General features: G+C 27.3%; 55 protein-coding genes and 16 pseudogenes (1 of these 71 running past the window's edge). 38 read left to right on the top strand and 33 right to left on the bottom strand.

The genetic code is table 11. From position 1 onward, the window contains the following. The 9 genes and pseudogenes from DJ007_RS12485 to DJ007_RS20550 form a co-directional block, all read right to left on the bottom strand. Window positions 1-206, bottom strand: partial view of an RluA family pseudouridine synthase gene (locus DJ007_RS12485; protein ID WP_129409882.1) — the 5' end (the start) only. Its footprint begins 727 nt before the window's first position; only the first 206 of its 933 coding nucleotides appear in the window; it begins with the start codon at window positions 204-206; its stop codon lies off the left edge, out of view. Continuing rightward, window positions 188-640 carry a signal peptidase II gene (gene lspA / locus DJ007_RS12480; RefSeq protein ID WP_165974171.1) on the bottom strand — a complete coding sequence of 151 codons (453 nt, stop codon included), beginning with the start codon at window positions 638-640 and terminating at the stop codon, window positions 188-190. Before lspA ends, DJ007_RS12485 begins: the two co-directional genes overlap by 19 nt. A 1-nt stretch (window position 641) precedes the next feature. After that, window positions 642-1,460, bottom strand: coding sequence for a CheR family methyltransferase (locus tag DJ007_RS12475; protein WP_129409880.1), 819 nt, complete (start codon window positions 1,458-1,460; stop codon window positions 642-644). A gap of 112 nt (window positions 1,461-1,572) precedes the next feature. Next, window positions 1,573-2,253, bottom strand: coding sequence for a hypothetical protein (locus tag DJ007_RS12470; protein WP_129409879.1), 681 nt, complete (start codon window positions 2,251-2,253; stop codon window positions 1,573-1,575). 39 nt (window positions 2,254-2,292) lie between these two features. Then, window positions 2,293-3,044 (bottom strand): annotated as a pseudogene (locus tag DJ007_RS12465) (YebC/PmpR family DNA-binding transcriptional regulator). Between the two features lie 21 nt (window positions 3,045-3,065). Beyond that, complete coding sequence (locus tag DJ007_RS19440; protein ID WP_129409878.1) at window positions 3,066-3,362, bottom strand: PP2C family protein-serine/threonine phosphatase; 297 nt, start codon at window positions 3,360-3,362, stop codon at window positions 3,066-3,068. Further along, complete coding sequence (locus DJ007_RS19435; protein WP_129409877.1) at window positions 3,362-4,465, bottom strand: GAF domain-containing SpoIIE family protein phosphatase; 1,104 nt, start codon at window positions 4,463-4,465, stop codon at window positions 3,362-3,364. Before DJ007_RS19435 ends, DJ007_RS19440 begins: the two co-directional genes overlap by 1 nt. Further along, window positions 4,458-4,826, bottom strand: coding sequence for a response regulator transcription factor (locus DJ007_RS20555; RefSeq protein ID WP_368359885.1), 369 nt, complete (start codon window positions 4,824-4,826; stop codon window positions 4,458-4,460). Before DJ007_RS20555 ends, DJ007_RS19435 begins: the two co-directional genes overlap by 8 nt. A 63-nt stretch (window positions 4,827-4,889) precedes the next feature. Continuing rightward, a pseudogene (locus tag DJ007_RS20550) lies at window positions 4,890-5,387 on the bottom strand (TIGR03936 family radical SAM-associated protein); the annotation flags it as partial. A gap of 82 nt (window positions 5,388-5,469) precedes the next feature. On the opposite strand from DJ007_RS20550, the pseudogene DJ007_RS12445 reads away from it, so the two are divergent. The 6 genes and pseudogenes from DJ007_RS12445 to DJ007_RS12420 form a co-directional block, all read left to right on the top strand. Further along, window positions 5,470-6,053: pseudogene (locus DJ007_RS12445) on the top strand (transglycosylase domain-containing protein); the annotation flags it as partial. Window positions 6,054-6,095: 42 nt separating this feature from the next. Then, a complete protein-coding gene (locus DJ007_RS12440; protein WP_368359884.1) occupies window positions 6,096-7,490 on the top strand; it encodes a penicillin-binding transpeptidase domain-containing protein in 1,395 nt (464 codons plus the stop codon). 11 nt (window positions 7,491-7,501) lie between these two features. Beyond that, a complete protein-coding gene (locus tag DJ007_RS12435) occupies window positions 7,502-8,350 on the top strand; it encodes a cyclic nucleotide-binding domain-containing protein (RefSeq protein WP_129409873.1) in 849 nt (282 codons plus the stop codon). After that, entirely contained in the window at window positions 8,340-8,834 is a 495-nt protein-coding gene (locus tag DJ007_RS12430) for a hypothetical protein (protein ID WP_129409872.1), read from the top strand. Before DJ007_RS12435 ends, DJ007_RS12430 begins: the two co-directional genes overlap by 11 nt. 141 nt (window positions 8,835-8,975) lie before the next feature. Next, window positions 8,976-10,013 (top strand): L-threonine 3-dehydrogenase, encoded by a 1,038-nt coding sequence (tdh, locus tag DJ007_RS12425; RefSeq protein ID WP_129409971.1) that lies wholly within the window; start codon window positions 8,976-8,978, stop codon window positions 10,011-10,013. 10 nt (window positions 10,014-10,023) lie between these two features. Continuing rightward, window positions 10,024-11,206 (top strand): annotated as a pseudogene (locus tag DJ007_RS12420) (glycine C-acetyltransferase). Between the two features lie 227 nt (window positions 11,207-11,433). On the opposite strand, the pseudogene DJ007_RS20545 reads toward DJ007_RS12420, so the two are convergent. Beyond that, window positions 11,434-11,655 (bottom strand): annotated as a pseudogene (locus tag DJ007_RS20545) (hypothetical protein); the annotation flags it as partial. After that, on the bottom strand, window positions 11,601-12,431 hold the full coding sequence (locus tag DJ007_RS12410; protein ID WP_129409871.1) for an ABC transporter permease: 831 nt from the start codon (window positions 12,429-12,431) through the stop codon (window positions 11,601-11,603). The pseudogene DJ007_RS20545 and the gene DJ007_RS12410, both read right to left, overlap by 55 nt. A gap of 109 nt (window positions 12,432-12,540) precedes the next feature. Between DJ007_RS12410 and upp the strand changes: the two genes are divergently transcribed. Then, window positions 12,541-13,176: a uracil phosphoribosyltransferase gene (upp, locus tag DJ007_RS12405; protein WP_129409870.1), complete on the top strand. Its 636-nt coding sequence runs from the start codon at window positions 12,541-12,543 to the stop codon at window positions 13,174-13,176. A 36-nt stretch (window positions 13,177-13,212) separates the two neighbouring features. Here the strand turns inward: upp and ftsY are convergent, their stop codons facing one another. After that, on the bottom strand, window positions 13,213-14,118 hold the full coding sequence (ftsY, locus tag DJ007_RS12400) for a signal recognition particle-docking protein FtsY (RefSeq protein WP_129409869.1): 906 nt from the start codon (window positions 14,116-14,118) through the stop codon (window positions 13,213-13,215). Window positions 14,119-14,298: 180 nt separating this feature from the next. Here ftsY and DJ007_RS12395 point away from each other — a divergent pair, with 180 nt between their 5' ends. The 11 genes and pseudogenes from DJ007_RS12395 (at window position 14,299) to eno (ending at window position 21,896) form a co-directional block, all read left to right on the top strand. After that, window positions 14,299-14,955: a DUF2225 domain-containing protein gene (locus DJ007_RS12395; protein WP_129409868.1), complete on the top strand. Its 657-nt coding sequence runs from the start codon at window positions 14,299-14,301 to the stop codon at window positions 14,953-14,955. Beyond that, a complete protein-coding gene (locus DJ007_RS12390) occupies window positions 14,955-15,170 on the top strand; it encodes a hypothetical protein (RefSeq protein ID WP_129409867.1) in 216 nt (71 codons plus the stop codon). The genes DJ007_RS12395 and DJ007_RS12390 overlap by 1 nt, the downstream gene beginning before the upstream one ends. A 20-nt stretch (window positions 15,171-15,190) precedes the next feature. Beyond that, window positions 15,191-16,618 carry a LysM peptidoglycan-binding domain-containing protein gene (locus DJ007_RS12385; RefSeq protein WP_129409866.1) on the top strand — a complete coding sequence of 476 codons (1,428 nt, stop codon included), beginning with the start codon at window positions 15,191-15,193 and terminating at the stop codon, window positions 16,616-16,618. Next, window positions 16,600-16,755: pseudogene (locus tag DJ007_RS20540) on the top strand (M23 family metallopeptidase); the annotation flags it as partial. The gene DJ007_RS12385 and the pseudogene DJ007_RS20540, both read left to right, overlap by 19 nt. A 60-nt stretch (window positions 16,756-16,815) precedes the next feature. After that, window positions 16,816-17,154, top strand: a complete 339-nt coding sequence (locus DJ007_RS12375) for a 3D domain-containing protein (protein WP_129409865.1) — start codon at window positions 16,816-16,818, stop codon at window positions 17,152-17,154. 21 nt (window positions 17,155-17,175) lie between these two features. Then, window positions 17,176-17,547 (top strand): annotated as a pseudogene (locus DJ007_RS19425) (RrF2 family transcriptional regulator); the annotation flags it as partial. 33 nt (window positions 17,548-17,580) lie between these two features. Continuing rightward, a complete protein-coding gene (gene mnmA, locus DJ007_RS12370) occupies window positions 17,581-18,687 on the top strand; it encodes a tRNA 2-thiouridine(34) synthase MnmA (protein WP_368359882.1) in 1,107 nt (368 codons plus the stop codon). Window position 18,688: 1 nt separating this feature from the next. Next, on the top strand, window positions 18,689-19,177 hold the full coding sequence (gene coaD / locus DJ007_RS12365; protein ID WP_129409863.1) for a pantetheine-phosphate adenylyltransferase: 489 nt from the start codon (window positions 18,689-18,691) through the stop codon (window positions 19,175-19,177). Between the two features lie 63 nt (window positions 19,178-19,240). Further along, window positions 19,241-19,840 (top strand): translation elongation factor Ts, encoded by a 600-nt coding sequence (gene tsf / locus DJ007_RS12360; protein WP_129409862.1) that lies wholly within the window; start codon window positions 19,241-19,243, stop codon window positions 19,838-19,840. Window positions 19,841-19,890: 50 nt separating this feature from the next. Further along, complete coding sequence (pyrH, locus tag DJ007_RS12355; RefSeq protein WP_129409861.1) at window positions 19,891-20,589, top strand: UMP kinase; 699 nt, start codon at window positions 19,891-19,893, stop codon at window positions 20,587-20,589. Window positions 20,590-20,603: 14 nt separating this feature from the next. Further along, window positions 20,604-21,896, top strand: a complete 1,293-nt coding sequence (gene eno, locus DJ007_RS12350) for a phosphopyruvate hydratase (RefSeq protein WP_129409860.1) — start codon at window positions 20,604-20,606, stop codon at window positions 21,894-21,896. Between the two features lie 214 nt (window positions 21,897-22,110). Here eno and DJ007_RS12345 read toward each other — a convergent pair whose 3' ends face one another. The 5 genes and pseudogenes from DJ007_RS12345 to DJ007_RS12325 form a co-directional block, all read right to left on the bottom strand. Continuing rightward, the gene (locus DJ007_RS12345; protein ID WP_206076375.1) at window positions 22,111-23,613 is read right to left on the bottom strand and encodes a cache domain-containing protein; all 1,503 of its coding nucleotides are present in this window, start codon (window positions 23,611-23,613) and stop codon (window positions 22,111-22,113) included. Window positions 23,614-23,625: 12 nt separating this feature from the next. After that, window positions 23,626-24,624: a M42 family metallopeptidase gene (locus DJ007_RS12340; protein WP_129409858.1), complete on the bottom strand. Its 999-nt coding sequence runs from the start codon at window positions 24,622-24,624 to the stop codon at window positions 23,626-23,628. A gap of 4 nt (window positions 24,625-24,628) precedes the next feature. Beyond that, a pseudogene (locus tag DJ007_RS12335) lies at window positions 24,629-25,657 on the bottom strand (M42 family metallopeptidase). Then, complete coding sequence (locus DJ007_RS12330) at window positions 25,650-26,684, bottom strand: M20/M25/M40 family metallo-hydrolase (protein ID WP_129409857.1); 1,035 nt, start codon at window positions 26,682-26,684, stop codon at window positions 25,650-25,652. Before DJ007_RS12330 ends, DJ007_RS12335 begins: the two are co-directional and overlap by 8 nt. A 13-nt stretch (window positions 26,685-26,697) precedes the next feature. Then, on the bottom strand, window positions 26,698-27,309 hold the full coding sequence (locus tag DJ007_RS12325) for a septum site-determining protein MinC (protein ID WP_129409856.1): 612 nt from the start codon (window positions 27,307-27,309) through the stop codon (window positions 26,698-26,700). Window positions 27,310-27,525: 216 nt separating this feature from the next. On the opposite strand from DJ007_RS12325, the pseudogene DJ007_RS12320 reads away from it, so the two are divergent. From DJ007_RS12320 to DJ007_RS20530, 8 genes and pseudogenes are all read left to right on the top strand, one after another. After that, a pseudogene (locus DJ007_RS12320) lies at window positions 27,526-29,207 on the top strand (acyl-CoA mutase large subunit family protein). A 34-nt stretch (window positions 29,208-29,241) separates the two neighbouring features. Continuing rightward, window positions 29,242-29,639, top strand: a pseudogene (locus DJ007_RS20535) (cobalamin B12-binding domain-containing protein). Beyond that, window positions 29,617-29,829, top strand: a complete 213-nt coding sequence (locus DJ007_RS14930) for a P-loop NTPase family protein (protein WP_165974169.1) — start codon at window positions 29,617-29,619, stop codon at window positions 29,827-29,829. Before DJ007_RS20535 ends, DJ007_RS14930 begins: the two are co-directional and overlap by 23 nt. Beyond that, a complete protein-coding gene (mce, locus tag DJ007_RS12310; RefSeq protein WP_165974168.1) occupies window positions 29,823-30,938 on the top strand; it encodes a methylmalonyl-CoA epimerase in 1,116 nt (371 codons plus the stop codon). Before DJ007_RS14930 ends, mce begins: the two co-directional genes overlap by 7 nt. 31 nt (window positions 30,939-30,969) lie before the next feature. Next, window positions 30,970-32,521: pseudogene (locus tag DJ007_RS12305) on the top strand (acyl-CoA carboxylase subunit beta). Between the two features lie 14 nt (window positions 32,522-32,535). Further along, complete coding sequence (locus tag DJ007_RS12300) at window positions 32,536-32,907, top strand: OadG family protein (protein ID WP_129409854.1); 372 nt, start codon at window positions 32,536-32,538, stop codon at window positions 32,905-32,907. Continuing rightward, window positions 32,904-33,125, top strand: coding sequence for a hypothetical protein (locus tag DJ007_RS16350; RefSeq protein ID WP_206076374.1), 222 nt, complete (start codon window positions 32,904-32,906; stop codon window positions 33,123-33,125). The genes DJ007_RS12300 and DJ007_RS16350 overlap by 4 nt, the downstream gene beginning before the upstream one ends. 29 nt (window positions 33,126-33,154) lie before the next feature. After that, a pseudogene (locus tag DJ007_RS20530) lies at window positions 33,155-33,199 on the top strand (hypothetical protein); the annotation flags it as partial. Window positions 33,200-33,334: 135 nt separating this feature from the next. Here DJ007_RS20530 and DJ007_RS12290 read toward each other — a convergent pair. From DJ007_RS12290 to DJ007_RS12275, 4 genes are read right to left on the bottom strand one after another with little or no spacing between them, the layout of a single operon-like run. Next, complete coding sequence (locus DJ007_RS12290; RefSeq protein WP_240739604.1) at window positions 33,335-34,432, bottom strand: extracellular solute-binding protein; 1,098 nt, start codon at window positions 34,430-34,432, stop codon at window positions 33,335-33,337. Window positions 34,433-34,490: 58 nt separating this feature from the next. Continuing rightward, window positions 34,491-34,700, bottom strand: coding sequence for an HD-GYP domain-containing protein (locus DJ007_RS20525; RefSeq protein WP_129409969.1), 210 nt, complete (start codon window positions 34,698-34,700; stop codon window positions 34,491-34,493). 8 nt (window positions 34,701-34,708) lie between these two features. Beyond that, a complete protein-coding gene (locus tag DJ007_RS12280) occupies window positions 34,709-35,884 on the bottom strand; it encodes an HD-GYP domain-containing protein (RefSeq protein ID WP_129409853.1) in 1,176 nt (391 codons plus the stop codon). A 16-nt stretch (window positions 35,885-35,900) separates the two neighbouring features. Further along, entirely contained in the window at window positions 35,901-37,007 is a 1,107-nt protein-coding gene (locus DJ007_RS12275) for a THUMP domain-containing class I SAM-dependent RNA methyltransferase (RefSeq protein WP_129409852.1), read from the bottom strand. A 169-nt stretch (window positions 37,008-37,176) separates the two neighbouring features. On the opposite strand from DJ007_RS12275, the pseudogene DJ007_RS20520 reads away from it, so the two are divergent. From DJ007_RS20520 to DJ007_RS20890, 3 genes and pseudogenes are all read left to right on the top strand, one after another. Continuing rightward, window positions 37,177-38,956: pseudogene (locus DJ007_RS20520) on the top strand (ABC transporter permease subunit). Then, window positions 38,956-39,759, top strand: a complete 804-nt coding sequence (locus DJ007_RS12265) for a hypothetical protein (protein WP_129409851.1) — start codon at window positions 38,956-38,958, stop codon at window positions 39,757-39,759. The pseudogene DJ007_RS20520 and the gene DJ007_RS12265 overlap by 1 nt, the downstream one beginning before the upstream one ends. Before the next feature lie 995 nt (window positions 39,760-40,754). Further along, window positions 40,755-41,546, top strand: a pseudogene (locus DJ007_RS20890) (sugar ABC transporter permease); the annotation flags it as partial. 50 nt (window positions 41,547-41,596) lie between these two features. On the opposite strand, the gene DJ007_RS18225 reads toward DJ007_RS20890, so the two are convergent. Beyond that, complete coding sequence (locus DJ007_RS18225) at window positions 41,597-42,478, bottom strand: hypothetical protein (protein ID WP_240739600.1); 882 nt, start codon at window positions 42,476-42,478, stop codon at window positions 41,597-41,599. 77 nt (window positions 42,479-42,555) lie between these two features. After that, on the bottom strand, window positions 42,556-43,017 hold the full coding sequence (locus DJ007_RS18220) for a hypothetical protein (RefSeq protein ID WP_129409849.1): 462 nt from the start codon (window positions 43,015-43,017) through the stop codon (window positions 42,556-42,558). 247 nt (window positions 43,018-43,264) lie between these two features. On the opposite strand from DJ007_RS18220, the gene DJ007_RS12245 reads away from it, so the two are divergent. The 9 genes from DJ007_RS12245 (at window position 43,265) to DJ007_RS12220 (ending at window position 48,700) form a co-directional block, all read left to right on the top strand. Next, complete coding sequence (locus tag DJ007_RS12245) at window positions 43,265-43,444, top strand: hypothetical protein (RefSeq protein ID WP_129409848.1); 180 nt, start codon at window positions 43,265-43,267, stop codon at window positions 43,442-43,444. A 161-nt stretch (window positions 43,445-43,605) separates the two neighbouring features. After that, entirely contained in the window at window positions 43,606-43,743 is a 138-nt protein-coding gene (locus DJ007_RS14920) for a hypothetical protein (protein ID WP_165974167.1), read from the top strand. A 108-nt stretch (window positions 43,744-43,851) separates the two neighbouring features. Next, window positions 43,852-43,992, top strand: coding sequence for a hypothetical protein (locus tag DJ007_RS14915; RefSeq protein WP_165974166.1), 141 nt, complete (start codon window positions 43,852-43,854; stop codon window positions 43,990-43,992). After that, window positions 43,989-44,402 (top strand): radical SAM protein, encoded by a 414-nt coding sequence (locus DJ007_RS12240; RefSeq protein WP_165974165.1) that lies wholly within the window; start codon window positions 43,989-43,991, stop codon window positions 44,400-44,402. The genes DJ007_RS14915 and DJ007_RS12240 overlap by 4 nt, the downstream gene beginning before the upstream one ends. 173 nt (window positions 44,403-44,575) lie before the next feature. Next, complete coding sequence (locus DJ007_RS12235) at window positions 44,576-44,905, top strand: radical SAM protein (protein ID WP_129409846.1); 330 nt, start codon at window positions 44,576-44,578, stop codon at window positions 44,903-44,905. A 77-nt stretch (window positions 44,906-44,982) separates the two neighbouring features. After that, complete coding sequence (locus DJ007_RS19415) at window positions 44,983-45,117, top strand: hypothetical protein (RefSeq protein WP_276318779.1); 135 nt, start codon at window positions 44,983-44,985, stop codon at window positions 45,115-45,117. 15 nt (window positions 45,118-45,132) lie between these two features. Beyond that, entirely contained in the window at window positions 45,133-45,486 is a 354-nt protein-coding gene (locus DJ007_RS12230; RefSeq protein WP_129409845.1) for an ABC transporter transmembrane domain-containing protein, read from the top strand. A gap of 32 nt (window positions 45,487-45,518) precedes the next feature. After that, window positions 45,519-47,081 (top strand): ATP-binding cassette domain-containing protein, encoded by a 1,563-nt coding sequence (locus tag DJ007_RS12225; protein ID WP_206075967.1) that lies wholly within the window; start codon window positions 45,519-45,521, stop codon window positions 47,079-47,081. A gap of 77 nt (window positions 47,082-47,158) precedes the next feature. Next, a complete protein-coding gene (locus tag DJ007_RS12220) occupies window positions 47,159-48,700 on the top strand; it encodes an ATP-binding protein (RefSeq protein WP_129409844.1) in 1,542 nt (513 codons plus the stop codon). Window positions 48,701-48,889: 189 nt separating this feature from the next. On the opposite strand, the gene DJ007_RS12215 is transcribed toward DJ007_RS12220, so the two are convergent. From DJ007_RS12215 to DJ007_RS12170, 10 genes and pseudogenes are all read right to left on the bottom strand, one after another. Beyond that, on the bottom strand, window positions 48,890-49,135 hold the full coding sequence (locus tag DJ007_RS12215; protein ID WP_129409843.1) for a DUF1949 domain-containing protein: 246 nt from the start codon (window positions 49,133-49,135) through the stop codon (window positions 48,890-48,892). 158 nt (window positions 49,136-49,293) lie between these two features. Further along, window positions 49,294-50,668, bottom strand: a pseudogene (locus DJ007_RS12210) (IS1634 family transposase); the annotation flags it as partial. A 117-nt stretch (window positions 50,669-50,785) separates the two neighbouring features. Beyond that, a pseudogene (locus tag DJ007_RS21080) lies at window positions 50,786-50,839 on the bottom strand (hypothetical protein); the annotation flags it as partial. 376 nt (window positions 50,840-51,215) lie between these two features. After that, a complete protein-coding gene (locus tag DJ007_RS12200; protein ID WP_129409840.1) occupies window positions 51,216-51,827 on the bottom strand; it encodes a YigZ family protein in 612 nt (203 codons plus the stop codon). A 9-nt stretch (window positions 51,828-51,836) separates the two neighbouring features. Further along, a complete protein-coding gene (locus DJ007_RS12195; RefSeq protein WP_129409839.1) occupies window positions 51,837-54,146 on the bottom strand; it encodes a YncE family protein in 2,310 nt (769 codons plus the stop codon). Window positions 54,147-54,163: 17 nt separating this feature from the next. Beyond that, complete coding sequence (locus DJ007_RS12190) at window positions 54,164-54,418, bottom strand: hypothetical protein (RefSeq protein WP_129409838.1); 255 nt, start codon at window positions 54,416-54,418, stop codon at window positions 54,164-54,166. A 71-nt stretch (window positions 54,419-54,489) separates the two neighbouring features. Beyond that, a complete protein-coding gene (fba, locus tag DJ007_RS12185; RefSeq protein ID WP_129409837.1) occupies window positions 54,490-55,437 on the bottom strand; it encodes a class II fructose-1,6-bisphosphate aldolase in 948 nt (315 codons plus the stop codon). Between the two features lie 56 nt (window positions 55,438-55,493). Further along, a complete protein-coding gene (locus DJ007_RS12180; protein ID WP_129409836.1) occupies window positions 55,494-56,582 on the bottom strand; it encodes an AAA family ATPase in 1,089 nt (362 codons plus the stop codon). A 9-nt stretch (window positions 56,583-56,591) separates the two neighbouring features. Next, a complete protein-coding gene (locus DJ007_RS12175) occupies window positions 56,592-56,942 on the bottom strand; it encodes a hypothetical protein (RefSeq protein ID WP_129409835.1) in 351 nt (116 codons plus the stop codon). A 1-nt stretch (window position 56,943) separates the two neighbouring features. Beyond that, the coding region (locus DJ007_RS12170) for a B12-binding domain-containing radical SAM protein (protein ID WP_133308185.1) at window positions 56,944-57,671 on the bottom strand (728 nt) is incomplete at its 5' end.

The following is a 57,671-nucleotide window of genomic DNA, read 5'->3' as shown; positions in this document are numbered from 1 at the left end:
GGTTTATCAGGAACTTCTATTGTTATTATTTCACCATTTTTTATTTTATAAGATGGTTTTTTCAGACTACCATTTACTATTATCTGACCCTGCTTAATTGCTTTTTGAACATAACTTCTGGAAATCCATTCTGGCACTTTTTCAACCACAAATTTATCCAATCTCCAACCATTTTCTCTATTCGTAACTAAAAAGTTTTCTTCCACGGATCATTGCTCCTTTTTAAATAATAAATAGCCAAAAGGATTCCTCCTACAGTTACAAAAGAATCTGCAACATTAAAAACAGAGAAATATTTAACGCTAAACATATCAACAACATATTCAATTCTTACTCTATCATATATATTCCCAAGAGCACCACCTATTATAAAAACAGTTGATAAATCAAACAAAAAAGACTTGTGTTGTTTAAGATGAATTTTTCTATATATATATATTATTGTAACCACAAAAGTTGCAATAATTCCCATAATAAACGGATGTCCTTGAAATATTCCAAATGCTATTCCCGTATTAGTTACATAAGATAGGGTTAAAAAATCCCCTATAATATGTATAGTTTTTCCCATTAAATATTCTTGAGCCAATTTTTTTGATATTTGATCAAGCACTAATATAAATGGAATCAGCCAATCCAAATTAATCACTCACTTTTTGATAAAAGAAAGGTTCTATTACTTCCAATCCTAAACTCTTATAATTAAATATCCTTTCTGTTGATCCAACAAATAGTACGCCACCTTTTCTCAAAGAATTGGCAAAGTTTTTGTATAACTTATTTTTAGCATCCATATCAAAATAAATAACCACATTTCTACATGAAATTAAATCTATATCATTTTCAAATTTATCCATTAAAAGATTATGTTGTTTAAATATTACCCTACTTTTTACATGAGATAAAACTTCATAAGAATCATTATTTACTTTTCTAAAATATTTTTTTCTTATATCTTCAGGTACATTAACCATAGATCTTTCTGAATAGATTCCTCTTTTTGCCTTTTGTAATACAAATTTATCCAGATCTGTAGCAAGTACTTTTATATTTTTTGGTGCTCTCAATTCCTCCAGAATTATCGCATGAGTATAAGGTTCTTCACCAGTAGAACAACCAGCACTCCATATTTTTGTTTTCGTATTTCTTTCTTTTAATATCCGTGGTAAAATATGTTTTTTTAAATAATCCCATTTTTCTGGATTTCTAAAGAATTCTGTAACATTAATGGTTAGTTTATCCAAAAATTCATCCCATAATTTACTATTTTTTTTCAGATCATCAAAATATGTTTTATAATCTTTATAAGAATATTTTCTCATTAACATATCGATTCTTCTTCTAACCCTATGCTGTTTATAACCTCTTAAATCAAGCTGAAAATGTCTGGCTATATTATCCAACAACCACACATATTCTCTGTCATCATAAGGTGAAGAATATAAACTTTTTTCATTCATAATTGTTCCTCCTAAAAATTGATATTAAATTTTATTCCATACTTTTTATTTGAATTAATAACAAAATATATATTATCTTGTATTATTGGCAAAGTCATTTCAAATTCGTTCTCTACTTTTTTAAAAAATCACTTCTTATTATATCTGTCTTATTTTTAAAATCAAGATACAAATTTATATCTTTACTCAATATTTCTACAAAAATTTTATTTTTTGATATTGTAATTATACCAATATTTGCAAAAGTTAAAAAAAAACCATAATCATCTTTTTTACTCAACGTATCTATGAAAAAACCTATTTTTACTTTATTGCCCAAATAATAGCCAAATGATGTTTCAGAAAAATCATATAAATTTATCCAATAAAAATAATTACTAAAGTTTTTCTTTAAATTTATTCCAACCATCCCATTTGAAACAATGTAAGATACGGGATATTTAAAAAATATATTTTCAAAGGAAATTAAAAACGATTTGTTTGACCAAATAAAATAATTCGGATCATTAAAATTTTTTTCTTTATATTTATAATTTATACTAAACCCTGGCTGATAAAATTTTAAATAATTTAAAATTTCATCTATACTGGAAACTTTAATATAATCTTTATTTTCTGGTTTTATTATAGCATAAAAAGAAACATTAGCAACATACAAATTTGTTGCTTCAAAATCAAAATTATAATTTATTTTTAGGTCACCGTTATTTGAGTATGTAAAAAAAAGATTATTCGAAAAAATTATAAATGATAAATTCAAAAATAGCATTAAAAGCAAGAAAGTTTTTTTCATTAAATCACCTTAAAAACAAGGGGCAAATAGCCCTTTGAATTACATATTTTGTGCTAATCTCTCCATTTCTTCGTCATCTATTTCAAAATTGGCGAATACTTCTTGAATATCATCACTATCTTCCAATGCATCAAGTAATTTCAATAATTTTTCTGCATCTGAACCTGCAATTTTAACTGTTGTTTTTGGTATATATGTTAATGTTGCTTTTACAGAATATCCCATATCTTTCAATGTATCTCTAACCTGGGCCATATCATCTGGAGAAGCTATTACCTGTATTTCTTCATCTTCAATTACATCTTCAGCACCAGCATCAAGAGCAACCATCATAAATTCGTCTAAATCAGCTATTTCTGATTTTGGAACAATTATCATAGCTTTTCTTTCAAAATTCCATGCAACTGCTCCACTTTCTGCTAAACTACCACCGTGCTTTGAAAGGATGTGTCTTACCTCCTGGGCAGCTCTATTTTTATTATCTGTTAAAGCTCTCATTATTATCGCAACCCTGCTGGTCCATATCCTTCATACATTATTTCTACATATGAATCTGCATCTGTTCCTCCTGCACCTTTCTTTATAGCAGCTTCAATCTTATCTTTCGGCATATTTGCTTCTTTTGCTTTTTCAATAGCAGTTCTTAACCTCGGATTTGATTCAGGATCTGCTCCACCTTCTTTAGCAGCAACAGTTAATTCTCTGATAAGTTTAGTAAATATTTTTGACCTTTTTGCATCCTGCGCTGCTTTTCTATGCTTTATATTTGCCCACTTGTTATGACCTGACATAATAAAATACCTCCTTTAAAATCATTTTGATTTTATTATCATTATTGTTGTATCATCATGTTGAGATGCTTTTCCCACAAATTTATCTAATTCATTTATTATTGTTTTAATAATTTCTTTTGAACTCATATCTCTTGTCTCTTCAAATATTTTTATTAATCTTTCTAGCTCAAATTCATCTCCAGTTTCATTTCTTGCTTCCGTTACCCCATCTGTATATAAAGCAATATTTATATTATTTTCATAATTTAATTTTTGACTTTCAAAAACAAACCCTTCCATAATTCCAATCGGCATATATTCAGCCTCAAAAGACATTAACTCCCATCTTTCAAAATTAATGTCGGATTATGACCACAATTTATCATTTCAATATTTTTATTCTTATAATCTAACATTATAAAAATTGAAGTAACGAATCTGTCCTGTGGAATTTCTTTAGAAATATAATCGTTCAAATTCGAAACAATTGTTGTTAAATCATGTTCTTTTTCTATTTCATGCCTTAATATCGACCTAAACGAAGTCATTATTAAAGCAGCAGGAACACTTTTACCAGAAACGTCTGCCAGAACAAGAAAAACTTTTTCTCCTAAATCAACAACATCATAATAATCTCCACCAATATCATATGCAGGCCTATAAAATGCTTCTATATCAACACTTTCAAATTGCGGTATTTTTTTTGGTAACAGAGATTTCTGTATTTCAGAAGCTATTCTTAATTGTTCTCCTAATTTTTCCTGTTCTATTTTTTTGTTTAAAAAGTCAAGAGTATCATAACTAAAAGCAATTTGCTCAGAAATAGATTCCATTATTTTTCTATTTCCAGCTGTAAATATACCTTTTTTTGAACCATAAAAAAGAAAAAAACCCCATATTTTTATTCTTGATTCTATGGGTACAAACATAATAGGGATTTCCTCATTGGTTAAAGGATTTCTTTCAAATATCAATGGTTTTACCTTATTTGACTCGTTTAAATAGTCAATAAATTGCACTGTTTTCTCAAAATCCAGAGAGTTAAAATCCGCATGTAAAATCTTAAAATCCTTCCTTGGTGGAAAATCAGAAAATTCTCCAACAACTATATCATCATAAGTAATTATATCTTTTATTCTCTCCAGAATGCTCTCCATTGAGGTTCTAGGATCCAGTGTTTCATGAAGAATTTTCCCTATATCAAGAACCGCTGTTAATTCTTCATATAGTTTCGATAATTCTTCAACCTGAGCTTCTAATTGAAGTGAAAACTCTTCTAACTGCATTCTATAATTTTCACTTTCGATAAATAATTCTTCTATTAAAATCTTTACCCTATTCTTAATTTCTTCAAGATCTTTAGGTTCATCCTTATAATATTTAATTTTATCGTTTAATTCCCGATAAATCTCCAATCCATATTCGGTGGCCTTATCCATTTACTCCCACCGCCTGTTTTATAATATCCACAATATTCTTTGGGCTAAAAGGTTTTGTCGCAACCTTAAAAGCGCCAAGAGAAAGGGCTAAGTTTTCATCTTCTTCCCCACCTTTTGCTGTCAAAACTAAAATAGGAATTTTTATATTTTCTTCCTTTAGCATTTTCAAAACCGTAAATCCATCCATTTTTGGCATCATTATATCAAGACAAACTGCATCTGGAACTAATTCTTTTATTTTTTGTAGCCCTTCTTCGCCATCTCTTGCTTCATATACTTCAAAACCCTCTTTTTTAAAATTGAAAGATAATATTTTCCTTAATACATCAGAATCATCTACAATTAAAATTTTCTTGCTCAAGTCAATCCCCCATATCACATCATAAACAATAGGATAAAATATAAAATCTTCCTTAATTTCACTAAACATCTTCCATATATTGTATATTTTATTATATTCCTGTTTATATTTTAACACATAAATTCCATTTTTATTTATTTCATAATCTAAATCCACAAATCTGTTTTTCAAGTCTCCATTAAGAACCTTCTCATTAAATAAAGGAAATAAATTTTCTGATATATAAATTCTAAATGAATAATATTTTATTTTCAACTTATAATTATCTTCCACAGATTTATACTCTATTAATTTGAATCCTTCAGATACATAATTGTTAAAATTTGAAAAACTTTGTATACTTTTAGTACTTAACACAACATAAAGTGCTCTATTAACATAACCAAGTGGAACAGCTTGAGAAATACTTAATTTTGGTTTAGAATGAAACCCTTTTGTATATTCTAAATCTATTCTTGCTCTTCTTAACATTCTTTCTATTTCTTCTAAAGTATCATTATGTGAGATATAAATAGATTTACCAAATTTTTTAAATCTTAAAAGATATTTCAATATCCTCACTCCATTATATGATATAATTAAATTGAACAAAATTTATTATATACTATTTTTATTAAAATCATTTTAAATGGAGGAATAAGCATTGAAATATTTTTTATCAGGACTTCTGGTAATTCTTATTGCTGGAATCACATTATTTAGTTATACGCATAGACTTTTTGTAAAAAAATCTATTTTTTCATTCAATAATAATTATAATACATACCTTTTTTCAAATAACAGTGAAATTTTACCCCCAAAATTCGTATATACAAAATTATCAGATGCACCTATAGATTTATTGTTCACACTATTATGGTCTGAAGATAGAGATTTTTTTGGACATCCTGGTTTCAATTTAAAAGGATTCACAAGAGCTATTATTACAAATCTAACTAAAGGCACAACATATGGTGGAAGCACCATTACTCAACAGGTTATAAAAAATATATATTTGAGTCAAAAAAGGTTATATCCAGAAAGATTTTAGAAATATTTCTTTCATTTTGGGTTGAACGATATTACACTAAAAACGAAATCTTAGAATCATATATAAATATTGCTTATTTAGGTAATGATATAAATGGTTTTGGTGCTGCAGCAAAAAGATATTTTGGAAAAGATTTAAAAGATCTAAATTTGTCGGAAATTTCCATACTTGTCGGAATTATAAACGCCCCAGAATACTATAATCCATATAAACATCCATTAAGAGCAAAAAAACAGGCATTGATTATTTTAAACTCGTTATTAAACAATCAGTTATTAACCAATAATGATTATAAATTATATACTCAGTATTTAAACAATATAGAATTTAAAAAGCCTTATTTCGATGAAAATAACTTACAGTTACTTCTTGCAATAAAAAACGAAGAATCCAAATTAAATTTAATCGGTGGAGGATATATAGTTAAATCTACAATAGATAGAGACTTATTTGAAACTGTAAAAGATACATGGCAAGCATCTCAAAGTGCTATAATATTAGATAATAAAACTGGTAAAATTATCAGTTTTTTCGGAAGTCAATATGATGTTTTTTATTCATATCGTCAAATTGGTTCGACAATAAAACCATTTTATTATCTATTGGCTCTAAACAAAGGATATAATACAAATACATTATTAATAGATGAACCATTAAAAATTGGAAACTGGGCACCACAAAATTTCGAAAAAACATTTAAAGGGGAAGTCTCTTTAAAAGATGCTCTTATCCATTCAATAAATATTCCCTCAATTCATTTGTTTTTAAGTTTAGAAAATTCACCTCAAAAATCAATTTCTACTGTCGAAAAATTTTTAAAAGATATTGGCATTGAAGGCTTTTATCCCCATGATATAACCTTATCTCTTGGAACCTTAGAAAGTAATGTATTTAATATTGCCAGAGCATTTACAATATTCCCAAATTATGGTCTAATTCCTAAAACTTATATAATAGATGAAATATATGACAAAAATGGAAATTTAATTTATAAAAAAACACCCGAAATAGAAAAAAAGATACAAACCATAAAAAATGAATCTTATAGTATAATGAATAATCTTTTAGAGAGTGTTGTTTCTGAAGGAACAGCTAAAAACCTTTTCCCAGTAAAAAAGGAATTTTATGGAAAAACTGGAACTGCTGAGTATTCAGTGTGGTTTTCAGGTTATGATGGTAAAATTTCCATTTCAACAAGAAAAGATGGAAAATTCTTATTATCAACTACACATGCGATCCCTATAGCACGAAAAATTTTAAATATTTATTATTCTTATATTCCTCTAACAAAAGTTCCTAAATTCTTTTTTTATTCTAATAATATTTCAAATACTTCTTTTGAAAATTTTATATCGAATAATTTTAATAAAAAAGAATTATTTTTTAGTAAAAAAAACTATATAAAGAATATACAAAATTATGAATTTTTATTCCCTGACTTATTTCTAAAGTATTATGACTATGATGATAATAAAAATTCATCTTTTCAACTATTTGAATTTGACAAATCTAACATAAAGAAATTTAAAAATTCTTTAGATTTAGGAGAAAAAAATACATATAATATATATATTAGAGAAAAATTCTTTATGGATTATTATTTTCCTGATTTATACATTGCTATCAATAAATAGAAGGTGCTAATATGAAAGATTTTTTTAATCCTGGCGAAATACTATTAAAAGAAAATGAAATTTATAACTTTTGTTATTATATTATTTCTGGAAAAGTTAATACCTCCCTTAAAAACAGAGAATTGAGTTCTGGAGAATTTATTGGTGTGATGAGTTTTATAACAGGAAAGCCTTTATTAGAAAGTTATATTGCAAATACAAAAGTAGAAGTACTTAAAATAGATAAAAACAGCATTTCAAAAATATTAGAAGAAAAAGAATTTTCATTATTCATTGAACATGTGGGTAAATTATATATAAATCTATTTTTTAAAAGTTTATTTGGAGTTACACCCAATATTTATGAACTTTTAATTTCAAAAGCTATGGTAACAAACAGAAAAGATCTTATTGAAGATATGCAACTTGACGAAACAGATGTACTATTAGCAGAGTTAGACCAAATCTTAAATGCTGGAGAAATATTTGAATCTGAGCTCCCAGAAGATCCTGAAATAGCTACAGAAAGCTTTAAATCACTATTTAATAAAGAAAATATTGATCTGGCGGGTATAATAGTTTTCACAACAAATTATATACGAAAAAATGCTGATAACAGTCAACTTTGCGAAGACTTGATATATGGATTTGAGAAATCCATAGAAATAGAAGATAGAGCTCTGGTAAAATATTTTTTATATTTATCCTGTATCTATTGCAATGATTCCAAAAGAATTAAAGAAGTTCTTGAAGAATATCTGGAAATATTAAGATTTTGGGGAATTCCAGCATGGGGAGAAATGATGATAAGAATTGAAAATTATGACTCATTTCTAAATATATTTAATAAAAAAAATGTTGGTGATAAAAATGAAATGTGAATTAATAACAAACCTTTCAAAAGATATAAAAGAAATTGCTTATATCCAAACCGGACTCGTTATTTCTACATTAAAATATGAAGAAAAGGAAAAACTAGGACAGGTATTTTGTGAAGGTGATTATTTTGGCCTTGACTCTTTAGTTTTTGGAATTAACTTAATTGATTATTATGCAGTTGGAAAAACTCGTTTCAAAAAAGAATCTTATCAACTTTTTACTGAACTTTTAAAAGATAAAGATTATTACGACAAATTCTTTTTAAACCTCAAAATTACGTTTCTTGAAATAGCTTCATTTATGAAAAAAAGAGAAGAAGAAATATTATTGTTAAATTTGAGAAAAATATATAATAGGAGTCCTCAGATAAAAGGACTTCCAAAAGACTTTATATTAAATTATATTTCTATAGATAAAATTAACTCTTTATTAGAAAGCAACGTTATTGTGGAAGATGAAGAATTTTTTTATTATAATCCTAAGTAAAACGAACATATTTCAATATTATCCTTTTACATGAACTCTAATAAAGAATAATCTGAAAAAAATGACATTGAAATTTTTTTCATTTTTGAGTTAAACTAAAGAATGAATATAAAATAAGGATGGTGAACTATCTTGGGAACTATGAAGGCCATTGTAAAAAAATTTCCAGGAAAAGGATTTGTATTAGATGATGTAGAAATACCAACAATCAAAGAACCAAATGAAGTTAAAGTAAAAGTTTTAAACGCATCTATCTGTGGAACAGACCTTCACATCTGGAAATGGGATGAATGGTCACAGGAAAGAATTAAAACCCCGCAAATTGACGGACATGAATTTGTGGGTGAAGTTGTAGAAGTTGGTCCGATGGTTAAAGGTTTAAAACCTGGCGATATTGTAGCCTCCGAAACACATATCCCATGTGGAGTATGTAAACAGTGTAAAACAGGAAAAATGCACGTTTGTAAAAATATGAAGATTTTAGGTGTGGATAGAGATGGTGTGTTTGCAGAATATGTTGTTGTTCCAGAAATTGTATTATGGAAATTAGATCCATCAATTCCCAAAGAATATGCATCAGTTATGGAACCATTAGGAAATGCTATTCATACCGTAACAGCAGTGGATTTAAGAGGAAAAACAGTTTTAATCACAGGGGCTGGCCCAATCGGTGCAATTGCAGTTCAGGTTGCAAAAATTTCCGGTGCTGCTACTATAATTGTTAGTGAAGTTTCAGAATATAGAATAAATATGGCAAAAGAAATGGGAGCTGATTACATTATAAATCCTTCAGAAAAGAATTTAGTTGAGGAAGTTATGAAATTAACAAATAATGATGGAGCTGATGTTTTATTAGAAATGTCAGGTAATCCAAACGCATTAAATGATGGAATTGAAGCTTTAACAAATGGTGGAGAAGCTGCTATTTTAGGAGTTTTTCCAACAAATCCTGTTCCTTTTGTAATGAATACCGCAGTATTTAAAAATATCACCATTCATTGTATAACTGGAAGAAAGATGTTTGAAACATGGCAAATAGCTTCAGAATGGTTAAGGACAAAAAGGATAGATTTATCAAAATTGATTACTCATGTTATTCCAATGGAAGAATTTGAAAAAGGATTTGAACTTATGAATTCGAAAAAAAGCGGAAAAATTGTACTAAAAATTTCAGAATAAGGGGAATATTATGAATTTTTACGAACAATTAGTTTCTGAAATGAACGAATTAAAAACAAACGGTCTTTTTGTTACTATTAGAACATTAAACGGTGCTCAAGGCGCATGGTTTGAAGTTGATGGAAAAAAGGTATTAAACTTATGTTCAAATAACTATCTTGGCTTTGCAAACAATGAAAGGCTTAAAAAAGCTGCTATCGAAGCTGTTGAAAAATATGGTGTTGGTCCAGGTGCTGTCAGAAGTATAGCCGGAACAATGGATATTCACCATCAATTAGAAAAGGAGCTTGCTGAATTCAAAAAACAGAGGCAACTTTAGTTGTTCAATCTGGATTTAATGCTAATCAAGCTGTTATACCTGCAATTACTACAGCAGAAGATGCTATCCTATCTGATGAATTAAATCATGCCAGTATAATAGATGGTGTAAGACTGTCAAAAGCCAAAAAATATGTTTGGAAACACAAAGATGTTAAAGACCTTGAAGAAAAATTAAAAGAAGCTAAAAATAATGGTGCTCGAAGACTCTTAATTATAACAGATGGTGTATTTAGTATGGATGGTGATTTAGCTCCTTTACCCGAAATTGTTGAAGTAGCAGAAAAATATGGTGCTATTGTAATGGTTGATGATGCCCATGGCGAAGGTGTTCTTGGTGAAAGTGGTAGAGGTATAGTAGATCATTTCCATTTGCATGGTCGTGTTGATATTGAAGTTGGAACTTTATCAAAAGCTTTTGGTGTTGTTGGTGGATTTATCGCTGGAAAAAAGGAATTAATCGACTATTTAAAACAAAAAGCCAGACCTTTCTTATTTAGTAGTTCTTTATCTCCTGCTGAAACTGGCGCTGCATTAGAAGCAGTTAGAATATTGACAGAAAGCGGAGAAGTGGTAAAAAAATTATGGATAATGCAAAATATTTCAAAGATAAATTAAATGCTTTAGGCTTTGATACATGGCATAGTGAAACACCAATAACTCCAGTAATGTTATATGATGCAAAAGTTGCTAAAGAATTTAGCTTAAAGTTATTTGAAGAAGGAATTTTTGCTCAATCAATAGGATATCCAACAGTCCCTAAAGGATTAGCAAGAATTAGAGTTATGATTAGTGCTGCACATACAAAAGAAGATTTAGATTTTGCAGTAGAAAAATTTGAAAAAATAGGGAAAGAATTAAATATTATAAAATAAAAAAGTGGCCCATTTTGACAAAATGGGCCACTTTTGTAATAACTTATTATCTTATTTTTTTCAATATAAGAAAGCGATACATAACTAACGACGAAAGACGTTATTGTAAATAGCAGCATTATATACAAATCTTTACTTACCATTGAAAGATTATAATTCAATAAGGCCACTTTTCTTAAAGAATCTATGGAATATTTTATGGGTAATGCGTATGACCATTTATACCATATAGAGTCTTTTGGAATTGAAATTAGCACATCACCAAATAGAATCATTGTACCCATAAATATAGCTAATAAAAACGTTGTAGTTCTTGTAGTTTTTGAAATGGATGCAATTAATAATCCAAATGTTGCAAACATAAAAACATTTAAAACTATTAAAATCATCATATTTATTTCTCCACCTGAGAAATTACTTCCAAAATGTCTGAATACATAAAATGTAATAATACTCGAAACAAGCCCAAAATAACATATGTAAAAAGCTTATATAATGAAAATTCCCAGATTTTTAACCCATTTGCTCTGTATATATCCAATAATCCATTCTCCCGAGTTTGTGAAATAGAAATCCCTATACCTCCCATTGAGAAAATTAATATTAAAACAAGAATAGCTGAAGGAGCTAACATGTCCTGAAAGTCCAGAGATGCATTTTTTATATTTTTCAAACTTCCATCTTTTATATTGGGAATTTGTATCTCAATATCTGGAGGATTTCTCTTTTTATCAACTGAAATTCCTCCTTTTAAAAGAAATTGAGTTGTAGATCCCGCTGAAATTTCAGGTATTCCTGATAATTCATTAAATAAAGCTTTTACAACTGTATAAATTGCTACACTACTATCCAGATCATTGGGATTTGGCACTAAAATTAACTTTGTATCTTTATAATTTTTTAAATCATTCATAAAACCTTTCGGTATTATTAAAATTGAATCGAATTCGTTATCTTTTACAGCTTTTACTAACTCATTTTTAGATGTTATCTGAACTGCATCTTTCCATTTAAAAAATTGACTTAAAAAAAGAAAACCAAATCTACCTAAAAAAGAATTATCTTCATTGTATACAGCTATTTTATAATCAGATAACATATTTTCTGGAAACAAATTAGAACCCATATACGACAATAATACAGGAATAATAATTAATGATAATAAAAATCCTTTATTCCTAAAAATTTTTAAAAGTTCATATTTCATCAATGACAATATTTTCATTCCCTCACCTCTATCTTTTTTAAATCTTTATATATTTTATCAAAAAAATTAAATTGTTCAAAATTTTTTATGGTATAATTAGGAAGAATATAAAGAAGGAGGTACAAAAATGAATCTTCATAATCTTACTGTTGTTGAGCATCCTTTAATAAAACATAAACTTACCATTATGAGAAGTAAAGATACTGGTCCAAAAGAATTTAGAGAACTTTTGAAAGAAATAACCTTATTATTAACCTATGAAGCTACCCGAAATTTACCAACTATTGAAATCGAGGTAGAAACACCTATTCAACATACTACCGGTGAAATGGTGGAGGATAAAAAAATAACCATAGTTCCTATTTTACGCGCAGGGTTAGGAATGATGGATGGTATTCTCAGCCTCGTTCCTAATGCAAGTATAGGATTTTTAGGTATATATAGAGACCCTGAATCCCTAAAACCTGTTGAGTATTATTTAAAATTCCCACCTTTTAGTGAGAATCATTATGTTTTTATTGTTGATCCGATGTTAGCAACAGGTTTCTCTATTAGATATGCTATAAAAAAAGTAAAAGAATATGGAGTTAAAAATATAATTGTAATGTCCTTACTTGCTGCACCAGAAGGAGTTAAAAATATTAATGAAGAATATCCTGATGTAAAAATATTTACCGCTGCACTCGATGAAAAATTAAATGATCACGCTTATATAATACCTGGGTTGGGTGATGCAGGAGACAGATTATTCAGAACAAAATAAAAATTAAAACAGAGACCATAATTTTTATGGTCTCTATTATTCTTCTATACCCAATAGTGCATTACAATAAACTTTAGGATCAAAAATTTGCAAGTCGTCTGCTTTTTCTCCAACACCAATTAGTTTAATAGGAATACCTATTTCCTGATTTATAGCAAAAGCTATTCCACCTTTTGCAGTACCATCTAATTTCGTAATCACTATACCACTTAAATCAATAGCTTCCTTAAAAACCTGAGCTTGAATTATTCCATTTTGCCCTGTTGTCCCATCCAACACCAGTAACGTTTCATGTGGAGCATCAGGAATTACTTTTTGAATTACCCTTTTTATTTTTTTCAATTCTTCCATCAAATTACTTTTAGTGTGTAATCTTCCTGCCGTATCAATAATAACAACATCCCTATTTTTAGCAACTGCATGATTTAAAGCATCATAAGCCACAGCCGCAGCATCTGAACCATGTGAATGTGCAATTACATCGATGTTTAATCTATTTCCCCATTCTTTTAATTGCTCAATAGCTGCTGCCCTGAATGTATCTCCTGCAGCAAATACAACATCATTACCTTTTTCTTTATAAATTTTTCCCAATTTTGCTATAGTAGTGGTTTTTCCTGTACCATTCACTCCTACTACTAAAATAACGAAGGGTTTTTTATTTGGATTAAATTCCAAAGGTCTGTTTTCAAGATGCTCTACCATAATATCCCTTAAAAGTAAAAGTGGGTCTTCATTTTTTTCTTTTTTATATCTCTCCTTTAATTTTTTCAATATATCCTGTGTAGCTTCAACACCAACATCTGATAAAATCATTATTTCTTCAAGCTCTTCCAAAACATCATCATCAAGGTTTCTTCCAGAGAATAATGTTTTGATATTTCCAAAAAATTTATCTCTTGTTTTTTTCAATCCTTTAGCTATTTTATTAAAAAATCCCATCTTCAACCTCCTGCCTAATTTTTACATTTATTTTCACAACATATATTTTATCATTAATTACCATAATTTCAAAATTTTCTATTTATCAGAATATAAAATTTAATATGTTATATTTGGAAAATTTGCAATGAAATGGTAAAATAATCTTAGCAGTATTAAGATATAAAAGAGGTGTAAAAAATGGGAGACTTTTGGGAAGATTCTACCACCTGTCCTTTATGCGGAAGAGCTTTTAATTACACTAAAATTAAATATGACAGTATTAGAATTGAAAAATATGATGATGATTTAAAACCCATTTTTAAGGGACCAAATCCACAAAATTTTTCTATTTTAACCTGTCCAAAATGCGGATTTACATTCTTCTCCGAAGATACTGATTTATTAAAAAAAGTTTCTAAAGAAACAAAAAAAGAATTAAAAGATTATTTAAAAAGAGCTCGTAACAAATTAGGAAGAATTGATAACTCCAAAAATAAAGACATAGATTTTTTAAAAAAACAATATGCTCTTGCAGGAATAATATATAAAATCCTTAACAAACCTGGAAATGTTGCCAAAAGTTTAATCAGACTTGCCTGGATTTTCAGGGATGAGGATAAAATAATGGAAGAACTAAAATTATTAATTTCTGCTGTAAAAATATTAGAAGAAAATTTTAAAAACCTGAATTCAGACGAAGAATTAATCTTATATTATTTTTTTAAAGGTTATACTAATTTACGTATAGGCAAAAGAAAAGAAGCAAAAGAATTTTTTAACAAACTTATAGGAAGATATAGAAACAGCAAAAACCCTTACATAAAAAAAGCAGAATTTTTGAAAGGTGATTTATAATGAAAAAATACTTTTTTATATTCATACTCATATTTATAATAAATATTTTTTTAAATTCATGTTCTTTATTACAAACACCTACTCCAAATCCAGAAATAGAAAATAGAATAAATAATCTGGAAAGTGAAGTTGCTTCTTTAAAATTAACTTTAAGCAATTATGATCAAACTATTAATGAGTATAAAGATTATATTAATAAAACAAATAAAAAATAAATGATATTTCTAATAATATTATGGTGTTAAAAAACGAAATAAAAAATATATCTTATACACTCAATTCGTCTAATACACATATCCAACAGTTATTAAAAGATTATAATTCTGAATTGTCCTCTATAAAAGAATCTTTAGATAATTTAAAAAGTAAAGTTTCTGAATTTGAAAAAAGAAAAGACGATAAATTTTATACAGAAATATTAAATACTATTGAAACCAGGATAAAAAATATCGAAGATAATATACAAATTTTAAATAATGAAACGGTAAAAAAAGATGAATTATCATTAATTACAAAAAATTTTATTACTGAAGATTCGACAATTTTTACAGATAATAGAAATTATATGGATTCAAAAATTCAATATTTAGATAAGCAGTTTAAAGAATCGATAAACACCATAAATCAAAACATTTCTTCTTTAAACTCAAGTATAACAACTGTTCAAAATTCAATGAATGATTATTATGCTGAATTTCTTAGGTTTAAACAAAATAATAATGAGAACTTTTCAAATATTAATGTTCGTATTTCCGATTTAGATAAACGTTTAACTACTCTGAATCAAAATAACGAAATATTGGACACAAGATTAAAAGATTTAAGTACAGATTTATATAAAATCACCCTCAGTTCTACTGAAATTAAAAATTTTATTGATAAATCCGTTAAAACAAACATTGATAATTTACTAAAAACAGTAAATTCATTAGACAAAATCTGGCAAATAAATTTTGAAACACTTGAAAATGATCTGGATTCTTTAAAAAATGATTACTCTAAATTCAAAGAAAATACATCTGGAATTATAAGTGAAGAAAATCTGAAAAAATATGTCTATGAATCTGTTGAAACTGAAACTCAAAGAGAAGTTGCAAAACTGTTTTATAAAACAAAAAGTGAAGAATTGCTTAAAATTAAAAGTCTTGAAGAAAAACTGGGTAGTATAGATAAAACAATAGGTAACCTGAAAAATTCTTTTGAATTATTATCTTCAAGACCAATAAACACTTTTGATGAAAAATATAAAACGAAATTAGAGGAACTTGAAAGGGAATTAACCAATGCTTTAATTTCTTTTTCAAATGCAGAAATTAAAAATTTATTTGGTTCTGGTGATCAAATTATTTATAAAATAAAACCTGGCGATACTTTAAGTCAGATTGCAATAGCTTTTGGTTTAGGTTATAATGGTATCGATCTAATAAAAGTAGCAAATAATATAGACGATCCAAGAACTATTAGAGTTGGACAAAAAATCATCATTCCTGTTAATAATATTGAAAAGTTTCTAAACTGGCCCTTAAGTTATACTACACCTGCAAATTATGAAAGAATAGTTATTAGATTTGGAGATAGAATCTCAACAGGTGTATCTGTAGGTCTTGGAATATTACCATTAAAAAATGAAACAGTTAAACCTGCATTACTGGAAGAATATTAGAAGCAGGAAAATCATCTAATAATAGTTATTACATTAAAATCGACCATGGGAATGGTGTTGTTACTGTTTATTCCAATTTAGTATCTATTAATATAAAAGAAGGAAAATGGGTAGATTCAGAAACTATCCTGGGAAATGTTAAAAAAGATAAGTTATTTAATTTTGAAATATGGAAAAATGGCGAACCTAAAGATCCTATGAGATTATTTTTCAAATATATTGGTAATTTCAAAGCAACATTTTATACCGAATGGGATGATAAAATAATTTATTATCCAGCATTCAGGTTGACAAAATCTCAAAATGTCCCCAGACCATGGGTTACGGTAGCTGCAGATCCAAAATATTTACCATTAGGAACTGTTGTATATATACCAGAATTTAGGAACTCTCCAAATTTCGGTTTTTTCGAGATTGAGGATATAGGTTCAAAGATTATAGGTAATCGTTTAGATATATATATTAATGATGTAAGACTTGCTCAAAATACACAAAATGTAAGTGTTTATGTTGTTGGTAAAAAAAATAGGAGGTAAAATTATGGATTAACTGTTAAAAGTAGTTACGCTCTGAGGGCTCTATATGAACTTGCGATTCTTCATAAAAATGGTGTTGAAAGAGTTTCTATAAATGAATTGTCTTCAAAACAAAAAATACCTAAGGATTTTTTAGAAAAGATTTTTAGCGAATTAAGGGAATACGGAATAGTTGATTCTGTAAGAGGAAGATATGGTGGTTATGCTCTAAGCAAAAAACCTGAAAATTTAAAACTAAGTGAAATTATTTATATACTTGATAAGCCTTTTCAATCATATGAATGTGTTGTTACTGGAAAATGTGAAACATTAGGTTCAGAATGTGCTGTTGGATATATATGGAAAAAGGTAAACACTATTTTAATGCAGGAACTTTCTAAAATAACGCTTGCTGAATTAGTGAAATTAGGAGAAAAATTGGAATTAATGGGAGGAAATACTGTTGAAGAAAAAATTAATAATGCTAATGAGCGGGGAGTTGACAGTTCAGTTGCTGCTTATTTAGCTAAAGAGATGGGATACGAGATTATAGGAGTACATTTTAAAACTATTCCTGACGAAGTTTTTTTAAAAATACCTGAAAAGAAAAAAATTTGCTGTAGTCCTTCTGATACATATGATGCTTTAAGAATCGCCAATAAACTCGGTTTTGAATTAAAAGTTATAAAAATATATGAAAAATTTAAAAATAAAATAATTGATTATTTTATCAATGAATATAAAAAAGGTTATACACCAAATCCCTGTATGTTATGTAATAAATATTTCAAATTTGGACTTGCAGTGGAGTTACTCAAGGAATTTAATGCTGATTTTGTTGCCTCTGGTCATTATGCTATAAGAGAATATTCGGAAAAATATAATACAGATGTTATAAAAAAAGGTATTGATAATTCCAAAGACCAATCATATTTTTTAGCTTATATTGATAAAAAATATATATCTAAAATATTATTTCCCAATGGAAATTATACAAAAGAAGAAATAAGAAAAATCGCGGAAAAATTGGATTTAAATATAGCCAAGAAAGTAGATAGTCAAGAGTTGTGCTTTATTCCTGATAATGATTATAGACGTTTTTTAAAAGACAATAATATTAATATATCTAACGGGGAAGTATTAGATTTAGAAGGTAATGTTATTGGTGAACACACTGGTTATATCAATTACACCATAGGACAAAGAACAGGTATTAAATATTTTAAAAATCCAAATATAAAAATGCATGTATATAAAATAATCCCTGAAAAAAATCAAATCATCGTTGCACCAACAAATAAAGTATATTTTAAAGGTTTAATTGCAACAGATTTTAACTTTTTAGTGGATTTTGAAAAAATTGAGGCAAGATGCAGAATACGAAAAAGAAATGAGGAAAAAGACGCCTTTATTGAAAAAATAGATGAAAATAAAATAAAAGTTATATTTAAAGAACCAATTTTTGCAGTTACACCCGGTCAATTTGCTGTTGTTTATGATAATGAAGGCGTTATATTAGGTGCAGGAAAAATCGAAAAATATCTGGAGGTATAATATGTCAAAAGCCATATATCCCGGTAGTTTTGATCCTATAACGTTTGGTCATCTTAATATAATAAAAAGAGCTACCAAAATATTTGATGAACTTTATGTTGTGGTATTAAATAATATAAATAAAAAATACTTTTTTTCTATTGATGAAAGGATTGAAATTACAAAAGAGTCTTTAAAGAATTTCCCAAATATTAAAGTTGAAAGTTTCAACGGGCTATTAGTAGATTATGCCAAAGAAAAAGGCATTAATGTTATTATTAGAGGATTAAGGGCTGTTTCTGATTTTGAATATGAATTACAACTTGCAAACGCCAATAGATCTTTAAATGAAAATGTAGAAATATTATTTTTAATGACAGATACAGAATTTTCTTTTATATCTTCTACAATTGTAAAGGAAGTTGCTAAATTCGGTGGTAATATTTCACAATGGGTACCTAAAAATGTAGAAAATGCTATAATTAAAAAAATTAGTAATAACAATGTTTAAAAAAGAAAAGTTATTATGTTAAAATTCTTGTGAATTTTAAGAAAATATTAGGAGGGAATTGAAATGGCTATAACTGCTGCTGACGTAAAAAAATTAAGAGATGCAACTGGTGCAGGTATGATGGATTGTAAAAATGCTTTAGTAGAAGCTGATGGCGACTTTGATAAAGCTGTTGAAATTTTAAGAATAAAAGGTGCAGCAAAAGCTGCAAAAAAAGCTAGCAGAAGCACTGGCGAAGGAATTATTTATTCATACATTCATCACAATGAAAAAATTGGTGTTTTACTAGAATTAAATTGTGAAACAGATTTTGTTGCAAGAACAGAAGAATTCCATGAATTAGCTAAACAAATTTCTTTACAAATCGCTTCAATGAGACCAAAATGGTTAAAAAGAGAAGATGTTCCCGAAGAAATTATTGCTAAAGAAAAGGAAATTTATATGGAAGAAATGAAAGAATCAGGAAAACCTGAACATATTATTGAAAAAATTGTAGAAAACAAAATAAACAAATTCTTTGAAGATAATTGTTTATTAGAACAGGAATTTGTATTTGCAGAACAAAAAGGTCAAAAAATAAAAGATCTTATTACTGCAGCTATTGCAAAAATTGGGGAAAATATTCAAGTTTCAAGATTTGCAAGATTTGAAATCGGAGAATAATACAGGGGTGGTTTTTGTCCACCCTTTTTTTAAGGAAAAGGGGAGAAAACATGTATAAAAGAATATTATTAAAACTCAGTGGTGAAGTATTATCTGGTGAAGACAAAAAAGGATTTGATGAAAATGCTCTAGAATATCTTGCTGAAGAAATAAAAGATGTTGTAAAAAATGGAATTAAGTTAGGTATGGTAATTGGAGCAGGAAATTTATTTAGAGGTCGCGAGTTACAAGACGTTACAAATAGTATCGGAGACCATATTGGAATGTTAGGAACTGTTATTAATGCTCTTTATTTAAAAGATTACTTTGAGAAAAAAGGAATTAAGACTGTTGTTGTTTCACAAATAGTAAATTTACCTTCTGTAAGAATTATTCACTACGATGATATAGAATTATATTTCAATGCAGGATATGTAGTAATATTTGCTGGTGGAACTTCAAACCCATTTTTTACTACAGATACCGCAGCTGCATTAAGGGCTGTTGAAATGAAAGCAGATGTTTTAATAAAAGCTACAAAAGTTGATGGAATTTACGACAAAGATCCAAAAAAATTCAAAGATGCTAAAAAATATGATAAAATAACATATGATGATGCTATAAATTTAGGTTTAAAAATAATGGATACTGAGGCTTTCTCTATCTGTAAAAGATATAAAATGCCTATAATAGTTTTAAATTTCTTCAAAAAGGAAAACTTATTAAATGCTATATTAGATAATGGTATTGGTACTTTTGTTAAACCTTAGGGAGGTGGAGAAACATGTGGTATGATGAAATCGTTGCAATAAGCGCAAGAGAAGTTTTAGATTCAAGAGGTAATCCAACTGTTGAAGCAGTTGTAGAATTAGCAAGTGGAGCTATGGGAAAAGCTATTGTTCCTTCAGGTGCTTCAACAGGAAAATTTGAAGCATTAGAATTAAGAGATGGTGATAAATCAAGATTTAAGGGTAAAGGTGTTTTAACAGCTGTAAAAAATATAAATGAAATTATTGCAAAAGAATTAGTAGGTTTCAATGTTTTCGATCAACCATTAATTGACAAAGTAATGTTAGAATTAGATGGAACAGAAAACAAATCCAAATTGGGTGCTAATGCTATTTTAGCGGTTTCTATGGCAGTTGCAAGAGCTGCTGCAGATTCATTAGGAATTCCGCTATACAAATATTTAGGAGGTCCAAACGCAAAAGTTTTACCTGTTCCTTTAATGAATATTGTTAATGGTGGAGAACATGCTGATAATAACTTAGATATTCAAGAATTCATGATTGTTCCAGCTGGATTTAATAAATTCTCAGATGCATTAAGAGCTGGTGCTGAAGTATTCCATTCATTAAAATCATTATTGAAAAAAGAAGGTCATGTTACAGCAGTTGGTGATGAAGGTGGATTTGCCCCAAACTTAAATTCAAATGAAGAAGCTATTCAATTTATTATTAAAGCTATAGAAGATGCTGGATATAAAGCAGGTGAACATGTATTTATCGCATTAGATTGTGCTGCTTCAGAATATTATGACGAAGAAAAGAAAGTATACAACATCGATGGAAAAGAATTATCCGCTGAAGAAGCTATGGATTATTATGAAATGTTAATTGATAAATATCCTATAGTATCCATTGAAGATCCGTTCGATCAGGAAGATTGGGAAGCATATAAGAATTTCACAGCAAAAGTTGGTGGAAAAGTTCAAATTGTTGGCGATGATTTATATGTAACCAATGTAAAAAGATTACAAAAAGGTATTGATATGAAAGCAACAAATTCTATTTTAATTAAATTAAATCAAATTGGTTCAGTTACAGAAACCTTAGATGCTATGGAATTAGCTATGAAATCTAATATGACAAACGTTGTATCTCACAGATCTGGTGAAAGTGAAGATACATTTATTGCTGATTTAGCAGTTGCTATGAATGCTGGATTTATAAAAACAGGTTCATTATCAAGAAGTGAAAGAATTGCAAAATATAATCAATTATTAAGAATTGAAGAAGAATTAGGTGAAGTTGCTGAGTATAAAGGATTAAAAGCTTTTTATTCTTTAAGAAAATAACAAAATAGCCCTTTTAAAGGCTATTTTTTAATATGAACTTTCAATTTTTTCCCATGGTGTTTTTAAGATTTTTTCTATTTCTTTAAATAACTTCTTTTTTTAGCCTCATATTTTGGAATCCTGAAACTAATAAATTTAGCATTTACTCCTTCGAACTCACAAATAATATCTATATAATCTATTATTTCATTATTAAAATCAGAACCAAATGTATTTAAAAAATTAAATTATTCTGAATTTTAAATATATAACTTCTAAATATGTCTATTGATTTCAAATTAATTATTTTTTCATCAAATTTAGCAATTAAAATAGTTTTAAAACTTTTCTCAAAATAAAATTTTTTTAAATTCTCACCATTATATACTTTGTTTTTCTTTATATAAAGTTCTTTTAATAAAAATAATACTCCATCAAAAATTATGGATTTTTCAATATTTCCAAATTTATTATTTTTAATTATTAAAAAACCATCCAGGTCAAATATTCTTTTTTCAAAAGAATATTCATAAAAATTTTTTGTACTTTTTAATATTTCTATTGTCCCATCTGATATATTATAATTTTCAGAGCTATATATTTCATATGATGTATAATCTATGTTATTTGATCTTTTCCTATAAAAAGAAATATATATTATATCGTCATAAATCCTGATTGCATCTAATATTTTATTTTCAAATTCTTCAAAAGTTGACACTTCCTGAAAAAGAACTTTCCTGATATGCTTAATATTTCTTATACTATCAATAATTAACTCTTCATTTTCTATTCCTAAGTCTTCTGCAATATTAGATAGCCTCATTGAAATATTGCTCTCGTGTTGAAAATATTTTTTTATCCACACAACTATTATGCTGACAAAAAAAACTGTAATCAACATAAAATACATTATTGAATAAATATATAAATTTCTATTTTCAAAAACAGATAAAAGAAAAATGCTATTACCAAAGTCTGTTTTTTTAATATCATACACTTTTCCATTAAAATTAAACCTTCTATTTTCTTCCTTAGACAAAAATAATTTTGAATAAATAAAATATGGTAAAGAAAGTCCTGGCCAAATAAGTTTTGTTTTATTATCCACTATATAAAAGCTCATCTCATTCACTGAAAATTGACTCAACCAATCAAAATTAACATTCACTTCAAAAGATAAATAACCAACAGGAATTTGATTTACATCAAAAATAAATGTAGAAAGATAAAAAAATGTTTTTCCATTAAAGGAAAACATTGGAGAATATTTAATCAGCCCTTTACTATTTTCAAGGCCTATCAAATTTGTCTCAAATATATTATAATCTAAAAGATTAACCTTTTGAGGATATAATATATTTTTATCAAAATCTGTAATAATCACCTTTCCATTGAAGGTTAATATTCCCATTTTTTCTTTAATATATTCGTTCAAACGTTTATACGTAGCTTCATACATATGTAATCTCGAATCATCAAAATTAGATGAAAAATAAACCAAAGACTTTGTATACGAACTAATTCTTATATCATTACTAAAATCTTTAGAAAGATTTTCATACTTTTTATTATATTCATTAATAGCATTTACAACAGAAATAGAAGAACGGTTTACTATTTCTTCAACCGTTCTTTCCAAATATCTTGTATTCATATAAAATAAAAAAATATATAAAGAAATAAATATTATCAAACTAAAAACAAAAAAGTCTTTAAAAAACTCATGTTTTTTCATTTAATCACCATATTATTTATTTGCTAAAGCTACAACTAACTTAATGGTTTCTTCAACATCAAACATTGAAACCATTTCATGAGGAGTATGTATATATCTTGTAGGAATAGAAATAGTTCCAGAAGGTATTCCTGATTTTGTTATCTGATAACCTCCTGCATTTGTTCCTCCAAACAACAATACTTCCATTTGATATTTTATATTATTTTCTTTTGCAACATCTTTTAATGTGTCTACAACAAATTTATCACTTACAGTATATCCATCTTTTATTTTTATGCAAGGCCCTTCATTTAATTTCATTGCCATTCTTTTAAATGCTTTTGGAGTATCGGCAGCTGCAGTAACATCAAGAGCAATAGCCATATCAATATCATAATTATAACCTGCTACAGAAGCTCCTATTAATCCTACTTCTTCTTGAACTGTAAATGCAAATATTAGATTATTTTTAGGTTTATCAATCTTTTTTATAGCTTCTATCATAATAGCACAACCAATTCTATCATCTAAAGCTTTTGAAACAACTTTATCTCCTAAATCATTAAAATATGCATAATAAGTTCCAAATGTCCCAATTGGAGCTATTCTTTCCGCTTCTTCTTTTGAATTAACCCCAATATCGACAAATAATATATCAAAATTGATATTATTCATATTTTTTGAATATTCTTCCATTGTTTCTCCTTCAAAACCAACAACTCCTACATGCCCATTAAATTGTACTTTCGCGCCTATTAAAACTCTTGGATTAACTCCACCTACTGGTTCCACTCTTAAAAATCCATTATTGGTAATATGTGTAACCACCAATCCTATTTCGTCCATATGAGCATCAAACAATATTGTTTTTTCACTTTCACCTTTTTTTATAGCTATTAAATTACCTAACTTATCAATCTTATATTCATCAACATAATCTTTAATTTCATCTATTATAATATCCCTTATTTCTTTTTCCCTACCGCTTGGAGATTTGGCCTCAGTCAATTTTTTTATTAAATCTTTCATTATTTTAAAATCCTCCTTCAATTACTAATAATTCCAATAATTTATAACCATTTATATAATCATTAATATCTATAATAGTATTTGGTGAATGAATATATCTTGACGGAACAGCTAAAATTCCTGAAGGTATACCATCTAATGTTGTAGCCAGTCTTCTAGCATCTGTACCCCTGCTGTTCTCATTTTAAATTGCAGTTTAATATTATTCTCTTTTGCAACACTCACAATTTTATCAAAGATTTCTTTTGATAATACCACTCCTGAATGCATAAAAAACGTAGCAGGACCGTTACCTAAATGCGTTGCCCATTTATCTTTATCTAATAGTGGATAATCTCCTGCTGTTGTACCTTCTAAAACTAAAGCTACATCGGGTTTATCTGATAAGCAGCAACTCCACTACCTCTTAATCCTACTTCTTCCTGAACAACAAAAGCAAAATATGTATCATACTCCGGCTTATTACCTTCTGATATTTTATCTATCAAATTCATCATCCATGAACATCCCGCTCTATCATCAAAAGCTTTTGCTACTGCTCTATTGCCTTTTATATAAAATTTTGTATCAAAAGTTACCATATCCCTATCTTTACTTTTTTCTTTAACTCATCTTTTGAAAATCCTGTATATATTTTAAAACTATTATAACCAGGCTTCGATTTTCTTTCTTCTGCGCTTAGAAGATGGATTGGTTTAATTTGAACTATAGATAAGATTTCTCCATTAACTCTTAACCTTTGTGAAAATACAACACGTGGGTCTACTCCTCCGACTGGAGAGATATGAAATGTTCCATCATCATTTATCTTAGTTACCATAAATCCTACTTCATCCATATGAGCTAATAGCATTACCTTTTTAGATGAATCTTTACCCTTTATTTTTGTAATGAGATTTCCCATTACATCAACGTGGTATTCATCCACCTTATCCTTTATTTTCTCTAATATATATTCTCTAATCTTATCTTCCCTACCTGATATACCGGGTAATTCTGTTAATTCCGGCAAATATCTCATTAAATCATTCATTCACTTCACCTTCTTTACCATAATCTGCTATGAAATGAGCTATTAACATTGCAGCTGCATCTATATCAGAAGGATCAACAACTTCTACTGAAGAATGCATGTTTAAAATAGGAATAGAAACTCCTATTGTTTTTATTCCTGATTTTACAATTTGAACAATATCAGCTTCTGTTCCACTTCTCATCGGAAGTGGTTCGAGCTGATATTTTATATTATATCTTTCCGCCGTTTTAATAATCTTTTCTGTAACTTCATTATTCATCGTAGGACCTAATGCTATAGCAGGTCCTTTACTCATTTCGATTTTTTCAAAATGTGAAGGAGTATCGCTTCCAAAGGTTACATCTAATATTATTCCAATTTCTGGATTTACTTCAAAACCTGTTCTTTTAGCTCCCTTTAATCCTATTTCTTCACCTTGATTAAATAAGAAATAGATTGTTTTATCTTCTATTCTAAATTTTTTCAAATATTCTAATGTCTTTAAAAGAACAGCACAACCTGCTCTATCATCAATAGCTTTACCTGTAACCTTTCCATTTAATTCCTCAGCTTTAACCTCAACAACTCCAATGTCTCCAACTTCAATATCTTCTGTTCCACCATCTATCGAAAAATCTACATATAAATTGTCAAAATCTGGTGCTGCATTTCTATGTTCTTGTTTTTGTAAATGAGGCGCTAACATTCCAACTAATCCTAATTTCTCACTATTTTCAGTAAAAAACCTAACCCTTTTTGATATTAATGTTCTTGGATCTACACCACCAATAGTATGAACCATAGCAAATTGCTCATCTACTATCTTAGAAATAACCAATCCTATTTCATCCATATGTGCAAATAATCCGATCTTTTTTTCACCATTTCCATATTTTATTCCTAAAGAACTTTTACCAGCATCAAATATTTCGATTTCTTCTGAAATTTTTTTTGATAACTCTATAATTTTTTCTTTAACTTCATTTTCATACATTGAAACACCATTTGCATCACTTAAAATCTTTAAAATTTCAACACTTTTCATATTTAAACCTCCATTATAATTCTATAGGTTCAACATTTATTTGATCATTATCATAGTGTATCGAAACAGGGCCTTTTGGCCATGCATAATTGTTTAATACTATACCACAAATTTCTACTAATGGTGAATCCATTTCAGAAGCTACAATAAATGTATTTTTGTGTTGTGTCATTCCAACTCTAACTGTACCTCTTACTTTACCAAAAACAATTACACTTCCACCAGCACGAATCTCTGCTCCTTGATTAACGTTTCCAAATATAATTATATCACCAGGATTATCTAATATTTGTCCAGATCTCACATGTTTTCTATATATATTTGTTCCACTTAATCTAAACTCCTTTTTCTTCTTCTTAATCTCTGGTAAATCTTCAAAATATACGCCAGATAAATACAATTTCTTTTCTTTAGCTAATTTACCAACTTTTGGCACTATAGAATACATCTCTGGATTTTTCACTAAAATATAAAAACCGTCCCCCTCTGAAAAAAAATTACCCAATTTTTCCAGGTTTTCAGAAAGTTCTTCTAAAAGTTGCTTTTGTGTAACATTTTTTTCTAAGAAAAAAATGATGTCTCCATCAATAAATTTAGGATACACTATTTCCTTTTCCGAAGCCATACAAAAACCTCCCGTAATTTTCAATTAATATCTATATAATATAATAACATATAATTATTGTCAATGCCAATTTATTATTCTTATTATATTGAAGATAATCCTTAATTATTAGTTGAAATTATGATTTATTGTGGTTTTTTTCATTAGCAAAAAAAAGAAAAATATTGTAAAATATATTATGGGATATTCATACAAAAAATTATCTGGAGGTGCTTTATGTTTAAAGAAGAAAATATAAACAAAATTTCTGAAAAGAAAAAACAGTGGGAAGAAAGCACATTAAAAAAGACATTAGAAAGATTTCCTGAAAGAAAAGAAAAATTTAAAACTACTTATAATGAAGAATTAAAAAGATTATATACTCCAGAAGACATAAAAGATATAGATTATTTAGAAGATATTGGATTCCCTGGAGAATATCCTTTTACACGTGGTGTTCAACCAACAATGTATAGAGGAAGATTCTGGACCATGAGACAATACGCAGGTTTCGCAACTGCCGAAGAATCAAATAAAAGATATAAATATCTTTTAGAACAAGGACAAACAGGTCTTTCAGTAGCATTTGATTTACCAACGCAAATTGGTTATGATTCTGATCATTCTATGTCTGAAGGAGAAGTTGGGAAAGTTGGTGTAGCTATAGATTCATTAAAAGATATGGAAATATTGTTTGATGGTATTCCTTTAGATAAAGTCAGCGTTTCTATGACAATTAATTCTACTGCTTCTATTTTACTTTCGATGTTAATAGCAGTAGCCGAAAAACAAGGAGTTTCTCAAGAAAAATTAAGAGGTACTATACAAAATGACATTTTAAAAGAATATATTGCAAGAGGCACTTATGTATTCCCACCAGAACCTTCAATGAAAATAATTGTAGATATTTTTGAATATGGTTCAAAATACTTACCTAAATTTAATTTAATCAGTATAAGTGGATATCATATTAGAGAAGCCGGTGCAAATTCTGCACAGGAAGTTGCATTTACATTAGCTGATGGTTTAGCATATGTAGAAGCAGCTATAAAAGCTGGATTAGATCCAAATGTATTTGGCAAGAATCTATCCTTCTTCTTTAATGCTCATAATAACTTCATTGAAGAAATTGCAAAATTTAGAGCCGCAAGAAAATTATGGGCAAAATTGATGAAAAACAAATTTAACGTAACAAATCCTGCTGCTTTAAGATTGAAATTCCACACACAAACCGCAGGTTCCACATTAACCGCTCAACAACCTTTAAATAACATTATTAGAGTTACAATGCAAGCTTTAGCCGCTGTATTAGGTGGAACGCAATCATTGCATACTAATTCATATGATGAAGCATTAGGGTTACCTACAGAACTTTCTGCTACTATAGCTTTAAGAACTCAACAAATAATAGCTTATGAATCTGGTGTTACTGAAACAGTAGATCCATTTGCTGGTTCTTACGTAATCGAATCACTAACAAAAGATATTGAAGAAAAAGCTTTAAAATACATTGAGAAAATTGAAAAAATGGGTGGAATGGTTAAGGCTATCGAAGATGGATATATTCAAAAAGAAATATTAAATTCTGCTTATGAATCACAATTAGCAGTTGAAAATGGAGAACAAGTAATTGTAGGATTAAATAAATTTACAGTTGAGGAAGAACAAAAAAGTGTTACTATATTAAAGGTTGATCCAGAAGTTGAAGAAAGACAAAAAGAAAAATTAAAAAATTAAGGCAGGAAAGAAACAACGAACTCGTTAAAAAGAATCTTTTAAAATTGAGAAATGCTGCTGAAAATAAAGAAAATGTTATGCCATATATATTAGAAGCTGTAAAATCTTATGCTACATTAGGTGAAATTACTGATGTATTGAGAGATGTTTATGGCGAATATCATGAAGCCGTAATATTATAAATATAATAAAAAATAATAAAGAGGAGGACTAATAATGGATAAAATCAGGGTATTAGTTGGAAAACCCGGTTTAGATGGTCATGATAGAGGTGCAAAAGTTGTAGCAAGAGCTTTAAGAGATGCAGGAATGGAAGTTATTTATACCGGAATAAGGCAAACCCGGAAGATATTGTAAATACAGCTTTAGAAGAAGATGTTCAAATAATTGGATTGTCTATATTATCTGGAGCACATATGAAACTATGTGAAAAAGTTTTAAACCTTTTAAAAGAAAAAGAAGCTGATATACCTGTATTTTTAGGTGGCATTATACCAGAAGACGATATACCTGCTTTAAAAGAAATGGGAATAAAAGAGGTGTTTGGTCCCGGAACTCCTCTTGAAACAATAATCGGCAAGGTGAAAGAAATTGCAATTTCAAAAGAAGCTTGATAAAATAATAGAAAAATTTAAAAAAGGGGAAAAATATGCACTTGCTCAGGTAATTTCCCTCGTAGAAAATAATATAAATTACGCATGGGATATTATTTCACAATTACCAAAATCTCAGAAAGAAACACAAATAATCGGTATTACCGGAAGTCCAGGGCAGGAAAAAGTACTACATTATCTAAAATGGTAAAAGAATGGAGCAATCAAGGATTAAAAATAGGAATAATTGCTGTAGACCCTTCAAGTCCTTTTTCTGGTGGAGCTTTTTTAGGTGATAGAATTAGAATGAGAAATCTTTCTGGAAAGGAAAATATATATATCAGAAGTGTTGCTTCAAGAGGTAGTGTTGGTGGGTTATGTGATTCAATATATGATATAGTGGATGTTATGAAATCATTTGGCTTTGATAAAATAATAATCGAAACAGTTGGTGCAGGACAATCAGAAATAGAAGTAATATTCGTTGCAGATACTATATTATTAGTATTATCTCCAAATACCGGCGATGAAATTCAAATGTTTAAGGCAGGAATAATGGAAATTGCTGATGCATATGTCGTAAATAAAATGGATTTACCAGAAGCAGATAAATTTGTTTTACAATTAAAAAACACATTGTCTTTAGAAAGTGAAACAAAATCTAAGATAATTCTTCCTATTAGTGCAATAAGAAATGAAAATATTAAAAATATTGTTAATTGGATAGATAACCATTTTGAGGAAATAAAAAAAACCGGAGAGTATGAATTCAGGAAAAAAAGAAGAATGAAAAGACGGGTTAGGAGTTCAATAATTAGAAATATTGATGGTATAATTGAATCATCAAATTTTGATTTTGAGAATATGATTGATTTAAAGGAAAAAATAATAAAGTATATATGTGAGGTGGATAAAAATGAAAAAATTGATCATATCGGCATAGCCGTTAAATCAATTGAAGATGCTTTAAAACTATATAATGATTTACTTGGGTTAGAAATAACTGGTGAAGAAGTATTAGAAGATAGAGGATTAAAAGTTGCTTTTATAAAAGCAGGTGATACAAGAATAGAATTATTAGAACCATTACACGAAAATTCTGAAATTTCGGGATTTTTAGCTAAAAAAGGAGAAGGAATTCATCATATAGCTTATGAAGTAGCCAACGTAAAAGATATAATTTCAAAATCAAAAGAATTAGGACTAAAACCATTAAGTGATGAACCTAAACCTGGTGCTCATAATACAAAGGTTGTATTTTTACATCCAAAAACAACCAATGGTGTTTTAGTAGAATTAGTTGAACATAATAATAAATAATATAATTATCCTCTTGAAGGGAGTGTATTAAATGGATGAAAAGTTCCAGGAAATTTACGAAGAATTTTTAAAAAGAAAAGAAAAGTTACTTGAAGGCGGCGGACCTGAAAAAATAGAGAAACAACATAAACTTGGAAAGTTAACTGCCAGAGAAAGAATTGAACTTTTAATTGATGAAGGATCATTTGTGGAAACAGATATTTTTGTGAAACATAGAAGTACAAATTTTGGATTAGACAAAAAAACATTTCCCTATGATGGCGTAATAACAGGAATTGGAACAATAAACGGTAAAAAAGTAGCTATTTATTCACAAGATTTCACCGTTCAAGGTGGTTCATTAGGTGAAATGCATGCTAAAAAGATTATGAAATTACAGGATATGGCTATGAAATATGGCATGCCTATAATCGGTATTAACGATTCAGGTGGAGCTAGAATTCAAGAAGGTGTAGACTCTTTATATGGATATGGCGGAATCTTTTATAGAAACACATTAGCTTCTGGTGTTATTCCACAAATCACTATTATTGCAGGTCCATGTGCCGGAGGTGCTGTTTATTCACCAGCTATAACAGATTTCATAATTATGGTTGATAAAACCTCCCAAATGTTTATAACTGGACCTCAGGTTATAAAAGCTGTTACCGGTGAAGATGTTGATAAAAACCAATTAGGTGGAGCTATGGCTCATAACGCTAAAAGTGGTGTAGCTCATTTTGTAGCAAATTCAGATGAAGAAGCTATGAACATTACTAAAAAATTATTGTCATACCTACCATCAAACAATCTTGAAACTCCAGAAGATTTTGATTTCGACAATAACTTTGATTTACCAGAAGCAATTTATGATATAGTTTCACCAAATCCAAAGAAGAGTTATGATGTTAGAGATATATTGAATTTAGTTTTAGATAAAGATTCTTTCTTTGAAGTTCATAAATACTATGCCCAAAATATAGTGGTTGGATTTGGAAGAATCGGCGGAAAAAGCGTGGGAATTATCGCCAATCAACCAAAATTCTTAGCAGGTGCTTTAGACATAAATTCCTCTGATAAAGCTGCCCGTTTTATTAGATTTTGTGATGCATTTAATATCCCTATTATCACATTTGTTGATACACCCGGGTTCTTGCCAGGCGTTAATCAAGAACACGGAGGAATAATAAGACATGGTGCTAAATTATTATATGCATACAGTGAAGCTACTGTTCCAAAATTAACTATTATCTTAAGAAAAGCATATGGTGGAGCATATATTGCTATGGCTTCACAACATATTGGTTCAGACTTTGTATTTGCATGGCCTACAGCTGAAATTGCTGTTATGGGTTCTGAAGGAGCTGCAAATATAATCTTTAGAAAAGATATAAAAATTCTGAAAATCCAGAAAAACCAGAATGGAAAAAATTGAAGAATACAAAAAAGAATTTGCTAATCCATATGTTGCAGCTGGAAGAGGTTATATCGAAGATGTTATAGACCCCAGAGAAACCAGAAAAGTTTTAATTCAAACATTATTTATGTCCGAATCAAAAGCAGAAGCAAGACCAAATAAAAAACATGGAAATATTCCATTATAATTGGTGGTGTGATTATGAGTAATGTATTGTCCATTACGTTTGTAGGAATTGCGATTGTGTTTTTAGTTTTATTTATTCTAAGTATGTTTTTTGTATTTTTTAGATTTATTTCACCTCAAAATGAAAAAAAAGTAAAAAAAGAAATAAATATTCCTCATCAAAATCCAAAACCTATAAATAATATCGAATTATCAAAAGAAGCTGAAGATGATAGCGAAATAGTTGCCGCTATTACGGGAGCAGTTTCAATGTTCATTGGAAATAAATCATATAGAATAAAGAGCATAAAACCCACTACTATAACAAAAAATAAAAAGCAGAGTATGTGGGGAATGTTACCGCCTACCATGACATGGCGAGCAAAAAGATTAGGAGGGAGAAAATGATTAGAAAATTTAATGTAAAAGTTAATGGTAAAAGTTATGAAGTTGAAGTAGAAGAATTAGGTGTTGAAAATACCGTTTCTCAACTTGTTCAAACACAAAAAGTTGAATCTGTTCCTACACCACCTCCTGTTCAAAATGTTGGTCCTAAACCAGCTCCTAAGCCACAACCAAAACCTCAACCCGTTACTGCTCCAGTTTCAGGGGTCAAAATGTTGTAAAAGCTCCTTTACCAGGAGTAGTTGTAGATATTAATGTAGCTGAAGGAAATAGAGTAACAAAAGGACAAAAATTATTGGTAATTGAAGCTATGAAAATGGAAAATGAAATTCTTAGCGATTATGATGGGTTGTGGAAAAAATACTTGTTAAAAAAGGAGATAATATAGACGGCGATCAGGATTTAATAATAATATCATAAAAGAGGAGCTTTAGCTCCTCTTTTCTATCATTTTTAACCAATTATTGAATAATTGTTCTGAATTAATGTTATCATTTAAATACTTAATAAAATCATCACTAAAAAATTTATAAAGAATATAATCCATTTTATTGTCAATAGGTGTTGCCATTTTTAATTGCATTGCAACTATATCACCTTTCTTTTCTAATTCTCCTAAGAGTTTTTCATTTGGCATAATTGTCCTGTTATATTTATAAAATTTTTCAGCCACTCTATCACTTGAAAGATATTTAAAAACTTGATTAACAGACTTCGTATTATTTAAAATTACCCATTGCTGACCACCCATTGGTGAAAACCTTGTATCTTTCCCTTTAGGCAATAAAGCAACTCCAAAATCCACTTTTTTCTCCTTTAGGGTAGAAAAGCTCCATGGACCATTATATATTACTTTTACCTCATTTTGAGAAAACATTTTCATCATATCATCATAAAAATCTTCTGACAACTTTGGAATAAGATTATTTTTATATAAAAACTTGATTTTCTCAGCTATTTTTATAAATCTTTCTTTATTTACATTTTTTGTTAAAAAATTTTTATCTTCACTTCCAAAAATTGTACTCATCCACCAACCTGAATTATATGGCAAAAACATTGCATATTTATCTATTTTGTTTTTATCAAAATTTGGAGATTTAAAATTTTTCCCATTTATATCTATTGTATTTTCTTCAATGAAATCCCATAATTCATTTAACGAATTTGGAAGATGAGTTACATACCTCTTATTATATATCATTACAAGGCAATCAACCGCTTGTAATTTTGGTTTTTCATAAATATACTTTTTAAACCATTCTGGCATCTTTATATCAACTCTTGCTATATCTACTTTCTGGCCAGAATCCATAATCTCTTTAATTCTGGAAAAATGTCCTGAAAAAGGAATCCTTTTTATATCAAAATTGATAAAATGAGTCAAACTATAAGATTTCAATATTTTTTCCAATCCTTTAGTTTCGCTTTCCGACATTTGTGTGACTATCGTGAGATTCTTTCTTGGAATAATAAAGTATGTAAATATCAAAATGATTATCAGAATAACTAATTTTCGCATTTTCATATTTACATCCCCTTATAATATTTTTTTATTTCATCAATATTATCAAGAAATATTTTTACTATTTCTGGATCAAAATGTTTTCCACTCTCTTTTTTATTATTTTTATTGCATCATTTATCGGAAAAGCTTTTTTATAAGGTCTTTCTGAAACCAATGCATCAAACACATCACAAATAGCGACTATTCTCCCTTCAATTGGTATTTCTTTACCTTCAAGTCCATAAGGATATCCATTTCCATTAAATTTTTCATGATGATATAAAGCTATTCTCGCTGCTAAATCAAAAAATCATCATCTATTTTTTTCAGAATTCTATATCCTATTTTAGTATGTTCTTTCATTTGTTCATATTCTTTTTTATTTAATTTATCAGGTTTTAATAATATATTATCCGGTATTCCTATCTTTCCAATATCATGCATTTGTGCTGCATAATAGTATTCTCTTACTATTTTTTTATCTTCAAAAATTTTTGAAGCTATTATCTCAGCTATCTTTCCAACTCTAATTATATGATTACCAGTTATTTCATCTCTAAATTCAGAAATATTTCCCAACAAAACTATAATTTCCTGTATAAGATTTTTATTTTTTTCGATATATTCTATATTATTTTTAAACATAATATCCAGAGTTCTTCCAATATCATCTATTTCTTTTATATTTGTATTGGAAATAGTATAATCTGTCTTTTCACCTTTTAAAATTTTATTACCAATTTCCTCAACTGCTACAGAAAATTCTTCTATACTATTTTGAATTTTTATATAATATCTTTTATCTATCCAGAAAGATATTAAAAATATAATAATTATCACAGCCATCCACTGAACGCTACTTTTCAAAATATAATTTATTAAATTCAAATTGAGATCCAATAATATATATATTGGATATACACTATATGTACTATCATTAAATCTCACATAATAATATTTACCATTTAATTTTATAATATTCTTATTAATTAATTTTATATTTTTAAAATTTATTTTTTCTATATTTTTTTCATCTGAACAAATAACCTCTTTTTTGAAAGATACTATCACAAAGTTCCCATCAAAATTTATTTTTCTTAATACTTCTCTTATAGCAATAGGTAAAAATACCTTTTTTAATATAACTTTATTATTTTCAAAAGAATAATTAAAAAGTTCTTTATCTTTTATAACAGAATATCCTCCAAACGCTCCAACTTCTTTTATTGAATTTAATATTTCTTGCGGAGGATTCTCAAGTATTATTTTTTTTGCCATACTCAAATTATTATCAATTTCTTTCGTAATTTCAGTAAAAAATATATGTGATATTTTATTAAAAACATTTTTCTTATAATTAATCTCGTCTCTTATGTTAAAATATATGGTTACCGGATATAGAAATAAAAATACCAAACCTAATAAAATAATACTTTGTTTTTTAAATACCTTTATCAATGAATATTTATCCATTCTTCATTCTCCTTGATTATTTATATTCATATATATATAAAGTTTGTTTGCCATTTATTATTTTCTTTTTTTTATCAGATTTAGCTCCAAAAAATTCCTCAAATTTTTCATGAGAAGTTATTATAGAGTATTTGAATTTAGGATACTTTTTTCTCAAATATCTCATTTGTTCATATATTTTCTCTGCATGTTTTTTATCTTTTATTCTTTCCCCATAAGGTGGATTGGTAATTATATACCCTTCATCATATTCCAATTTTATACTTTCCATATTATTTCTTTCAAATCGTATATACTTATCTAACTTAAAATTCTCTGCATTTCTTTTTGCTATTTCTACCATTTTATATTCTTTATCAAAACCATATATTTTTAAATCTGTATATTTTATAGAATCAACCGCTTCTTTTTTAGTCTTACCTAATCTTTTTTTATCAAAATTATACCATAATTCAAATGAAAAATGTCTGTATAATCCTGGAGCTATATTCAACCCATACATAGCTGCTTCCATGGGAATTGTTCCAGAACCACAAAAAGGATCTATTAAAACATGTTTTCTTTTCCAACCCGCCTTTAAAATCATCGCTGCTGCAATTGTTTCTCTCAGGGGTGCTTCACTCACCAATTTTCTATATCCTCTTTTATGCAATCCTTCACCAGTTGTATCCAATGCTAATGTTACTTTATTACGTTTTATATAAACGCGCAATTTATATATTCCTTCTTCCTCATTATAAAATTTCAAATTATATTCCTTCTTTAACTTCTCAATTATAGCTTTTTTTACAACTGATTGAATAACAGATTGATTATAAAGAGAAGACTTAGCAGTTCTAACTTTATCAATAACTATTTTCCCATTTTTTGGTAAAAAACGGGATAAACGAATATCTAAAATCCCATCAAACAATTCATCAAATGTTTCTGCTTTAAACTCTCCTATTTTTATAAAAATTCTTTCAGCTGTTCTCAAATGAACATTTAATTTATAATAATCATAATCATCTCCTAAAAATTCAACCATCCCATCATTTGCTTTTTCAATCTTATAATTCATTTTTTTTAATTCGTTAGAAAGTACCTTTTCTAAACCTAAAGCACATAAGGCTATATATTCCATTCTCGCACCTCTTTTAATTTTATTTATTATATTTATTATAACATTTATTTTTTAACATAATATTTTATTTTCAAATTGATAAAAAAGCCAATTTTATGTTATAATATTTGAGTATTATTGTTTATAGCCAAAAATCAAAATTTTTCATACATTTTAAGGGAGGGACACCATGAAAACTCTTGGTAAGATTTTGTTATACACGGTAATTGCTCTAATGAATGCCGGATTAATATGGTCTATTTTTATATTATCCGGTTTAGGAAATTATGGACTGGCAATTGTTATCGCAGCTTTTGTAGTATTAGCAAATGTGGCTATTTTCTCAAAAAAAGGATATCCATATAGATATACCTTGCCTGCAATGTTCTTTCTATTTATTCTAACTGTATATCCAATATATTATACTGTTAGAACTGCTTTTACAAACTACGGAACTGGTCACCTCTTCACAAGGATCAAGCTATTCAGATCCTTTTAAACGATCCAAATTATCTATACGAACCAGAAAATGGCAATAGCTATAATTTCAAAATTTTTGTAAAACTGGAGAATTTCAAACCTACTGAAGATTTTTTGATTGCACTATATAATGATAAAGAAATATTACTCTCAGAAAAACCGAAAGAAATTGTTTATGATTCAAAAGGAAATCCCAAAAACGCTTCTGCGAATTTAAAACCTGTAAACGAAAATTCTATGACAGTTTCCATTAATGGTAATACTTATACTGCATTTTTAAAACGAAAACTTGATAATACATTTAAAAACTTATCCATTGAAGAGAAAATGAACAATGTTCTTGGCTTTGAATCAAAAGATGGAACTAAATATGTATATTTCTATTCCCCAACTGATCCAGATACATTCAAAAATGCTGCCTATTACAATTCTGTTTTAAGACAGAAATATTTAGGAGTTTTAGAACTTACAAATTATGATGGCAAAAAATATAGATTATCTTCAAGATATATTTACAAAAGATTTTCAGAAGCCTATAGAATATATGAACTAAGAGTAAAACCTATTTTTTCAAACAACAAAAAAACATATAAAACTATAATATTTAATACCAGAACAAATAAAGAGTTAGTGGATAGAGATAGTGCATTCTGGGATTATAACGAAAAAGGAGAATTAATAAGATTAATCGGATATTCTTCATTTGTCGGAACATATCAATTTGATAGGATAAGAAAAGATTCTAAAATATCAGGCCCTTTTTTAAAAATATTTTCATGGACCTTTACTTATGCGGCTTTAAGCGTATTGCTTAGCTTTATCATTGGTATGATTTTAGCTTTAATGCTTAATGATAAACTGATGAAAGGTAGAGTATTATATAGAACATTATTGATTATTCCATGGGCTGTCCCGCCTTCATTTCTGTATTAATATGGAGAAATGGATTTTTCAATGAAACATATGGTATCATAAACAGATTTATTATCACAAACTTAGGATTGCAACCAATAAAATGGTTAAATGATCCTTTCTGGGCAAAGGTAGCTGTTTTAATTGTGAATACCTGGTTGGGTTTTCCATATATGATGACCATAACTCTGGGTGCTTTGCAAAGTATTCCAGATGAATTGTATGAAGCATCTTCTATAGACGGTGCAACCAGATGGACTCAATTTAGAAAAATCACATTACCGTTATTAATGGTTTCTTTAACTCCTCTGTTAGTAAGTAGTTTTGCTTTTAATTTCAATAACTTTGTAAATATATATCTTTTAACTGGTGGTGGTCCGGCAATGCCTGGTGCAACCACACCAGCAGGTTCCACAGATATTTTAATTTCATATACATATAAATTAGCTTTTGAAGGTTCAAGAGGTCAGGATTTTGGATTTGCCAGTGCAATATCTATTCTAATTTTCGCTATAGTTTCAGCAATAAGTTATTTCAACTTCAAATTATCAGGTGCTTTTGAAGAGGTGAGCAGATAATGGCTATGATACAAAAGAAAAATTATATATTAAGACATATATTTTTAATTATTGTTATTGTACTCGTTCTATTCCCTTTAGTATGGGTTGTAACTACATCCATAAGAAGAGATAATGCTGCTTTCTCACCAAAGCTTTTCTCATCGAGAATTACCTTAAATTATTATAGAGATCTATTATTTCCAAGAGCTACTGTTCCAGAATTAATAAAGGATATAAACGGAACTGCACATTTTATAGGGAAAAATTCTCAACTAAGTCTGGAAGAAGCTAATAAAAAATTAAATAGTGAATTATCTGATTTTAACACTTATATTTCACAAACAAATACATACTTAAGTGAAATTGATTCCAATTTTAAAAATCTATTATCTTCTTTAGAAATTAACAAAAAAGACATTATCAAGGATATAAATAAATCAAGAGTATCCGAATTAAAAAATTTAGAAGAGATTGAAAAATCTATAACTTCAAATGTTACTATAGAGAAAATATCAGTAGAAATAAACAATTTAAAAAATTTAATTAGTGATTATTATAAATTAAGAAATGAAATATTGATCATGTTAAATAAAATCCCCAAAACAGCAAAAAACGAAAAATATTACCAAAATACATTATCAACAATATTTTCTACATCACCTAAATATATTTTATGGAAAATAAAAACATATAAAAAATGGTTAAAAATAGAAAACAACGAAAATATTTTAAATTTAGCTCCTGAAGTAAAAAAACTTACTGATAAATGGAACGATATTTTATCAAATGCAAAAAAATTGATTCATATTTTGAAAATTTAGAAGAAGAAATGCTTGGAAAAGAACTCAAAAACATAAATTCATATGAAAGTGAAATAAAAGATATACAGAAAAATATTTCTATTACAAAAAATAATATATCTAAAATTGAATCATTAATAGTTAAGTATAATAATGATTTATCTTCATTGCTAGAAATTTATGCACCAGATAGCTTAAAAATAGAATCTGCAGTTAATATATTTAAAAAATATAAAAATCAACAAATTAATAATAGTAATGTTATAGCTCTATATAATGATATAAACTATATTTCAGATACATTTTTAGAAATAAATAAAAATATGGAAAGCCTTGCTGATTTCGAAAATTATAAAAATGCTATTGAAACTTATACAAAATCATTTGTATGGTTAAAAAATAACCTAAAATATATAAACCCAGATCTTGAATATGTATCACCAGCATATAAAACTCTTGTTGAAACAATAAAAAGTGTAAAAACAACATTAAACACATTAAACTCTCTAACTTTAAATCTAAAAACAAATCTTGAAAAACTTGAAAATTATCAAAATACCCTTAACCAACTAAATACCAGACTAGGAACAACCCAGGAAAAATACAATAAATTATATAGCAAAAACAAATCTACTCTGGAAAACTTTAAAAAATTAAAAAAATATGGTGAATTTGCTATTATAAAAAGCATAGCTCAAATACCTATTTCTAATTATTATGAATCAGAATATTTCTCAGATATACTAAGTTCTAAATTATTTGAATTTTATAAACCTTCTAAAAAAGATCTAAACATATTTACATTAAGAAAAAATATTGAAGAAGCTAATGATAAATTTTTGAAAAGTAAAGCTTCTTTTGAAAAAATAATATCTGAAATAAACCCAAATCTCGAAAAACTTGAAAACAACTCATATGATTATTTAAAAATTAATTATGGTGGTTATACTGCTGACATTGTACCGGTAATGAAAATTTCATCAATATACAATTCGCAATATGGCCCAGCCAAAGCTAATCTTTCAAGGGCTTCAAGAATTGTTTCAGATCTGGCAGATTCTATAAAATACAAAACATTAAAATCTGATTTAAGAAATATTGATAAAAATATATATGATCTTTTGGATAATTGGAATCCAAAGCAAAGAAAACCTTTCTTAAGATGGTTGTTAAATTCTATTATTGTTGCAGGCTTAACTTCCATTTTAACAGTGATGATAACAGCTGTTGCAGCATATCCATTCAGTAGAATGAGATTTGTTGGAAGAAAAGAAGGCTTACTATATTTAATGCTTATTCAAATGTTCCCTGCAATAATGTACATGGTTGCATTATATGGAATGCTTAAATTTATGGGAGATTACTTTGGCTTTATTGGATTGGATACATTATCCGGATTGATTTTTGTATACTTGGGTGGTGTTTCTTTTAATATGTGGCTCATCAAAGGATATTATGACACAATACCAGACTCTCTGGAAGAATCCGCTATGATTGATGGCGCAACAAGATTTCAGACATTCTGGCTAATTGTGCTACCATTAGCATCACCTATTTTAGCTGTTGTAACTATATTATCTTTCATGGGCACATTTAATGAATTTGTTCTTGCAAGAATTGTATTATCAAGTGAACAAAACTTCACATATGCTGTTGGTTTACAAACATTCACATCAGGTCCGTTTGAAACGGAATGGGGATTATTTACAGCTGCAGCATTGTTAGGAGCAGTTCCAATGGTATTACTATTCTTATCAATGCAAAAATACTTAGTTGGTGGATTAACCCAGGGTTCTGTAAAAGGATAATAATGACAATAATAATGCCCCGGCTTATGCCGGGGCATTATTATACCTTCTCATATAAACTTCTCAATAATAGAGTCAAGAAAAGCTCTTTCATCATCTTCAAAAGAGTAATAACCTAAAGCAACTCTTTTTTGACCAGGACCATATTTTATTGCAAAATCTTTGATTTTACCTTCAGGATAAGGTGTAATATGCCATTTAATATCATATCGAACACAATTTCTCAAAAACACATCAAATATTCTCATTTCCTTATCATTAAGCTCAAAATAATGAAGAACTAATTCCTTAAAATTCTTCACCTTTTTAAAAAGCTCAATGATGAGTTTTTTTCTTCCAATAAAAAATGCTGAAATATTATGTTCAGCAATTTTAAAATCTTCTGGATTCAATAATCTTTTTTCAACTTCTTTCACGTCAAAATCTGAAAGCATCAAGTTAAAAAAATACATCTTCTCATAATCCCTTGAGAAGTATTTAATGATTTTATCTTTATTTCCTTCAAAAATCAATCTTAAAACATGAATTTTTGTAAAATGTGGTTTTTCTATTAATGCTGTATATGTTGCAAAAAATAATTCCGGTATTTTTGTTTCTTTTTGATTTTTAAATTTAACAATATTTTCTTTGAATATCTTTTTTGTTTCTCTTTTAAATTCTTCTGAATAAAAACTTCTATTAAATTTCTTATCTATATTTATTTCATTAAAAAACTCTTTTAAGCCATTTACTATATTATATACTTCAGAAATCCCTGGATCATTATTAATTCTTCTGACTTCAAAAATTGTATCCAACCAGTTATATATATATTTCAAATCTTCAAAATAATAACCAATATAATATTCAAGTAAATTAATTGTAATTAAAGCTCTTTTCTTATCTTCATTTCTTATCCACCATGCAGCATTATTTAATCCAGAACAAATCATTGTAGGATGAGGAAACTCTTTTGCAAGAAAGTATCCTTCTATAAATAATTCGTATGCTTTATTGTAATTCTCTTTTTTTATTTTTTTCTTGCTTCTGAATATTTTATTATTGATTGTTGATTTTTATATCCTTCGTATTTTTGACTATAAATTCTCAAGTTTTCATCTATATCTAATCTTATTCCCAAAAGTTTTAATCCTGGAATTATTAAATTTCTTGCATAATCAGGAAGAGACGATAAATTGTTTTTGAGTATATTAATTTCTTCAATCATATTATTTTGTCTTTTTTTCAAAGATAATATCCATATCTTTTCAAATCTTGCAAGTTCTCTCAATATTGTTGTTGTTGTTGAAATCACTTTATTTGCATATTTAAAAGCATTTCTATATTTTGAATCCCATATCGATTTTAATAACAATAAATAATATCTTAAACTTTCATCATCAATTATATCCAGTAAGTAATTGATTATAGCTTTTGAAAACGAACCATGTTGAACGATAAATATAATATTTTTTAATCTATAATTATTCAAAAATATCACCTTCTTAAAAAGTATTTTACTAAGTTGTATTGTTTTATTTACATCACTCTTTTATTACAACCAAATTACGGAGTATTTTGGTAGAAAAATGAGAACAATATTATAACTAGCGTGAAATCATCATTTGAACTACGTAATATAATATTAAAAAAAGTGATAAAATAAGAAAAATTTTAAAAGTTGTTTTGGCATCTTCTGAAACGCAGAAATAAACATATTTACAGAAGTCAAAAAAGACTTGAAAACCATGTTAGAAATGCTAAAATCAAAAATGGGAGGTGGAAAATATGAAAAAATAATTATATTATTACTCACAGGAATTATTATATTTTCATCAATGGTATTTGCAGGAGATGATAATAAAGATTATGCTACTCATTCAACCAATCTTCATATTCAAACTGAAGTTTCTGAATAAAAACAATTCTATGCTCAATTGTTTTATTAATATTATAACATATGATACTTTTGTAATATAATGTGTTTTTGTAAACTAAACCAAAAATTCTTCAGTCGGCTGATTTTTCTTTAGCGCTAAAGATTATGGGTGAATTTAATTTTGAAAGGAGGAATACTTTAATGGAACACAAAGTTGAAATTAAACAACCTTTAATTAATCCTTATTTTAAAGATTTAGTAAAAGATTCACAAATTATATTATCTTGTGAATATGCAGGATGTGGTTCAGATGATAGCTGGCCAAAATTTACAACTTAAAAAGCAGGGATAGAAAAATAGGGATAGCTTTTATGCTATCCTTGTGGATAGTATATTTTGATATTTTAATATACTTTTATGAATTATTAGAAGAAAGGAGCTAAATAAATGATTCAATATCATGTTTTTAGAGATAAATTTAATTTCTTTTTATATTTACCAGATTATAAACAATTGTTTTATTTAGATAAAAATGAATATGAAACTTTGAATAGTTCTGTTGATGAAAAAGAAAAAATAATATATTGAATTTTTATAAAAATAGGATTACTAAGATTGATGAATATCAAAATTTAAATACAAAAAATAAACGTTATGGATTGTTTTTATGTATAGCCAATATATGTAATGCAAAATGTATATATTGTTTTGCAAATCATGGAGATTACGGAAAAGAAAAAGGAATAATGCCATCAGAAATTGCTTATAAAGCTATTGATAAATTTATGGAAATGACTCCTAAAGATGCTGAAGCATATATCATCTTTTTTGGTGGAGAACCTTTATTAGCATTTAAAGAAATTATAAATACTGTAGAATATACTAATAAAAAATATTTAGGAGAAAAATCTTATCAATTTCATATAGTTACAAATGGAACTTTATTAAGTAGAGAAAGAATAGATTTTTTTATGAACATAATTTTGGTGTTGCAGTAAGTATTGATGGTGGAAGGAATATTCAAAATTTTCAACGTCCTTTAATAAATCAAAAAAATTCATATGATTTAATAGTAAAAAATTTAGATTATTTATTAAATAAAATAAAAAAAGTACATGCTATAGGTACCTATTTTGATTTTGATATATCTTTAGTAGAGATATATGATGATTTGCTTAAATTAGGATTTAGAGAAGTTAATGTTCCACCAGATATTTTAAATCCTAATATTAAAAATACTTATCCTAAATTATTGTCTCAACTTGAAAATCTCTATGAATACATTGTAGAATATATTAAAGTTCATGATGATTTCCCATTTGGGCTATTTACAGATCATATTAGAAGAATTTTTATGCCTAAAATTAGAAATGCATTTAGTTATGGTTTAGGTGAAACAACCTATTCTATAGATATAAAAGGCGATATTTATCCCTGTCATAGATATTCATCAGAAATAGAATATAAAATGGGAAATATAAATTCAGGAATAAAAAAATAAATTTAAATTTTAGTTTTAAAAAATGTGAAAAATGTTGGAATAGATATACATGTTCTCATGGATGTAGTTATAACGATTTGAAACTCACAGGTTCCTCTGATGATAAAAATATATATTGGTGTATATATTCTCAAAAAATGACAGAATTATCTTTAAGATTGATTCCAAAATTAAAAGAAAAACATCTAAAAAAGATTTTAGGTATTTCTTAATGGAAGGAGCTGAATATGGGTAAAATAAAAATTGTTTTTAAATTTGTATCATCAAGATTTGGAAAAAGAATAAAACAAAATGTGTTTTTTATAATGTTAATTTCAATTATAGTGAATATTCTCACTATAGTATTGCCATTACTTCAAAAGAATATAATAGATGCTATTATTAAAAATAATATTGAAAACGGATTAATTCTTGTTTTTCTTGTATCAGGATTAACCATTTCTCTGATATGCATAATAGAATCATTATTATTAGAAAATCTATTTAGAAGTTTAAAGGGCCGAATACAATATGAACTATTGTCTTCCATAACGAGACAGGATAATAAAATTATTGATCAAAGAGGACCCGGGCATATATGACAGGCCTTTTTGGGAATTCTGAACAAATATCAATGTTGTTAAAAAAGAATTACTTTTCCATGATTATAGGTGTTATGGTAAGTTTAGTTGCGTTAATAATCTCGGCAAAATGGACATTGATTTTTCCGGCATTAATTATAGTTTCTTATATATTAATATTTACTATAATAAAGATAACAAATAAAATACATATAAATAACTTTACAAAAGCACGGGAACTGGTATTTGAAACAAATCCAAAAGTGTTAGAGTTTATTGAAAACAAAAGAAGTATAAGTGGATATGGTAATATATTAAAACTTGAAAATATGGTATATGAACTATTTAAAAAAAGAGATAATTACTTTAAAAAAGCATCATACGCATCTATATTTGGTAATTCAGCGATAACCGCCATAAAAAATATAGTATTGACGTTATTTTTTATATTTGCAATGTTTCAAATACAGAAAGAGAAGTTGGAATTATCAGCATTTATTGCAATATTATCCTACTTTCCTATTGTATTTAAACCTATAGATTCAATTCAGGAAATATATTCTAATATAAATAAATTCGAAATGTTTTATAAGCGAATAGAAGATAATCTTTTAAAAAAGCCAAAATTATATTTACCTGAAAATAATACAATAAAAATAAACAATTGTTCATTTTCATATTCCAATGCGGAGATAATAGAAAACCTTAATCTGGAAATAAATAAAAAAATAGGTCTTGTGGGTTTATCTGGAGAAGGAAAAAGTACAATATTAAAAATGATTTTTGGAGAAATATCTCCTCTTAAAGGATATGTGGAATTAGGAAATATTGATGTAAGAAAAATACATAAACCTTTTATTTATTCCAGTATAAAGTATTATTCACAGGAAATGGAAATATTTGATGAAGATTTGAATTTTAATGTGACTCTTGGAAAAATTGGATTACCTGAGAATGAATACATGGAAAAGTTGAAAAATTACAAAAATCAATTATTTAAATTTATGGAAGAAATAAAAAAAATGAAAGAGCCTTTGAATATTAAAACACTAAACAATGAATATATAGAAATGATATATGAAATATATAATATTAATGACTGTTATACAGAAAAGGAGAAAATCCTGTATGAAATAACAGAAAAAATTAGAAACAATAAAATTAATATATCATTTATAGCTGAAGTACTATTTTCACGGAATTACTACATACGGGAAAAATATGAAAATATAATATCGGAATTGGAACTTGAAAAATTGGAAAATAGAAAGTTAGGTCAAAGAGGTAAAAAAATATCTGGTGGAGAAAAGAATAGAGTGTGTATGGCAAGATTTTTATTGCCAGAACATAATGGACCATTTATAATAGATGAACCATTTACAAGTCTTGATGCAATATCAGAAGAAAAAAATCTCAAAATATTGAAAAAATATATTGAAAATAAAAATGGCATAATAATATCGCATAAAATAAATGTCATAAAAGAATTGGCAGATGAAATAATAGTTATTGATAAAGGAAAAATAATAGAAAAAGGGAAACACGATGAATTAGTCAAAAATCAAAAATTATACAGTAAAATCTACAGGAACTTTGTGAAAATGAAAAATGTATAAGCTCATATTAAAAATAAATGAGGCAAAAGCCTCATTTTATTATTGATATGATATAATTGAATCAGGAGGTGGAATCGATGAAAAAATTGCCAATAGGGGTACAGGATTATAAAAAGATAATAGAAGGAAATTATGTATATGTAGATAAAACAAAATATATATATGACCTGATAAGTTCAGAAGTACCAATATTTTTATCTCGCCCAAGAAGATTTGGAAAGAGTTTAACAGTATCAACATTATATTATATATTCAAAGGAGAAAAAGAATTATTTAAGGATACATATATATACGACAAATGGGATTTTAAAGAGTATCCAATAATAAGAATAAATTTATTAGATGTAGCAACAGATAACGAAGAAAGAATGAAAAAAAGTCTAACAAAAATACTAAAATTAGAAGCAGAAAGAAATGGAGTAAATATTGAAGAAGAAGATTATAAATTTGCATTCAATGAGTTAATAATAAAACTATCAAAAAAAGGAAAGGTAGTAATACTGGTAGATGAATATGAAAAACCAATACTTGATAATATAAATAACAAAGAAAAAGCAGAAAGATATAGAGAAATATTAAGGGATTTCTATGTAAGTATCAAATCAAAAGACGAATATATAAAGTTTGTATTCTTAACAGGAATAACAAAATTCACAAAAACAGGAGTATTCTCTGCATTAAATAATTTAAACGATATATCGTTAAACAAAAAATACTCACAGATGTTAGGATATACACAGGAAGAACTTGAACATTATTTCAAAGAGCACATAAAAGAAACATCAAAAGAAATGGGAATAAGTGAAGAAGAATTATTAAAAGGATTAAAAGAGTACTATAATGGATTTTCATTTGATGGAGAACATTATGTATATAATCCATTCTCAATATTAAAATTCTTTGAAGAAAAGGAATTTAAAAATTACTGGTTTGAAAGTGGATCACCATCATTCCTATACGAATACATAAAAAACAAAAAGATAACATATGAAGACTTAGTAAAAGAGACAGTAAGTGCAATGGATTTCTCAACAAGAGAAATAGAAGATGCAAATGCAAACATATTCTTTACACAGGCAGGATATTTAACCTTTAAAGGGATAAAAAAATTGGGATTAAAAAAGAAATATATACTTGACTATCCAAACATAGAAGTAAAAAGCAGTTTCTCAAGATTGATATTGGAAGCAAACTATGGATTAAAAGGATTAGATGAAGCAGAAAATATAATATATGAAAAGATATATGACAATGATATAGAAGGATTAATAGAAGAAATAAAAAAAGTAATAAGTTCAATACCGTATAATCTACATGAAAAAGAAGAAAGATATTATCACTCATTAATATTTGCAATACTGGCAATAGCAGGATTAAACGTAAGAGCAGAAGAAATGACAAATTTAGGAAGAAGCGATGTAGTATTAGAATTCGATGAAAAGGTATATATATTTGAGGCAAAATTAGACAAAAGTGCAGAAGAAGCGATAGAACAAATAAAAGAGAAGAAATATTATGAAAAATACAGAGGAAAAGAAATATATCTCATAGGAATAAACATAAATTCTGAGAAAAGAAATATTGTGGATTATGTTATTGAAAAAATGGAAAAACGATAATATTGGCGAGTCATGACGTAAGCGAAATAGAAAAAACAGATAGAATAGTGGTATTAAAAAAGGAAATAATGGTAGCCTGTAATATTTTATGTAACTCCTCCTCTATGAGTGAAAAAAATAATAACATAGGCACTAATTTTAATCATTCCGAACCAGAAACAGGTTCGGAATTTATAAAGAGGAAGAATGTTACATTCCAATTTCTTCAGTTCTTAAATATTCTATATTCCCTTTATTTTTTAATATTTCTATTATTTCACTTTCTTTATCTTCTTCTATTGCAATTTCAAACTTTACATCTGCCATAAATTCCTGATTTACTATTTTCCATCCTTTTAATCTTTTTAATAATCTCTCAATTTCTGCATATTTTGAATAATCGGTTTTTATCTTATATATTTTTAAATCGAGATACTTTCCTATCCTGGATTTCAATACAGTTTCTTCTGCACACCTGAGTTTGACACTATTATTATCAACAAAATTCTAAAAAGTAGAATTATTCAAAAAAATAGCTATTGTTAACTTTTTATAAAAAGAGAAATTAGCCACACACATCCTCCTTTTTGGCTTTTCATGCGTGTTTTAGGAGATTATTTTTTAAATTCATCTAATTCCATCATTTTTTTCGGTTTTTCTATTTTTAATGTTTTTAATATGGCTTTTTGAAAATCGTTTAAATTGGCTCTTAATGCAAATAATTTGTCTTTTAATCTTATTTCAGAGTATTCCATTTTTTTATAGCTTCTCTTATTTTTTCATGAGAGTATTCAATATTATTTTTTTCCAGTTCTAATTCTAATGTTCTTTGAATTATGTAAGATATGAAACTCATTACAATATGTCCTTTTATTCTTTTCGGTGTCCAATGAAATACCGGTCTTGTTTCAAGATAATTTTTTAATGTTCTGAATGTTTCTTCTACTTTCCATAATGTATGATATTGTTCTAATATTTCTTTTGGAGATAGTTTTGTGTTTGTTATTATTCCATAGTATCCATCGTATTTTTCATCATTTTCTATTTTTTCTATGTCCAATATATAATTTTGTTTGTTCTGTTCTTTTAAATATTTTTTCGCTCCTCTTTTACTTTTGGAATCTATATTTCCTTCTTCTAACATTTTTTTCGCTTTTTCTATTAATCGTAGTCTATCTGCTCTGTCTTTTTTAGCTCTTTCTTCTGAATATATTATGAGTAATCTTTTATTTTCATATTCTACTTCTCTATATTTTATTCCTTTTGCTATTTCTATGAATTCTCCTTCAAATATATTTACTTTTTTTAACTGTTTTATTGATTTTCCTACTATGAATTCATAATTAGAATTTTCTACTACTTCTATATTTTTTTTACTCATCATTCCTCTATCTGCTACTACTATTACTTTTCCTAATTGATATTCTTTTTTCATTTTTTCTATTGAATCTTTAAATGTATGCCCTTCAAATGTATTTCCTGCATATATATCAAAACTAACTGGCATTCTATCCTGATCTATTGACATCCCTAATACTACTTGCGACTCATTAAATTTCTTATCCTTTGAATATCCCATTTGTAATATTTCATTTGTTTGTTGTGTTTCAAACGCTAATGTTGTTACATCGTAAAATACTAAATCTACCGTTGTATTAAACAAACTTATCCTTTGATTATACATATGTTTTTCTATCGACTCTTTATTATCTGCTAATATATCCAATGTTCTGTATAACCAGTGCAACATTACATCTTTTTCTTCCAGGTCTTTTTCTTTTTAACTTCCACTTTGTTATATCCAAAATACTCTAAATTATTAAATATTCCCAATTTACTCTTCGGTTCTACTATTCTATTCATCACCATTATTTTTAACATTTCTTCTGCATTGTATTTTATTTCTTTATCCAGTCTTTCAAAATATCTTTTCATCTCATATCTTTCAAATATCTTATTTACTATTACTTTGGCTCCGTAATTTCTTCTTGCTATTTCTTCCATTAAATCATCTTCTATTTTTTCATATTCATCTATTTCAAATATTTTAAAAAGACTATCTACAAGTTTTGTTATATCTTTTTTACTATACTTATCTATATTTCCAAAATTTATTACTGTATGCTGTTTCACTTTTCCATTTTCTCTTTTGCTTTCCATTATCCTTAAATATCTTTTTCCTTTCACTTTTGATATTTTAGGATACATTTTAAAACATCTCCTTTCAGTGGTTGTCATATATATTATACCACCAAAAGGACTAATATATTACTAATTATAGTTAATTCTCTGTAACAAAAGTTAGCCACACAATTTTTCGACTTCCTGAAAAATACACGCCTCAAACCCGCATTCTACCGTTCCATTTCCCTTAAAATCGCCAAATTGCTGTCAAAGGCAGGAAAAAAGGAAATAATGGTAGCCTGTAATATTTTATGTAACTCCTCCTCTATGAGTGAAAAAAATAATAACATAGGCACTAATTTTAATCATTCCGAACCAGAAACAGGTTCGGAATTTATAAAGAGGAAGAATGTTACATTCCAATTTCTTCAGTTCTTAAATATTCTATATTCCCTTTATTTTTTAATATTTCTATTATTTCACTTTCTTTATCTTCTTCTATTGCAATTTCAAACTTTACATCTGCCATAAATTCCTGATTTACTATTTTCCATCCTTTTAATCTTTTTAATAATCTCTCAATTTCTGCATATTTTGAATAATCGGTTTTTATCTTATATATTTTTAAATCGAGATACTTTCCTATCCTGGATTTCAATACAGTTTCTTCTGCACATTGTGAATATGCATCTATTAATCCTCTTACTCCGAGTTTTACTCCACCAAAATATCGAGTTACTACTATTGCAACATTTATTAAATTATATTTTTCAATAATACCAAATATAGGTTTTCCAGCTGTTCCAGATGGTTCCCCATCATCAGAATAATTAAATTTATTATTTTTCACTTTATATGCCCAACAATTATGCGTAGCATTTCGATACTTTGAAGATATTTCTTTTATAAATTCTTTCGCTTCTTCTTCTGTATCTACTTTTTTTATATTACCAATAAACTCTGAACGTTTTACTTTTATCGTTGTTTCTACTGGTTTTAATATTGAAAAATATATTTCAATCACCTCATTTCATTATTGATATAATTTAACTTTATATATTTTATATTCCTGAATATATATAAATTCATTTTCGGAAATCCATTTTACAAAATTAATATAACCACTATCAATTAAATATTTTCCAACTTCTTTATTGCTTTTTAAATCTTTTATTATTATAAACTTCCCATCTGTTAATATTATTTTTTCATTATTTATATCTATCGATTTAATTTTCCTAAAAGGATGATGAATTATTTTTTCCATATTACTATTTAATAAGTTATATATAAATAAATTTGACTCGGTATCTTCAACAAGTATCTTATTTTTATCTTTTAAAACCTTTATTTTCTTTATAGGATATGTTGTAATTATGCTTTTAAAATAATTCCCATTATCATCATAGTGAAGAATTATTTTATTAGATGGAGTATTACTAAAATTCCTGAATTTATCTTTTGAATAATATGATATTATAATTTTACTACCTGAATCTTTTTTTACTTCTACTATATATCCAGAACTCCCATAATATTTTTTTATTTCCTTACCTGTATTATAATCATATTTTACTATTTCTCTGTTTTTATTCCCATAATATATATATTCTCCATCAAAATCTCCCGCTACTTGATATGTTTGTTTTTTAAAAAGTAATTTTTTATTTTTTAAATCATATAATCTTATTTCACCATCTTCTGTGGAAATAAATAATTTATCATTTTCTATTTTTATATTGCTAATATAATCATATAATTCGATATTTAATATTTCTTTACTGTTCTTTTTTACAGTAACTTCACAAAACTCATTTTCTATAATCTCATAATCCCCAATTTTAGTATAAGAAACTATAACATCATCTGATTCATAAAAACTTTCTTCATTTTCTATATAATCGGAAAATGATTTTAAATTTCTGAACTTTCTATAATATTTTCTATTCTCTTCAATATCATTATCAAGAGAATAAAATCTTAAATATCCATCTATGTATTTAACAAATAGCTTATCTGTTAAATATCCCATTTCAGGATATGCAATTCTACCTACATTAATAGACCTTACTATGTTAAAATTATTCAGATCTATTTTTAATATTTTTCCTGATAAATATAATACATAAAGATAATTATTTTTTGAAGTTGTAGCACTAATATAATCGTTTTCAGGACGTAAAACTTTTACTATTTCATATGTATTTTTATCCAGAAAAGTTATTTTATTAAACCCTGATGTTATTATCAAATATTTTTCAGTTGAAAGCACCTTTTTTATAAACCAATTTGAAATTTTTATAGTGTTTTGAATATTATAATTTTTTATTATATCTAATGTCCCATCAGATTTTCCAATTATAATTTTATCATCTATATTTTTTATCGTTTCAATATTTTTATATGGAATAGTTTTTTCAATCTTTTTTGCCTGCAAATTATAAAAAAACAATAATTTTCCATTTGAAATAGTTATAAAATTATCTATAATTTTACCCATAGGAAAATTATTTTTATAATTCTCAAGTGTAAAAACATCTAATAATTTTTGTGTTTTCCTATCATAAATTTTTAATTCAAAAATATCAGAAAAAACATCATATGTAATTACATACTTTTCATTTTCATCTAAAATATAGCTACCTTTAAATAATTTATATTCTTTTTCTATAGGATTTATTATTTCTATATAATTATTAATATGTCTGATAATATCATTACCATATACAGCAACTTTTTTATCTGTTTTAAAATTGTAAATATTTTGGAGTTCTATATTTGGAACTATATAATTATCATAATAAAGATAATAAAAATAATAGTACGCAAATATTCCCTTAAAGTCATTATTTTTATAACTTTTTATCCATTTTATCCAATCTACAATTAATTCATCAAAAGTCATACCTGTTATTTCTTCAACATTGGTAAATAAATTCACATATAAATTTTTTATTTCTTCAATAGAATATTTACTCAATAAATATTCAAAAAATGATGGTCCATATCTATAAATATTATTCTTTTCTTCCATTTCATTCAATATATCTTCTGAATTATCAAAATTCAGTTTTTTCCCATATTTAAAAATAAATTTCAAATATGATGTTGAATACTCTGTAGAGAAGTATTGCGGTATTGCTTCCACCAATATTTCAGAATTAATCTTTTCTTTTTTATAATTCTCTCTATACTTTTCATAAGGAAATTGTGATTCAACAAAATGAACCAGTTCATGTCTTAACGCCCATGGTGTGGTATAAATATATTCTCCTCGAGTTGCTAACCCTTCTACCTTCACTATTGAACTTAATTCATTATCTTTTAAAATAAATACCTTCACTTTTTTCCTCACATTTCTTATATTAAAAAATCAAACATTTCATCAAGAAATTTTTGTTCTCTTTGGGCTACAATCCAGGCGTATTTTGAAAATTTATTGTCCTTTTCAAAATAGATTATTAAATTTTTAGTTTCCACTTTAGGCCAATTTTCTTCTGCGTATTTTTTTATGTTATCCAATATAAATTCATTTCTTTTTATAAGTTGGTAATCAATTCCAAAAGATATTATAGTAACTAAAATAATAAATAAAAACAATGCCATTTTCTTCATTTTTCCCATCACCCTACTTTTTATTGTTAAAATGCAAAAATCCCGGAAAAATTTCCGGGATTTAGATTATATTAGAATAAGTCTGCTTTTCCTGCTGAGCCAAGAACTTCCATTCTATCTGTTATAACCTTTATTGTATATTCTCTTGCTAATTTGAAATATTTTCTTGGATCAAATTCTTTTGGATTTCCATTTAAGAATTCTCTTAATCCAGCTACAAAAGCTATTCTTAAATCTGTATCTGTATTAACTTTATTAATTCCACATTTAACAGCTTCTCTTAAAATATCTGCTGGAACACCTTTAGCTCCACCAAAATCTGCACCATGTTTTTCTGCAATTTCAACAAATTCAGGAACTACTGATGATGCGCCATGTAATACTAATGGTCTTTTTACATATTCTTTAACTTTTTTGATTCTATCATAATCTATCTTCGCTTCACCTTTAAATTTAAATGCACCGTGTGATGTTCCTACTGCAGGAGCTAAGAAATCAACATCCGTTTCTTCTACAAAAATTTTTGCTTCTTCAGGATTTACTAAAACATTTTCTGCTGCAACTGCTTCATCTTCTACTCCAGCCAATTGTCCTAATTCTGCTTCAACTGATACACCTGCCGCATGAGCAATTTTTACAATTTCTTTTGTAATTTTCATATTTTCTTCAAAAGGATACTCTGAAGCATCGATCATTACAGAAGAATATCCTGCTTTAATTGCTGCAACGATATATTCAAAGCTTTTTCCATGATCAAGATGTAATGCAACAGGAATGTCTGCTGCATCTGCAAATGTTTTTACCATTTTTACAAAAATTTCTGCACCTTTTCTAAAATCACCATTTCCAGCATATTTCATCGCACCCTGACTTGTTTCTATTATAACAGGTGATCTCATTTTTATTCCAGCTTCAATTATATAATGTAAAAATTCAAGGTTGTTAATATTTAAAGCTGGAACACCATATCCATGTTTATCAGCATGTTCTAAAATAACTTTAGTATCTACATAAGGCACTTTAACCCCTCCCAACGAGTAATATTATAATTCAAATTAATTATATCATAATACTGTTAAATCTCCTCTAACCACTTTACATTATCTAAAACAATAGCCAACTCTTCAAACAACTTTTCAAAAAATGCTTTTTTTAAACCTTTATTCTTATTTGCATAATGATCTATACTTCTTAAAATTGAATATGCTGAATCTTTTGAAATAACGGAAGATAAGTCTTTTATATTTCGTGCTATTAATTTATGTTCAGAATTATCCAATATTTTCACCATTTCATCTTCTTCAAGATTTTCAAAGTATTTGTTTATTCTTAATATTATAGAATTTCTTTCGTCTATACTCATAGTTTTTATTCTATTTATCAAATTATCATTTAAATCATAAAGTACTTTTTCAGGAGTAGGTAAATTACTTTTATTTTCAAGATAATTCACAAATGTCCTGGCAGCTTCTGGACCAACAATTCCTGAAGATAATATATATGCATATTCTTTAATTTCATCTTTTGAAAGATTATTTAAAACCCTCCCCAATTTATACCAACTTCTTGGACTGGGCTTTAAATCTAATCTAAATGATACACTTTTACCATTGGAAATAAATTCTGGATATTCCTTTATAAAGGATATAATTTCATCAGTTACCTGTTGTTCTTTTGCCCAAAGAGTCCATTCATTTACTTCCGGATTTAAACTCAAATGAAAAAATCTGGACATAAATGCAGGATCTGTAATTAAATCCACCTGATCATAATCATCATCTGGTGGATTGGCTGCAGCCATTATCCATGTTCCTTCTGGCAAAATATGATTATGTATTCTTCTGTCTAATAATAGTTGCATTATAGCATTTCTAATAGATCTGTGAGCTCTATTTATCTCATCTATCATTATAATTGTATTATCCTTTTCAGGCCACCAATCCGGTTTTAAAAAAACAGTCTTTTCTTCACTTCTTGAAGGTAATCCTATTAAATCACCTGGTTCCATTTGAGATATAACCAATATAATTAACTCACGATTTGTTTCTCTGGCTATATCACGTGCAATATCCGTTTTACCAACACCAAAATGTCCCCATATTAAAGGAATTTCTCCTGATTCCATAATTTTCTTTGATAAAAATTTTATATCACTTGGCTTCATTCAGATCACCTACCCATTAGAATTAAATTTTCGTCTTGTAAATTCTTCCTGTATTTTCATATAACCATGTTTAATAGCTTTCTTACCTATATTTGTTGTTTTTAACTGACTTTTAATTTTTTCCATTTCATTTTTTATTGTATTTATTCTTGCTTCATCTATTTTCAATAACTTATCTATACGATTTTGAATTAGTTCATTTGATGAAAAATTTGTCATTTTTTCTAAAATCTTTTTTCTCTGGTCTAAAATTTTTGGTAACGTTTCAAAATCGCCATTTACAATAATTCTATCTATTAAATTTTCTATTTTATTTAAATCTTCTATCAAATTTTTTATTTCTTCAGAATTTTCTTCCATCTTAATTCCCTCTTTCCGCTTTTTTATCGCGTAAATAAGCTTTTATTTTCTCAATTTCATCAACACTCATACCATATTCCCACCAATATGGTAAAAAAGAATTGTTTAAAAGAAGTGGATCTGTATCAATTTCCAACCATCCTCTGGAAACTAAATCCATATATTGCGGAGTATTTGGAATTGGTGTAAATTCATTTACTGATGGAATTATCCCTAAATCAAAACAAAAATCTATTCCTCTTAAAACATCTTCAACTTTTTGGCCTGGTAAATTTGCCATAATATATGCTGATGTTTCATTTAATCCTTCATTTAAAAGATAATTTGCAGCTTTTACTAAATCTTCATTTGTAACTTTTCCACCAGTTTTTATCTGCATTTCTTCATCTGATGTTTCATATCCTAATTTTATAACTTTAAAATTGGCCTTAGCAAACAACTTCGCAATTTTTTTATCAACTAAACGAGCATGTATTCCATTTGGAAGGTGATATCTAACGTCAAATTTTGAAAGTTCTTTTAATAATTCTTCTTTTTGATGGTGTATTAAAAAAGCATCATCAAAAAATACTACATCTTCTACAGGCTTCTTTTGAAGAATTTTTTCAAGTCCGGTAATTATATTTCTTATACTTCTTTTTTGATATTTCCACATTCTTGGAGTTACACAATATGTACATTTAAAGGGACATCCAATTGATGAAGTTATAACTATATTAGGAATATTTC

Source organism: Marinitoga lauensis, assembly GCF_004135675.1.
In the GTDB taxonomy this organism is placed as follows: Bacteria; Thermotogota; Thermotogae; order Petrotogales; family Petrotogaceae; genus Marinitoga; species Marinitoga lauensis.
Note: the sequence above shows the minus strand (reverse complement) of the source record. Positions and strands in the feature narration are given on the sequence as shown.

Bases quoted from the DNA above. Each gene is read 5' to 3' on its own strand.
- DJ007_RS12475 (WP_129409880.1), bottom strand. From the start codon at position 1,460: ATGAATGAAAAAAGTTTATATTCTTCACCTTATGATGACAGAGAATAT.
- DJ007_RS12470 (WP_129409879.1), bottom strand. From the start codon at position 2,253: ATGAAAAAAACTTTCTTGCTTTTAATGCTATTTTTGAATTTATCATTT.
- DJ007_RS19440 (WP_129409878.1), bottom strand. From the start codon at position 3,362: ATGTCTTTTGAGGCTGAATATATGCCGATTGGAATTATGGAAGGGTTT.
- DJ007_RS19435 (WP_129409877.1), bottom strand. From the start codon at position 4,465: ATGGATAAGGCCACCGAATATGGATTGGAGATTTATCGGGAATTAAAC.
- DJ007_RS12435 (WP_129409873.1), top strand. From the start codon at position 7,502: ATGAAAGATTTTTTTAATCCTGGCGAAATACTATTAAAAGAAAATGAA.
- DJ007_RS12430 (WP_129409872.1), top strand. From the start codon at position 8,340: ATGAAATGTGAATTAATAACAAACCTTTCAAAAGATATAAAAGAAATT.
- tdh (WP_129409971.1), top strand. From the start codon at position 8,976: ATGAAGGCCATTGTAAAAAAATTTCCAGGAAAAGGATTTGTATTAGAT.
- DJ007_RS12410 (WP_129409871.1), bottom strand. From the start codon at position 12,431: ATGAAAATATTGTCATTGATGAAATATGAACTTTTAAAAATTTTTAGG.
- upp (WP_129409870.1), top strand. From the start codon at position 12,541: ATGAATCTTCATAATCTTACTGTTGTTGAGCATCCTTTAATAAAACAT.
- ftsY (WP_129409869.1), bottom strand. From the start codon at position 14,118: ATGGGATTTTTTAATAAAATAGCTAAAGGATTGAAAAAAACAAGAGAT.
- DJ007_RS12395 (WP_129409868.1), top strand. From the start codon at position 14,299: ATGGGAGACTTTTGGGAAGATTCTACCACCTGTCCTTTATGCGGAAGA.
- DJ007_RS12390 (WP_129409867.1), top strand. From the start codon at position 14,955: ATGAAAAAATACTTTTTTATATTCATACTCATATTTATAATAAATATT.
- DJ007_RS12385 (WP_129409866.1), top strand. From the start codon at position 15,191: ATGGTGTTAAAAAACGAAATAAAAAATATATCTTATACACTCAATTCG.
- DJ007_RS12375 (WP_129409865.1), top strand. From the start codon at position 16,816: ATGAGATTATTTTTCAAATATATTGGTAATTTCAAAGCAACATTTTAT.
- mnmA (WP_368359882.1), top strand. From the start codon at position 17,581: ATGGGAGGAAATACTGTTGAAGAAAAAATTAATAATGCTAATGAGCGG.
- coaD (WP_129409863.1), top strand. From the start codon at position 18,689: ATGTCAAAAGCCATATATCCCGGTAGTTTTGATCCTATAACGTTTGGT.
- tsf (WP_129409862.1), top strand. From the start codon at position 19,241: ATGGCTATAACTGCTGCTGACGTAAAAAAATTAAGAGATGCAACTGGT.
- pyrH (WP_129409861.1), top strand. From the start codon at position 19,891: ATGTATAAAAGAATATTATTAAAACTCAGTGGTGAAGTATTATCTGGT.
- eno (WP_129409860.1), top strand. From the start codon at position 20,604: ATGTGGTATGATGAAATCGTTGCAATAAGCGCAAGAGAAGTTTTAGAT.
- DJ007_RS12345 (WP_206076375.1), bottom strand. From the start codon at position 23,613: ATGAAAAAACATGAGTTTTTTAAAGACTTTTTTGTTTTTAGTTTGATA.
- DJ007_RS12340 (WP_129409858.1), bottom strand. From the start codon at position 24,624: ATGAAAGATTTAATAAAAAAATTGACTGAGGCCAAATCTCCAAGCGGT.
- DJ007_RS12330 (WP_129409857.1), bottom strand. From the start codon at position 26,684: ATGAAAAGTGTTGAAATTTTAAAGATTTTAAGTGATGCAAATGGTGTT.
- DJ007_RS12325 (WP_129409856.1), bottom strand. From the start codon at position 27,309: ATGGCTTCGGAAAAGGAAATAGTGTATCCTAAATTTATTGATGGAGAC.
- mce (WP_165974168.1), top strand. From the start codon at position 29,823: ATGGTAAAAGAATGGAGCAATCAAGGATTAAAAATAGGAATAATTGCT.
- DJ007_RS12300 (WP_129409854.1), top strand. From the start codon at position 32,536: ATGAGTAATGTATTGTCCATTACGTTTGTAGGAATTGCGATTGTGTTT.
- DJ007_RS16350 (WP_206076374.1), top strand. From the start codon at position 32,904: ATGATTAGAAAATTTAATGTAAAAGTTAATGGTAAAAGTTATGAAGTT.
- DJ007_RS12290 (WP_240739604.1), bottom strand. From the start codon at position 34,432: ATGAAAATGCGAAAATTAGTTATTCTGATAATCATTTTGATATTTACA.
- DJ007_RS12280 (WP_129409853.1), bottom strand. From the start codon at position 35,884: ATGGATAAATATTCATTGATAAAGGTATTTAAAAAACAAAGTATTATT.
- DJ007_RS12275 (WP_129409852.1), bottom strand. From the start codon at position 37,007: ATGGAATATATAGCCTTATGTGCTTTAGGTTTAGAAAAGGTACTTTCT.
- DJ007_RS12265 (WP_129409851.1), top strand. From the start codon at position 38,956: ATGGCTATGATACAAAAGAAAAATTATATATTAAGACATATATTTTTA.
- DJ007_RS18225 (WP_240739600.1), bottom strand. From the start codon at position 42,478: ATGATTTGTTCTGGATTAAATAATGCTGCATGGTGGATAAGAAATGAA.
- DJ007_RS14920 (WP_165974167.1), top strand. From the start codon at position 43,606: ATGGAACACAAAGTTGAAATTAAACAACCTTTAATTAATCCTTATTTT.
- DJ007_RS14915 (WP_165974166.1), top strand. From the start codon at position 43,852: ATGATTCAATATCATGTTTTTAGAGATAAATTTAATTTCTTTTTATAT.
- DJ007_RS12230 (WP_129409845.1), top strand. From the start codon at position 45,133: ATGGGTAAAATAAAAATTGTTTTTAAATTTGTATCATCAAGATTTGGA.
- DJ007_RS12225 (WP_206075967.1), top strand. From the start codon at position 45,519: ATGTTGTTAAAAAAGAATTACTTTTCCATGATTATAGGTGTTATGGTA.
- DJ007_RS12220 (WP_129409844.1), top strand. From the start codon at position 47,159: ATGAAAAAATTGCCAATAGGGGTACAGGATTATAAAAAGATAATAGAA.
- DJ007_RS12190 (WP_129409838.1), bottom strand. From the start codon at position 54,418: ATGAAGAAAATGGCATTGTTTTTATTTATTATTTTAGTTACTATAATA.
- DJ007_RS12180 (WP_129409836.1), bottom strand. From the start codon at position 56,582: ATGAAGCCAAGTGATATAAAATTTTTATCAAAGAAAATTATGGAATCA.
- DJ007_RS12175 (WP_129409835.1), bottom strand. From the start codon at position 56,942: ATGGAAGAAAATTCTGAAGAAATAAAAAATTTGATAGAAGATTTAAAT.